The organism is Veillonella sp. oral taxon 780 str. F0422, from assembly GCF_000221605.1.
Classification (GTDB): Bacteria; Bacillota; Negativicutes; order Veillonellales; family Veillonellaceae; genus F0422.
The window spans coordinates 1-57,671 of record NZ_AFUJ01000016.1 but is presented as its reverse complement, the minus strand read 5'-3'; the positions used below and the strand labels follow the sequence as shown (position 1 = coordinate 57,671).

The window sequence follows — 57,671 nt, the reverse complement described above, 5'->3', positions numbered from 1 at the left end:
TCTGGGAATGCTAATCCCGCATCTAACACGACAATATCATCGCCATATTGGAAAATGGTCATGTTTTTACCGATCTCACCTAGGCCACCTAATGGAATGATTTGCAATTTATCTTTTCGCGCATGGGAACGATTTATTTGTTCATGTTTTTCCACAGTTGTATTGGCACGTTGTGGTTTACGCGGACCACGATTAGATTGACGGCGCTCGCCATTATCGCCTTGTGGACGCGGACGACTGGTACGTTCCCCATCCGCTTTCACAGTAGCACGACGATTTTGACCCGTTGTGCGACGTGTACGTGTTGTCGGACGTGGTCGTTGTTGCGTAGCTTCACCTGTTGGTGCAGCTACCGTTGTTCTTTCTTCTTGTGTATTCAAAATTTCCTCCTACGGGACTATAGTCGTACTGTCTATACATACTACCATAGTCCAAGACTATCTAATTCCATCCGCTGATGGTTGAGCATGTATCGGCATGTAAGCACAAATAAGTATCTATTTCTGTTCGTATTCATACAGTAAAACACTGTGAGAAACCTTTCTCACTATCTATGTCACATTCTTCTACACAGCAAAGCATATACCCTCTATACATACTTCTACTGTGAAACATTTGGGAACCCATAAGGTTCATAAGCCGATCAAAATAATTATCTTTATTATACTATAGAAAATCCAACCTAAGCAACTGAGGTCCCTCGTGATGTGTCACAAAAATTTGCAATTGAATATTGCACTAACTGCAATTGCGCTTTATAATGTAAACGAAGTAAGGTTTTTGAAAGTTTACAATAGGAGGTCACAAAATGAAAAATGTAAGTATTCACACAATTGCAGAGATCGGTATCTTAACGGCGATGATGACAATTTTGGGAGGTATCAAGATTCCCAACTTAATTCCCGGTGTAGAGTTCCAATTATCTGCTCCCTTGGCAGTAGCCATTTGCGCTGCCTTTGGGTTCCGCAAATACATCATCTGCGGTTGTCTTTCTAGCTTGATTGGTCTTGTATTGGGCACGCAAAACTTATTAAACGTTGCCATTGCCATGCAATTCCGCCTCATCGTAGGGCTCATCTTATGGATTGGTAAAAACCGCATGTGGTCCATTCTTATCTCTGGTCCTATTGCGTCTGCTATCGCCCGTATCACCATTGGTTTGTCCTTTGGCAAAATGGTCATTCCTATGCTTGTCATGGCAGTCCCTGGCATGATTTTCACAGTCATCGTGAGCCCAATCTTCTACAGCATCTTACACCGACTACCTCGTTTGGCTACGACTTTGAAAGTAAAACAAGGTTAGTCTCTTATGGTCTACAGCATTCGCATGCGCGCTGCTAAGGGTGGCCCTCATGAACAAGGCGGTTCTCATATTTCTGGAGCTGAACGTCTCGTTTCTCTAGAGTCCTTATCACGCATTTCAGAAGAATTTTTACAACGAGCTTTGCAGCACAGCAAAGGTCGTCCAGATTTTATCAATTTACAAATTGATGAGATTCCTGACGAATCCATCATGAAAGTCCCTGCTCTCACGGTGGCTACTACAGAATCAGAAACAATCGAGGAATCTCATCAGGTAGCTACCCAACTATTGCAACAAGCGCAGATTCACGAACAGGCGATTCTAACTGCTTTTTCAACACTCAGAGAAAATACAGAAACTGTAAGCGGAGCTTGGCTCGTCAATGCTACTACTGGTGAGGTATACCCCCAAACAGTACGCGTGTCCCGTATGGATGCCGAATCAGATACAGACATACACCACCATTTGCAATATTATGGTTGTTCTTCCATCCATTCTAGGGAGGCTCTCATCCTAGCAAGCAAGGTCCTCGCATCCCCTTACGTACTAGGTGAACTGTGTTGGTCCGATGATCCAGAGTATACGACAGGCTATGTGTCCTATGGCACTACCTACCATCGGTTAAGCCCTATGAAAGTCTATGGTAGTCCTATCGGTGGTCGTGCCTTCTTTATCACTGACGATGCACCGATAGAAGAAGTAATACAGTATTTTACATCCACTCCTACGTGGGTCACAACGAAAGGGATTCACCATGTTTAATCGATACTCCGAAGCCTTAGTCAAGCGCCAAGAGGAATCACAATTTCGTTCTCCTCGCACCTATACTCCTATCGATGCTACTCATGTTATGTATGAAGGTTCCACCTATCTAATGATGGCATCAAATAATTACCTAGGCTTAACCCATCATCCCCACGTGAAAGATCGAGCCTTACAGGCCATCCAACAATATGGTACTGGCTCTGGTGGCGCTCGTCTTACCTCTGGCTCTTTTCCTTTATTTCAAGAACTAGAAACCCGTCTTGCACAGTGGAAAGACTGTGAAAAGGCACTCACTTTCACAGCTGGGTTTATGGCAAATCTAGGAACAATCTCTGCCCTAGTTCATAAAGGAGATATTATTTTTAGTGATGAATTGAATCACGCTAGCCTCATCGACGGATGTCGTCTCAGTGGCGCTAAAGTACAAGTCTACCCTCACAAGGATCTGGCAGGTCTAGAATCCTCATTAAGCCAATCTAAGCACTATGGTATGCGTTTTATCATCACTGATGGAGTGTTCAGCATGGATGGGGATATAGCTCCCTTACCTGAACTATTGGAACTTGCAGAACGGTACGATGCCCTACTTATAGTAGACGATGCTCATGCTACTGGCGTCATTGGTGAAGGCCGTGGCACAGCGCATCACTTTCATTGTGAAAACCCACGTATCATCATCACTGGCACTATGAGTAAAGCCTTAGGGTCCATCGGAGGATACGTCTGCGGTAGCCAAACCATCATCGACTATATCATTAACCACAGTCGTCCCTTCATCTTTGCCACCGCTTTGTCCCCTGCTGACATTGGGGCTAGCATTGGCGCCCTAGAAGTATTAGCAGAGAACCCTAGTGTATATCAAAAACTGCGAAGCAATACAGAATATATGCACAACGCCTTGCAATCACTAGGAATCCCTAGCAGCGATGATACACCGATATTTCCTATCATCATCGGCTCTAACGAAGATACAGTAGAAGCCAGTCGCCTATGTGAACGAGAAGGCATTATCCTCAGTGGCATTCGCCCTCCCACAGTCCCTGTCAACACTGGACGATTGCGCTTAACCGTCACCGCTGCACACACAGAAGAAGAATTACAAAGAGTTATCCAAGTATTGCACACACTGCCAATACAAAAGAACCTATAACTAAGCTTCCCCTAAATTTCCATAAAGGGAGCTACAACAAAATAAGCTCCAAATAAAATAGAGGAAAGTTGAGCCATATCAACCTTCCTCTATTTTTTAATCCACCGCAAGAAAAGCCGTAGTGCTTACTGAAAACTTTCGCGTAGGGCAGTTTTCAGAAGCGCTGCGGCTTTTCACTTTTTTGCATTACCTATTAAGCTTTCAGCTTTTCCTCAAGAAATTCCCTAAACTGTTCTTTATACAACCCCGCTCCTCCATTGGCCGGATGGCGCAAGGTTGCTTGTACATCTATACCATAGTCACTGAGTGTAAGACTCGCTTTTTGACCCACTCCAAGGATCTGTGCCCTAGGGAACAAATCTAAGAGCTGTTCCGTATAGGTCCACCCTAAGTCTAATTCTTGCTTTGTAGGAGTCCGGTTCGTCAAGCCATCTATTCCTTTAAAGGGATGAAATGGAAAAATGTTCCACAACACCACTTCATAAGGATCTATATTAGCTTCTAACATAGCATTCCACACCACAGAATCAGTAGGCTCATTAAAGCCCTTTTCTTTTTGTGTCGGTTTTATAATATACTCGCTCTTTGGATTACTAGTTCGTTTCGGCTCCAATTCAGTAAACACCATAGATGGGGTTACTGTAGGGTGATGCCCTAAGAGCATTCTTTCACAGGTCATGGCAATCCCTGTAAATCGTCCTCCTTGATAGCCCACCGCTTCTGCAATGATAAGAATTTTGGCGCGATCTAATCGCTGCTCCAAATAGGCTTGTAACTGTTTTCTCCGAATGGAGCTCGCTCTCTGATTAGTATCATAGCGTTCATCAAAATCATTCCAAGGATTATACACATAGGGACTGGAAAATCCTTTTAATTGTCGCATCAATCGTTCTACTGACATAGATACCTCACTATTTGGAATGCAATAGTACTACCTTAGAACTACTTTCATCACGTTCTAAATATTGACCTACTGAAGATTCCTCTAATTCTTTACCATAATTTTTATTGGTAATTATGAGCATCCGTTCCCCAGATTGCAAGCGTTTAAATAACTCTTGTTCCTCAATTTGAGGCATCACATTCTTACCGTTCCACTTCGCACTGCGCTGTACATTATACTTCGCCAATCGTTCTGGACTAGGCTCTACTCGCACGGGTGTCACATCTAAATAATACGGCACTGACGCCGCATATTCCCCATAATAATACACAGGTCCATGAAAGCTGCGTATCTGTTCATGATAGGTCACAGAAGAACGCAAGCCCAAGAATGGTACCACCCCTTCCATAAGCACAATACCTAGTACTACCAAGGTACCCATCCCCACTGTGAAAGGCATCATCAATCGTTTCCGATACCAATAACATCCACCTAGAAATAAGGTAAGACCTACTACAACAGCTCGAAGAATCCACCAAAAGCCCCAAGGTGCAAAGAATGTTCCAATCCCAAGAGCCCACCATAACATTAAAGTTGGTCCTAATACCCACCACCAAGCACGGTGACTGGCATCTTTCAAAGAAATAATCCCAAAAGCTCCTAACAAGCTGAAAGGAATCACCGAAATAAAGGCATAAGTCGGATATTTTGTCGCCATAGCTGTATAAAATACAATCGTTCCCCATCCCATAATCATGGTAAATAGATAGGCATCAGTTCTTGTTTTCCAACCCCGATACATACCATATAGAATAGCCCCCGTCCAAGGGAGAGAGCCCCCTAGGAAAATAGGTAGATAATACCACCAATGGTTTACCTCAGGATGTTCAGATTGGGTTGCTCTCGTTACATTATGAAGTCCTAAAAACCCATTGATAAATTCCATACCATGAGTATGGTACATATATCCATACCAAGGCAAGACTATAGCTAAGAATACGAGGAGACCTTGCCATGGAAATAAAGCTTTCACCATAGACCAAGATCGTTTAACCCCTGCATAAATCAGAAACAATAATCCCGGTAATACCAGCCCTACGGGGCCTTTCGTCAATACTGCAATACCCGCAAAGCCATAGGCTACTGCCATATACCATGGATTCTTAACTAGTAGCCCACGATAGGCGTAATAAAAAGTACCTACCGTAGCAAATAACAACACCATATCTGTGATGATACCATGGGCAATGGTCCACACAATGAGAGATGTGCCTAATATGAATGCTGATAACAAAGCGCTTAATCGTTGCCCTGTTAGGGTGCGCACTCCTTGGTAAACCAAGGCTACTGATAAAGCCCCAAAAAGACCTGATGGAAAACGAGCTGCAAAATCTGTCATGCCGAATACAGAATAGGACAAACTCAATAACCAATAAATCATAATTGGTTTATCAAACCAATAGTGCCCATAAATTTGTGGGGACAACCAATCTCCGGAAAGGACCATCTCTTTTGCGGTTAAAGCGTAATTCGACTCTACTGGATCCGACACTGGTAATAGATGGTTCCCTAGTACATAAACTCCTAAGAAAAAGAGAAATACTACATAGGTTACACGATGTAATTTCATAAGCATCTCCCTATTGTTTACGACGTTTCCAATATTTCAAACCATATACTACAGCTACTATTACAAAGACTACAATCATAGCAATTAATAGTTCATGATTATACTCAATTAAGTCTTTCCAATGTTCTCCTAATTTCATACCTAGCCAAACTAGCAAGATAGTCCAAGGGATTGTGCCCAAAGTAGTCCAAATCACAAAGGGGGTCATCGGATATTTAGCCACTCCTGCAGGGAAGGAAATAAATGTACGCACCCCTGGTAATAAACGGCCAATAAACACAGCGGCACCACCATAGCGATTGAACAATTTTTCTGCAGAACTAAATTTATCTTCACTAAATAAGATATATTTCCCATATTTCATCAATACAGGTCTGCCACCATATTCCCCCAGCCAATAGGATAATACAGAACCCACAATACCCGCTACAACACCTACAATAATAGCCGTATTCAAATCAAATACGCCTTGAAATACTAAATACCCTGCGAACCCTAAAATAATTTCACTAGGAATCGGAATGTTCGCATTTTCTAGCACCATGCAAATAAACATGGCTACATACCCATAGGTCTCCATGATGGTCAATACATAATCCACTGTTGTCTCCTCATCGGAAGATAATTATTAATCTTCATCTTCTTCATCTAATAAATAATCTTTTGCCATCCACTTTTTCGTAGCTGTAAATGTGATCGTCACCCATTTCTCTGCAGGGTCACCACCAATGGCAAGGTCAATTTCATTGCGAATTTCATCTAATTCCACAATGGTTTGTTTTGGGAAATTCTTAGGAATTAAAATATCGATTTCAATCATTTTTACATTCCCATAGGCTTGTACACTAGTGACATAATCTTTAAATTTATACTTTTCCATGAAAGAATCCATAATAAATTGGATTCGATTATGCAGTTTCAAAGGTGCCACACCCATAATTTGTTTTACCGATGGAATGATAATTTTTAAAGCAGACGGCATCATTTGTAACGATAAAATAATAAGCACAATAGGATCCACGTAGACCGCCCATTCTGCATAGCCAAAATGTTCTAACCCAAAAGCCACTAAAAAGCTAACTAAAATCCCAGCTTCTAACATAGCATCGATGGACCAGCTAATATTATCGAATTTTACCAAATTAGATTGCAATTTTTTATTGATTTGGTGCACATAGAAATAATAGCACGTATCAGCAATGGTAAAAATCGTAGCATAGATGATAGCAGGTCCCACATGAACAGCACGACCGCCACCCAATAAATCCGTCAGTCCCGATAAAAAGGCATAACTGACGATCAGCAAGGTAAAACTACCTTCTGCAATCAACACTAAGGGTTCAAACTGCCAATAGCCAAACTGAAAGCGTTTGCTTGTTTCATTTGATACTAATCTGGATGTAATGATCATCATCACCTTAATAATCACGGCAATAAAAGACACTACTCCATCTAATAAGATGGCACTGGATCCGCTAAAGACCCCCATCATAGTGCCACCAATGGCCACAAATGACATGAGTATAGCCGATTGAATTAACAACCGTTGCTCTACTGCATGTTTATCTTGTATTAACATATACACTCCTATTTAATCTAGTGAGCTTTTCGCTCAAGTTTCCTATACCTATGTAAGAATATTTGTATCTGTAACTACTTTATAGCCTATAGGCATTCTGTACGGTCTACACGCTATGAAATAGTTTTATGCATTCATATACAAGTATATATAAAAACGGTGTATCATACAAGTACGATACACCATTTCTATGCATTGTGAGTACAAATTTATATATAAAATCCTCTATGCTATCGCGATTCATAGGACTCTTGTAACACATAGGCAAAGGCTTTTTTAGTGCCATCCTCTTGCTCTTGCAAGTACACCCCTTGAATCTCAGGCGCAAAGCCAGGCAATCGATTAATCCCTTCTTCTAAGGCTAAGAAATAGTCTCGTGCTGTCTCTGACCAGCGCTCACCTGGCTGTACACAGAGCACTCCTGGTGGATATGGCAAGGCTCCTTCTAACGCCATACGCCCCACTGCCTCAGACACAGGCAATAACTCGCCATGACCTCGAACGAAATCAAAGTTCGCTTCTTGCGGTGATTTTACATAGTCAGGGAAATAGTCTTGTAAAAATAATTTCCGTTGCAAATCACTCACATTGCGATCTTTATAGAAATCATGCATTTCTTGGCAAAGTTGACGAATTGTATATCCGTCATAGGCCTCCCCATATCGATGACTCACATAGGGCAATACTTCTTCCAACGCAGCATCTCTATCGATAAGCCTTTCAAACTCCACTAAATGAGATACCAATTGATCCATCTTTTCCTTCGTTTCCGCTGGTGTCATCAAGAATAATATGGTATTTAAATCGCATTTCTCTGGGATGATATGGCGATCTCGCAAGTAATGCGCCAAAATCGTAGCCGGTATACCAAAAGATTCATAGTCTCCTGTTTCTACATCAACACCAGGTGTAATCAGTTGAAACTTACAAGGGTCAATGAAGTATTGGTTCTCTCCATAGCCTTGGAAGGAGTGCCATTTTCCATTCGGTTCAAAACGGAAGTAGGATAGGTCCTCTGCCATGCGTTCCGTATTACCGTCTTCCCAACGTTGACCATGCACCATAGGTGGCACTAGTGGTCGTATATACTGACATCGTGTTAGCACTGATTTACGAGCTTCGATAGCCACTTTTACACACTCTTTCCACAAATATTGACCACCTAATCCTTCATGCATTTTCGCATTCACATCTAAGGATGCAAACAAGGGATAAAAGGGAGATGTAGAGGCATGCATCATAAAGGCATTGTTCATCCGTTTATGGTTTACATACCGCGCTTGTCCTTTGATGTGTCTGTCTTTTTTATGCACCTGAGAGGCTTGAGAAAAGCCCGCTTGTTGCTTATGTACTGATTGCGTCACGAGAATACCCGGATCATTTGGTCCTAATTCTAATAATAAAGGACTGCAATCTTTCATCATAGGAATAAACTGTTCGTATCCTACCCAAGCAGAATCAAACAAAATATAATCACAAAGATGTCCAATCCGATCTACCACTTGTCGTGCATTATACATAGTACCATCATAGGTACCTAGCTGAATCACTGCCAACCGAATAGGCCGTTCTTCCTTTGCTTTCTCTGGATCTCTTTGCGCCACTAACTGACGGATATAGCTTTCTTCAAAGCAATGATCTAGAATCCCGCCGATGGACCCAAATGGATTTCGTGCGGTTTCCAAGTACACTGGTGTCGCCCCCGCTTGCACTAAAGCACCATGAGAAATAGACTTATGGTTATTTCTATCATAGAGCACCACATCTCCTGGTGCTAACAAGGCATTGAGAACCATTTTATTGGCGGAAGAGGTGCCATTCAATACAAAATAGGTTTTATCCGCATTGAATACATCCGCTGCATGCTGTTGTGCATCACAAGCAGGTCCTTCATGAATGAGTAAGTCTCCTAATTTCACATCTGCATTGCATAAATCACTGGTAAATATATTAGGGCCATAGAAATCATAAAAAGCATGCCCTGCGGGATGTCTTTTAAAGAAGTCACCCCCTTGATGTCCGGGACAATCAAATTGAAGATTACCATTCGTAGAATACATAAGCAAAGCCCTAAAAAACGGTGGCAACACAGCACATTCATAGCGTATGGCCGCAGTCTCAACATCCTCTGCTAGTATGGATTCATCGAGTCTATGCGCTGTATATATTTTCATGTTCGGCAAATCATCACTAGCTTTAATGAGGCGATCTCCATCTTTTGTAATCACAAAAAGCGGAATGGAAAAGGCTTGTACCTGTGGATGGTGAACCATATCTTTCACATGAGCATCACTGACCACGATGGCAGACACCTCCGTAAAGTCTGCCGTCTCCACATCCACCATAGGATATGTTATGTATTCTTTCAACAGTTCTGTCACATCCTGAGAGAGTGCTACGGACAATCGTTTCATAGTGCGATCTCCTTACTTTCAAATACACATCAATCTGCCATAAATAAAATAGAGACCCAAAACGGGTCTCTACATGGTTCATTGCGATTACGCAAATACATTCACTAAGTCAATGGTTTGATCACGACCAGGACCTACAGAAACGATACCTACTTGTACGCCAGTTACTTCTGCAATGCGTTCGACATAACGACGTGCTGCTTCTGGTAATTCTTCATACTTGCGGATACCGGAAATATCTGTTTTCCAACCTGGGAATGTTTCGTATACTGGTTCACATTCTGCTAATACATCTAAGCTAGCAGGGAATCCTTGTACAGGCTCACCATTGCGAGTATAACCTACGCAGATTTTAACTTCATCTAAACCATCTAGGATATCTAAACGAGTAATCGCCAAGTAATCTAAGCTGTTCAATGCTGCGCCATAGGATACTACGGACAAGTCCAACCAACCACAACGACGGGAACGACCTGTAACAGTACCGAACTCATGGCCTGTTTTACGAAGGTATTCACCAGTTTCATCTAATAGTTCAGATGGGAATGGCCCTTCACCAACACGAGTAGAGTATGCTTTTACTACACCAAAGATATTTTTTAAGTAGTTAGGGCCTACACCAGCGCCCACAGACGCACCGCCTGCTACTGGATGAGAGCTAGTTACGAATGGATATGTACCATGATCAAGGTCAAGCATCGTTGCTTGGGCCCCTTCAAACAATACTTTTTTACCAGATTTGATAGCATCAATCACGGCAAAGTTTGTATCTTTTACAAATGGACGTAATTGTTCTGCATAGCCTAAGTAATCTTTTAAAATTTCTTCAAAGTTAACTGGCTCAAAACCATATACGGCTGTTAACATTTTATTTTTCAATTCTACGTTGAATTTAAGTTTCTTCTCAAATACAACTGGATCCATTAAATCGCAAATGCGAATGCCAATACGATTTACTTTATCTGCATAGCATGGACCGATACCATTTTTTGTAGTACCGATTTTAGCATCGCCTTTCACAGATTCTTCCGCTTCATCTAAACGATTATGATACGGTAAAATCACGTGAGCACGGTCAGAAATATATAAGGATTTTGCACTTTTACCTTCTTTTTCAAGGTTTGCAATTTCTTCCAACAATACCTTAGGGTCCACAACGACACCAGTACCAATGATATTCATTTTATCATCGTAAAGAATACCGCTAGGCAATAAACGCAATGCGAAAGATTTACCATCTACGACTACTGTATGACCTGCATTATTACCACCTTGGCTACGTACTACCACATCAGCGCGTTCAGATAAATAATCAACGATTTTACCTTTACCTTCATCGCCCCATTGTGTGCCAATTACCATACTTGTTGCTACATTGGTTCCCATATGAATTGCCTCCATTACATCATAGAACTTTCTATCGTAATGACTACATTAAGTCATCGCTCTGAAAGTTCTTCCATTATTAGTATTACCTTCGTAAATAGGCGCCTAACGTACACTATTTACACTTTATTATAGCATAGATTGAAAACATTGGGGTAGTTATTCCCTACAAATTCCCATATCTTTATGATGAGCCCAACCGCTTTATAAATTCTTCTGGAATGGACGATAAGAATCGACTTGGTTGTTGCCAATACCCATTTGCATTAACCTTTGCATAGGTAATGGTCAAGTGTTTCTTAGCACGGGTTAACGCCACATAGAAAATACGTTTTTCTTCTTCTAATTTACCATCTTTAACGGCAAAGTAGAACGGAAGTCCCCCATCATGTGCACTAGCAATAAAGACATTCTCAAATTCACTGCCTTTGGCTTGATGGACCGTAATGATGGGGATACGACTGTCTCCTTTTCGTCGGAACATGCCCTCTCCCGAGTGAAGAGCAGACATTTCTAATATCTCTTTCACACCATCACGGCCTACATAGTGTGGATGTTCCGCTTCTAACTCTTTCATGATGCGGTATAGTTCGCGAATACTAGTTAATCTACGTTCCCCAGTGGGATCTTCTTTTACTTTCTTCTGATAGTGTTCCACTAGGCCCATATCATTCATAATATAGGCAAGAATTTCTGTAGGTTTACTCGTAGTCCACTTACTTCGTAAAGTATCCATAGAGGCAGCAATATTGGCAAATGTATCTCTATATTTATTTATAAATGCCATACGCTGTGCTTTCGTAGGAAGGATATTTTCTTTCATTGCATACACCAATAATTTACCCGTCGCTATAATATCGTCCATGGCATTATGAGTAGACTGATGATCAATGGGAAAGTATCCACTTAAAAATTCTAGTTTATGGTTCGGCAAATTTGGATAGAACCGACGGTATATATCTAAGGTATCATAGATGGCTTGTACCCTTGGCATAGCTACACCATGTCGGCTACACTCTTGCTCTAATATGCTCATATCGTACTGCACATTATGACCGACAATCATGGACCCATCAGCAAACTGTCTGAATGCTTCCAGTACAGTTCGTGCATCACCACCAACCTTTTGTAAGTGCGCATCACTAAAGCCATGGACTAATTCTGAATCCCCTACAGGCACGCCGGGATTGATAAATCGTTCGAAGGTATCAATGGTATTGCCTTCTTCATCGATGCGGATAGCTGCCATCTGCACAATGCGATCTTCCAGTATATTTACACCTGTCGTTTCCACATCAAATACAATGATATCTTTAGTCACTAGCCCTTTTTCTAATTGCTCATAAGGCTCTCGTGTAAAGATATTTGTGCTCATAAAATCGGTGATCCGCAACCCAGTTTTTCTCACTGCTGTGCTTTCTAATTCCTCTATGCGCTTATCACCAACTCCTTTGACAAAAGTTCGAATGATCCGTTTTGTACTCATCAAATCCCAAGGGTTCACTAAGCATTTAAAAAATGCCAATACATCCTTAATTTCTAACCGTCGGAAAAATTTTAATTCATCTGCCAAAATAAATTTTAGTTGCATCTTTTCTGGCAATTGTCGATTACATCGTTTAAATTGTTCACTTAATCGTACGGCTTGTTTATTGGTGCGCACCAAAATTCCTACAGGGGGCATCTCTTCGCCAGTTCTCAGCTGTTGAATAGATTGAAATATATACCTAGCCTCATCCTGAGCATCTGCAGCAGCATATATCGAAATAGGCTCACCTTGCTGTGTGGCTATCGCTTTCGGTTCTTTTTGATACAACTCTCGCACCCGCTGAGGGAACATATCTTTCAACATGGAAAAAGCTCCCTTAAACAGCATCTGATTAGACCGATAGTTTGTATCAAACACTAATTCTATGGGGTTATACTCTCTGCGATACCGATCGATTAATGTAATCGGATTAGAACCACGCCATTCATAAATAGTTTGAAAGTAATCCCCACAGAGCAAGATATGGTTACCCTTCCACATGGTGTTCATCACTTCATATTCTAACTCGCTAGTGTCTTGCATTTCATCTACTGCAATATAGGAATAGCGCTGACGCCAACGATTAGCTACCTCAGGGCGCTGAAAGATTTGGTGTACCCTCGTAATTAAATCTGCAAAATCTAGCCCATTCAACGAACGTAATCGCCATTCGTATTCCATCAATACTTGTAGCCCTTTTTCTTCTAAAAATTCGGCAGTATCTTCTGACATGATGCTATACCAAACGGACTGTTCCCGTTGCATACGCTTGATTGTCCGTGCGTAATCCTCTTGTATATTAGCAGAATAATATTGATACTTCGATCGATGCTCTTTCACTTCGCTGATAACCTCACGAATCGTTTTGGCATGTATTTTAAGTGCCATAAAACCATGCTCTTCACTATAGGCTTTCACAATATTTGGCAAACATTCACTCAATAATTCCTCTACATCTTCTTCGTCAAAGATGAGAAATTCTTTAAACAAATCTTCTTGTAATTTTGCTTCTTCTTGCAAAATGGTATAACAAAAGCTGTGAAACGTAGATACTTTCACAGCTTGTGCCTCTTGTCCTACAATCGCAATCATGCGTTCTTTCATTTCACGACACGCTTTATTCGTAAATGTTAAACACAAAATTTGATCCCCAGTGGCACGTCCCGTTTCCAAGATATGTGCCACCCGATAGGACAATGTATTTGTTTTTCCCGTTCCTGCAGAAGCTAGCAATACAATATTTCTATCTAATTCCTGTACAACTTGTTGTTGAATGTCATTAAGTACCACAGTATTTGATTGCATAGTTGCTCCTTATTTTACCAATGAAAGTACGCTAATCCTAGCACTGGTATAGGCCCTAACACGGCTGTTAGTGCCCACAACATAATATTCATATCCAAGGGAATATGGAATACTTCTGTAATCACTGCATAGGTAATCATACCTAAAAAGACATTGGTTGCTACCCGTTTGATGGTAAACCATGCTACCTTAATAATCATCCAAGCTACAACAATAGCTACTACAGCTTGTAATACGTAATCCATCATTACCTCATTTCCTGACGATGTAATACAGCACCGCTCAAGGTCACCTCATCAGCGTATTCAATATCCCCGCCTACGGGAATACCACGGGCAATACGAGTGACCTTAATTCCCGTAGGTTGCAATAATCGAGCAATATATAGCGCCGTTGCTTCCCCTTCTACATCAGGATCTGTGGCGATGATAACCTCTTGCACTGTATTATCTTGAAGGCGCAACATAAGCTCTTTCAAGCGGATATCTTCTACGCCTACCCCATCAATAGGGGACAAAGCCCCTTCCAACACATGGTATAGTCCTTTATAGTCACCACTGCGTTCGATGGCGATGACATCACGGGATGTTTCCACCACACAAATCATCGATCTGTCCCGTTTAGAGCTTGCACAAAACTCACAAGGATCTTGAGCAGACAAATTAAAGCATTGGGAACATCTATGTGTGGCTTCTTTCGCTGCAAGGATGGTTTCTACCAAGCGTTGTACATCTTCTGCATCTGCCTCAATGAGATGGTATGCTAATCGTCTAGCCGATTTAGCCCCCACCCCTGGTAGGCGACGCAACTCTTCTACTAATCGTTCTAAAGGATTTGTCATATTAGAACATACCTGGCATTCCAGGAAGTTTCAAGTTTCCTGTGACAGCCCCTAATTTTTTCTCTGCCACTTCTTTTGCTTTACGGTTCGCTTCATTCACAGCTGCTAAGATTAAATCTTCTAATGCTTCCACATCTTCTGGATCTACTGCAGCAGGAGCAATTTTAATGGACAATACTTCTTGTTCTCCATTCATTGTTACAGATACGGCACCACCACCGATAGATGCTTCTACCACGGTGTTTTTAATTTCTTCTTGTGCTTTTTCCATATCCTTTTGCATTTTTTGAACTTTTTTCAACATACCTTGCATATTACCGCCACCAAACATAGTGAACCTCCTTCATTACTTAGACAAATCGTCTACTTCTTTCACATAAATATCATACCCATTAGCCTCCATGTGTTGTAAAGCATCATAGAGTAGAGTTTCTTGTTTTTCTTCATCACTGGCCTCGGCTGAAGACCATTTCGGCAATGTCCGTATCTCGTCTATTCTTTCTTCTGAAAGCATACCTTTCCCTATTTCCTGATAGTAGGGATTTAATACTTCCTCTGGATTCTCATAGACTGTGAGAAAGTCATCAATAATACCCTCTACATTGGTCGGATCACTACCAGCACCTACCTTTGAAGTGGTGTTTGTCCCTACATAAGTGGGTTTTCCACTATCAGGCCTCGACGTTTCTACAGATACAGTTGGCATCTCCTCATCAGCTGTCACCGGGGTCGTTTCTTGTGCCACAACAATTGGTTGTCCTATCCCTTCAGCTTCTTTATTACCTTTCACCACAGGAGTCGTTACCATTGGTTGTACCTGCCACTGTCCGCTTTGTTGTGAAGCCCCTCCAAAGGATTTTGCTGCCTCTAAGTATACCTGCAATTTAGGGTCCTTCTTATCGATAGCTTTCACCACAATCGGCCGTCCTATCACTTGTTGAAACGCTTTCTTCCCACATTCTACATGTTGCGGTTGCACCAGAATAGGCCCTGCAATTGGTGTAGGAAACACCAAGATAGCTTGCTCTTGATCTAAGTACACCAAGTTTCCTTGCTGATAGATCGTATTGAGCAATCCATAGTTCTTGCCTCTCAACCATTTTATCACGTTTGCTAAAATCGTGCTATATTCATGAGGACTGACCATCCCCTGTCCTACAGTTAGCTCTTGCGCCGTGTCAAATATCGCCGTTTTAGGCTTTACCGATGGAGATGCTTTCTTCGGTAATGGTGGTGGCAAGGAGCTTTTACCAACAGAATCGGCCACTTTAGCTACACGAGGCGGTGGTAACGGGGATGTTGCTTTTACAGTTCTAGCTCTCACTGGTGAGACAGGTGGCAACAACACCTCATCCTCTACTGGATGAGGAATATCCTCCAAGACACCATCATATACATCCGTATCCGCCACAGGTGGTGCAGGTTCTACTACAGAGCTGGCAACTACAGGTCGTTGTTCCGCCCACTCATTCAACTTTTGGAGCAATGTATCTTCTTGACGATTCACAAACTGTTCCATCGTCGTCATGCGACCTTCCAAGGTTTGGTAAGTGCCTCCTCCCAATTGTAATAGTGAAAGCAATCCCATTTCTACAATGACCCTAGGGTTATCCACTTGCTTTGCATTATTTTGCACCGTTTGTAATACATTGATATAGCGTCCTATCTCCTCCATAGATAACGCATTGGCCTGCGCCAATAATCGCTCTTTATGCGTATCATAAGCCAATAACTCTTCTGCCTCAGGTAATACTTTCGCCACAATCATAGCTCGCAGATGTTCTACTAAGGCCGTTACAATTTGGCGAGCATCACGACCCATTTGTAGCGCTTCATCTACAGCTTGCAGTAAAGCCGCTCCGTTACCAGCTTTCAATATATCTACCATATCGAGGACCCAAGATTTGCTCACTAAGCCAATCATAGTCTCTACTAGAGGAGCTGTAATCATTTCCGAGGTCATACCAGAACATTGATCCAAAATACTCAAGGCATCACGTAAACCACCATCTGCATGGACTGCAATCACTTGTGCTGCCGCAGGATCAAGAGAGATATTACTTTCCTTCGCCACATGCAATAAATGGGCTGTAATATCTTTTGCTGTGATACGGCGGAATGTATAACGCTGACAACGAGATAAAATAGTAACCGGTAATTTCTCCGATTCTGTTGTGGCAAAAATGAACATCACATGACTTGGCGGTTCCTCGATAGTTTTCAACAAGGCATTCCATGCTTCATTGGTGAGCATGTGTGCTTCATCAATGATAAATACTTTTTTATGACCTACTACAGGCAAAAAGTTCACCTGTTCCCGCAAGGCACGCACTTCATCAATACCTCGATTGGAAGCCGCATCAATTTCGATCACATCCAAGGCTTGTCCTTGTAACATTTGCTGGCACGATTCACACTGACCACAAGGTGTATCTGTAGGTCCCTGTTCACAGTTAATAGCGCGCGCAAATATTTTTGCCATACTCGTTTTGCCCGTACCTCTAGGACCAGCAAATAAATAGGCATGGGCCACTTTATCTTCACGAATAGCTCGTTGTAATGTATCCGACACATGATGTTGACCCACAACATCTGTAAACTGTTTCGGTCTCCATCGTCTATATAACGCTAAATAACTCATAGCCCCTCCTTTCCCTTAAGATATGAAAAAAAGCAGCTAAGCTAGCTGCTTTACCATAGCACTCGAATCTGACAGCCCTATAGGTTTCCTCGTGGCACAAGAGAGTGACCGCTTAATGCTGCTCCAATCAAGGCCTGACATGGTTCACAGGCTCTCCTTGCACAAGCCCCATAGAACTGTCATATTCCAATGCTATTACCCTATCATTATACATGTTTTTCTATCCCTATTCAAGGGTATATACCTAATCCATCATAAATTGTGCTACACATTAGATGCTATTATTATAACAGAGTTAATTTGATAATTATCTCTTAAGTATCCCTTTATATGTACTAGTTTTCTTGTCCCTATTCTACAAGGATTGATTGTTATTTTTTGACATATGCAATTCTGAAGTATTACAAGAGTAGAAAATAGAAAGAAAAAAGGACGGCTGCCACCGTCCTTTTTTGAGTTTATGAAAGAATGCTCTAACTTCTTATATCTTTCTGCTCCAAGTATACACCCTTCTATTCTAACATACAATGGGACTATACTCGATGCCCTTCATAGGGGTGCAGGATTAAATCTCCTTTGGAGTATTCTCCTACATAGATATCCCTAATGGAATATCCTTGATCTCGCACTTCTTCTTCCAACCAAGCCATGTCTTTATCGGCTAGGTCTAGAATATCTGGATCTACTACGCCATCTACAATAACAGGGTAGCGAATGATATCATCACCATTCATGACCAGCGTTAATTGACCATTTTGTTCTAGCACAGCACGGCGTACATCACTCACAAGGGTAACCCCTGCGCTCCGAAGTTTCAACTGCAAATCACTACCACGAAGGCCTCGTTTCAAACACTCTCCAACGCGAATCTTACCGCGATCAATGACAATGCTAGGACGTCCATCGATCAGCGTTTTAATCCATCGCACATGAGCGCTAAGAAAACGCAAGCCCATGACCACGATGGTCCAAGCAATCAACACTAGGAAGAATTGCAAGATACCAATACTTTCACTGTAGATAACAGCACCAATAATACCACCTAGTACATAGTTTTGTACCTGATCTAAGGCCGAGTTCGGCGCTAAATTTCCCTTACCCATCAAGTTCATTTGCAAAATGAGAGCTAAAATACCAAGGGCTAGCTTAATAAATACTAATGTATATCCTGTTAACATATTATCGCCCATCCTTCTTCACATCTACCACCTTAGGATTGCTATTAATCATCTCCACAGGTCGCAAAGAATAACCATCCTTATTCATAGTGAAAGTCACCTCAAAATAGGCTTCCTCAATATTGACGATCATACGATCTTGCACGCGCAATGTATTAACGCGAATCTTATCCTTAGGTACATCTGCACGTTCACTTAAATTATTTAAGAATTGCACCATATAGCTCGATTCTTCTGCACTATTAATATCACGAGTGTAATCATTAACTTGCAATCCTAATAAAAATACAAGCCCCAATACAATGATAATGCCCAAGTCACGGAACTTAGTATCAAAACGATTATACATAACTTTTACACCTACTACTAGCAATGCTACTAATAAAATAGATGTCATAATGTATTGCAACAGAGATGTAAACTCTCCTCGTTGCACCACATAAGCATAGGTATAAAATTCCATAATTACCTCACAGTTCTTACTTTAACGCTTCATTATACTGCGCTCGATCTCCCCCTACAAATTTAGGACGTACACGAGCTGCTGTTACATGAGCTGCTCCAATTTCTTTTATACTTAGTCGCACAGGCACTGCCACATATTTTAGATGCATACCAATAAAAGTATCTCCAATGTCGATGCCTGCATCAGCCTTTACATGCTCCACTAACACAGGATCCGACCAAGTTGCATAGGCTGTAGTTGCCATGGAGCCGCCTGCATGTTGTACAGGCACTACATTCACTTCTTCATAGCCTCTAACCTTTGCGGCATGGCGTTCCATTACCAAGGCCCGATTGAGATGTTCGCAACATTGTATAGCCACATCGAAGCCAAACTCTTTTTGCACCTTAGAGAGCGCTCGAAATAGTTCTTCTGCTACATCTAAGGAGGAATCTTTTCCAATGTATCCGCCTCGCACTTCGCTAGTGGAACATCCTACTACCAGTAGTTTACCTTCTTGCAGTTTTGCTGTCGTAGCCAATTCTGTTACAGCAGCTTTCATAGACTCATATATATTTTCATTCATAGGATTGCCTCCTCTTCATTGAGTACGAATCGACGTAAACAAGTATGCCATCGTCTTAGTGTATTATTTACCATATGCACTATACATGATAGGCATGGAATAGCATTGCCCTTGGATATTCCGTACCCACCTATATCTTGCGGGTACGGAATAGGATTCTCTTAGGCTATTAGTTAGCCATATGTACCACACGTTGAGGATAGGGAATATCGATGCCTTCTGCATCAAAACGATCTTTCACATCGGACATAACACCATAATAGACTTCTCTAAAATCACTGGCGTTAATTAAAGGATAGGCCACAATGTTCACAGAACTATCGCCAAATTCTTTGATACCGATTTCTAAGGTATCCATATTATGAACCTTGCCTGTGCTCGCAAGAATTTCTTTGATAATCTCAATGGCCCGATGATGATCCGCATTATAGTTAATACCAAAGACAAACGTAATATAGCGTGTTGGTTCATAGTTGCTGTTCATCAAGTTATTGGATGTAATAGCCGAGTTCGGGATGAAGACAATTCGATTTTCTTTCGTCGCAATGGCGGTGTTAATTAAATGGATAGATTTCACAGAGCCTTCCACACCATTCACAGAAATCCAATCCCCTGCTTTAAAGGGTTTGAACGCCAAAATAATTAATCCCGAAGCTAAGTTGGACATGTTATTTTGCAACGCTAAACCAATGGCGATACCGAAGGCACCAAAAGCTGCCAAGAAGTTATTCGTCGGAAATCCCACTAAGGACAAAGCTGACAGCACGACTACGGACAAAATAGTGTAGTAAATAATTTGAGACGCAAAGCTGCGCACCGTTTGATCATAACCAGTGCGACTCATCAATTGTACTGACAACCGTCTTACAAATAAAGCTAAATAGCGGCCTATAATCAACACGATGATGGCTAAAATAATACTAGGTAAATATTCCAGTAATAAGGATTGCACATGATTAACAAAGGAAATACTTTCCTCTACATGCTCTGCTACCTTTTCAGTGCCTACCGCTGTGGCTGTGGCAACTTTTTCTTCTGCTAATAACATACATTATTCCTTTCCTATAACTATGTTGCAATAACTAACGCACAGTATATAATAGATAACCCACATACAATTACATTCTATGATAGCTATAAAACTAAACTTGTAAATATATTATCTTTAAGTATACGAAAAAAAGGTCTTTTGTCAAATATGATATCTGTTATGACACGGATAACTCCATATTTAGTATAGAAACACTTGCTGTCACCAACAGGTAACAAAAAACCTCTCGAACCCAAAAATATAGGGTAGTTGATATACCTATCAACTACCCTATATCCTAATTGTTTATGAACTATATCTCTTATTTAACTAAGATGAAAGTTACATTAATCGGACCATGTACACCAACGACACGAACTAACTCGATATCTGCAGTATTGGATGGACCAGAAATATGAACCACATTTGTAGGGAACTTAGCTGGATCATTACGATAGATTTTCGCTAATTCTGCCATCGTTTGTGTCATACGTGGATGAATTGTATCTTCACGCAATACAGAAATATGCGTTAAAGGCAATAAGCCCAAGGAACGACCAGATTCTTCTGTACTTGGTTGGATTACTGTTGCTGTTTCTGCAATCCCCAAGATTGGGAATGTAATACCAATATTAGAATCCTTCGCCACATTGATGTTCGCTTCACGACCTTTCGTAGCATCCCATTGATAGAATGTAGCTTGGTCTTCCCCTAATTGTTGGAATGCAGCTTCTAAACCATATGTTTCTACTTCTGCAGATTTAGGGTACACAACACTACCGCCACCACGAGCCACAATTTCGTCCACTAATGCCTGACCTACTTGAGAAGCATCCACTTCGATAAGTTTAGTACCTAAGCGTTCTGCTTCTGTTTTAAACATCTGTACTACTTGCTCATGGCTAAGGTCAGAATACATTGTCTCTTGAGGTCCTTTTGAAAAATCAAAAGGAGTTACAGATGTAGGAATTGAGTCACGGCCTAACGCACGAGATAGGCGACCTAAAAAGGCTTGTTTTTTTGCTTGATCCATTTTATTTCTCCTTTCCCTTTTGTGCTACGTGTTTTGCATATTCATCACGGAATTTACTCATTTTGAGCAAGCCCATATCTTTTGCTTTCACCCAGCCACCAACTACTGGTAATACTTTTGTCCAATCTGCCATATGACCATTGTTACTCATTAATTTCATGCCGATAGCACCCATTTTGGTACCCATATCGAACAGGAAGGAGTTCGCAAATACACCTGCCACTGTGTGGAAGATACTGCGTTCGATAGCTGGACGCATTTGTAATTTATCAGCAATCACTTGACGATGTTTCAATAACAATTCATGCAATGGAATCTTAACTGGGCAATGCTCCCAACATTCGCCGCACAATGTGGACGCGTAAGGAAGATCGCCAGCTTCTTCATAACCAACCAATAGTGGAGTTAATACAGCACCCATTGGACCTGGATAGATAGAGCCATAACCATGACCTGTAATATGACGATATACAGGGCAAATGTTCATACATGCACCACAACGGATACAACGTAACATTTCTTCAAAATCGCCGCCTAAAATACCAGAACGACGGTTATCAATGATGATGATGTGTAATTCTTCTGGACCGTCTGCTTCCCCTTCACGAGCAGGACCTGTGATCATGGAGAAGTAGTTGGAAATTTTAGCGCCTACAGAGGAACGAATCAACATTTCCATCATCACATCCAAAGATGCGAAGTCAGGCACCAAACGTTCCATACCCATCAATGCAATTTGCGTTTTAGGCATGGAGCTTGCCATACGACCATTACCTTCGTTAGATACGATAGTAATAGTACCAGTTTCAGCTACACCGAAGTTACAACCAGTGAAACCTACGTCAGCACGCAAGAAACGATCGCGAATATAGCGACGTACGAAACGAGTCATTTCTTCTGGATTTTCAGTACCTTCATAACCTAATTTTTTCGCAAATGTATCACGAATACGGTTACGTTCAAAATGCAATGCAGGTACTACGATATGAGATGGAGGATCGAAATCTGCTGTTTGCAAAATAAATTCTGCCAAGTCAGTTTCGTTTACTTCGATGCCTGCTTCAATTAATTCATGGTTTAATCCGATTTCTTCAGATACCATGGTTTTGGATTTAACAACCATTTTTGCTTCTTTGGCACGAAGTACTTCCATGCAAATTGCTGTTGCTTCTTTATCATCAGCTGCAAAGTGCACATGAGCACCAGCTTTTTCAGCATTTTCCGCAAATTGGTTTAAATAGTAATCCAAATTAGCCAATACATGGTCACGCAAATCAGCAGATTCATTACGGAAGTCTTCCCATTCTGCTACTTGATCTACTACAGCTTTACGTTTTTCATAGAATACATCCTGTGCTGTTTGAATGGCTTTTACTTTGAAGTCATTAGCAAGCACATCATTAACGCGTGTCTTAAACGGACGTGTATCGTATAAAATATTACTCATGGTGACTCCTCCTATCGACTATTCAATAATTCCGCAATATGCATTACGCGGATATGGCGATCAATTTCGCCTTCTTTGTAAAGTCGATCTAACATACCTTCAATATTCATCAAGCAAGCCATGTCGGAACCTGCTACAATGTTAGCACCAGAATCAGCAATATTTAATGCTTTTTCTCGTGTCATAACAGCGGAAATTTCAGGATTTTTTACTGTGAAAGTACCACCAAATCCACAGCAACGTTCTGCACGATGCAATGGTAAGTATTCTAAACCTTGAATACCTGCTAACAGTTTCATAGGTTGTTCTTTGATTCCCATCAAACGTGTTACGTGACAAGATTTATGGTATGTCACTTTATCATTAAAGCGAGCACCCACATCAGTTACTCCCAACACGTCAACGATGAATTGTGTGAACTCATAAATTTTTGAGCTCAATCTTTCAGCTCGTGCTAACCATTCTGGTTCATCTTTTAAAATATGATGATATTCGTCGCGAATCGCGAACGCACAAGAGCCAGACATGCTCACTACATAGTCAGCATTCTCAAATTGTTCAATTGTATTTTTGATAGCTCCTTTAGCAGCTTCGTTGTAACCAGAGTTAACAAACATCTGACCACAGCACACTTGCTTTTTAGGAACTGTTAATTCGCAGCCAAGGTTTTCAAGAACCTTTACACCTGCCATGCCTACATGAGGGTAGAACATATCAATCAAACATTGTTGAAATAAATGAATTTTCATTTTTTCACATCCTCAACTTTAAAGTAAACTACTATCACTTGATTGGCGAAATGCAACAATCGTTTTCCATCTATGTACTATTAGAACAGTAGGTTCTAAATAGTTTTCCGATAATTTTATTATATAGTAATTTTTCTGTAATTACAAAAGACTTGCAATATTAGCAAGAAGCCATTTTTATACCATTTTGTTAGTCATTATCAACCAACTCATTTGTAGCAAAAATCACACGTTTTCCCTAGTCTCATCAATCCTTATAACATCAAGGATTATATAATTTTTATGTATTTTAATACATATCAAATCTTCTATTAAAACACACATGTCTTTTCAGTCTCTAATTCCTACTTAAAATTAGTGCTATAACCAAAACTCATGAAAGAGATAATCATCGCTCTATAATTCAATTTTTTCTATAGTAAATTCATTGATAAATATCACTCTTTTCGCATGGAGTGAATCTTTCAAATATGGTATGATACATATAGTAAAACATTTTTAGTTTCCTAATTCGGAGGCACACCATGAAACGCATTTATTCTGCACTATTGCTAACTGCATTGCCTGTAGTATTATTACAAGCACAAACTAGCAACTCACTATCTACAAGCACTATGGTAACCACACCTAACACATTTACATATTCTCAACCAAATACGATTTCTACCTTTGATCGAGTACAAAAATATCGATTTACTGATGTACCTAGTAACTTTTGGGCTTATGAATCAATTACTAAAATGACAAAAGAAGGTTTAATGAGTGGATATCGTAATGGCACATTCAAACCCAATGACCCACTATCTCGCGAGGAAGCTGCCTCTTTATTTAGCAATATGATTGGAGATACTCCATCTATTATGTTAGCTAGTTCATTTTCAGACATCACTTCCGACCGTTGGTCTTCTCTAGCTATTGAAAGTGTAGCAAGAGCTAATATTATCAGCGGTTATGGTGACAATACGTATCGTCCAGAACAATATATGTCTCGCCAAGAGTTTGCCGTGGTTGCTGATAAATTTTTACACTACCAAGGATATCGTACTGAAGACCCAACAGCTCTCGATACCATACACTTTAGTGATCAGAAATTTATCGCACCTTGGGCTCAATCATCAGTACGTGAACTAGCTTTATGGGGATTCATCAATTACAGTACAAAAGGCTTATTCAATCCAGAAAAATATATCACTCGTGGTGAAGCTGCAGAAATTACATATCGTTTACTTTTCTCTAAAGAAGCTACTGCCATTCAGCACACAATTCAGCAACAACAAATGGAAGAAACGGCACGCGCTCTGGTCAAGAAAACATTTGGCGAGAATTACGATTTCCACCATCGTGGCGCTATGTTCTGGCGTGATGGTAAATTAGTCATTTCCTTTACATCTTCTAGCGATGTGAAAGCTATCACTGCAGAAACCGCCTATATTAAAGACAAACACTTCTTAGATAATCACATCATTACTACTGGTACTTATAGCTTAGGTGACTTTGACAATTTACAAACCGATGCCGCTTACTTATATCGTCAATTGGAGCCCCATGGCACTATCCTAGCTGTAACACCAACACCGAATGTAGACGGCTTAATTCTAACCGTAGACAAATTAGATGCTACGACACAGACAGCATTTATGAAAAAGTTTGGAAAGAAAGTTCAGCTAAAAACTAATTCATAATAACTCATACAAAAAGAGGAAAGTTGACTCCACTTGATCAACTTTCCTCTTTTGTGTTAGAAGCGCATTGTATTGCTAGTCCCCATCTAGCAAGTGACATCCTCCAACTCCAAGCTAAACACTTCTGTAGCAGGTCCTGTCATATATACTGTGCCATCTTCGTCATAATCTACATGTAAAACACCTAGGTATAACTCCACATCTACAGATCGACTAGTTAACCCTTTTTCATGAGCCATAACAGCGCTAGAGCAAGAACCTGTACCACAAGCCAATGTAGCCCCTGCACCGCGCTCCCAAGTACGGACTTTCACAGTTTTCTCGTCCACCACTTGTACAAAGTTCACATTTGTTCCTTTTGGAAAAAGTGGATGCTTTTCAATCTTTGGCCCTAATACTGTCAATGGAACTGCTGTTACATCCTCTACAAATACTTCTGTATGTGGCACCCCTAACAGTACAGAACTCACCACATAGGATGTGCCGTCTACATCAATAGTATAGTCTATGACTTTGTCTGATTCTATGTCCATAGGAATGTCCTTCGCAGAAAATGTAGGTTTACCCATGTTGACTTTCACCAATTTAGCCACACCATTTTCAGCAATAATCGTTGGCGTCATAATACCAGCCAACGTTTCTACCGTAAACACTTCTGTATCAATGATCTTGCGGTCGTAGGCATACTTCGCAAAACAGCGAATGCCATTGCCACACATTTCAGCTTCACTGCCATCAGAATTGATAATGCGCATACGCACATCTGCCACCTTAGAAGGCATAACAATGACCAGACCATCTGCTCCGATACCCGTATGACGATCACATAGACGTTGTGCCATGTCCGTCACATCAAATTGTACTGTACCATCATCAAAAAAACGATAAAATCATTTCCTAAACCGTGCATTTTTGTTATTTTCATATATATCTCCTCATCTGTATTATACAATTCCTGTCCGCACAGAGCGGATTATTAATTTATCGCAAAATATAGCCTTTGCTTTTATACATTTTGATGAAATCCATCATTGGCTACTATAATTTATTTGCCATTTATATTACCATGAATATAGGAAAAATAATAGGTACGTTTTCCTAAGCAGTATTAGGTTAATCATAAATTGGAGGTGATTTTACTATGCTTCCTGAAGAACGTTATTCTGCGATTCTACGACGCTTGAAACAAAACCGGGTGGTCACTGTACACGAATTGGTGACAGCCTTATCTTCTTCAGCGCCTACAATACGCAGAGATTTAGCCTATCTCCACAGTAAAGGTTTATTGCAAAAGGTCCACGGTGGCGCTGCCAGCCTCACCATTGACCATACCACAACGGATATAGATATAATCCCGAAATCCGTTATGTATCGCGATGCAAAAGAATCTATTGCCTTAGCTGCCTCTGAATTAATCAGTTCCTCTGGTTTTATCTTCATTGATGCTGGTAGTACCACTGAAATGGTGTTACATTATGTACCGCACACCAATGCTACCTTTGTGACTAATGGCATTCATCATGCTACCCATTTAGCATCGCGGCATATGAAAGTCATCTTATTAGGTGGCACTGTAAATCCTATTTCATCATCTATTGTCGGTAGTGTAGCTCTTAATCAATTAGATTCCTATAACTTTACACAAGGCTTCTTTGGTGCTCATGGTATAAGTTATAAATCTGGCTTTACCACAGAAGATCCTCTCGATGCTGCTGTGAAAGAAAAAGCATTACATAAATGTCACAATGCCTTTGTCTTAGCAGATCCATCTAAATTTGATCGCATTTCATCTGTTACTTTTGCCACCATTGATAAGGCGTCTATTATTACTACTAAATTACCCAATGAATTATATCGGAACTATGCAAACATTCAAGAAGTTGATCATCATCGTTAATACAAAAGCTGCCATCCCTAGACCTAAACGTCTAACGGTATGACAGCTTTTTTACAATCTATACAAGGTCGTGTATCCAACTATTTCATGCACATGATTACATCTAGCTTTTTCGATATATTTCTATTATAATGTATGGTATACTTTTTATTGTATGAATTTTGAAATGGAGATTAGTATGAGCTTTTTGAAAGATTTTAAAGACTTTGCCATGCGCGGCAATGTAGTAGACTTAGCAGTCGGCGTTATCATTGGCGCCGCTTTCGGTAAAATTGTTACTTCTTTAGTAAACGATGTGGTTATGCCTCCTATCGGATTATTATTAGGCGGAGTGGACTTTTCTAATCTATTCATCCCTTTAACTACTGGTACTGCTCCAGCGACTTTAGCAGAAGCTAAAGCGGCTGGTATCCCTGTCTTGGCTTATGGTATGTTCTTAAATACAGTCTTTGAATTCCTTATCATTGCTTTTTGTATTTTCGCTATCATCAGCCAAATTAAACGATTTACACCTGCAGAAGCACCGGTGGAAATCCGTAAATGTGACTATTGCCGTGAAGCTATTGCTGACGATGCAACACGCTGTCCACATTGTACAGCTGAATTAACTATCAAAGAATGTTAAATTCAATACATACTAGCTTTTAGATTTTTGAATTTTAGAGTTACATAATGCTAATAGGAAAGGACTGACACAAGTGTCAGTCCTTTACCTATAATTAGTATTATGTGAAATGCATAATGCATGATCACAACAAACCTAGCATATACTTTTATTATGTATATTGCTTTTCAAATATAGCATAACTAGATATTTAAAATCAAGTTTTAAAATATTCATTTCGCAAAGGCACGAAAGCCTTGAATATAGGGTTTTCTATGATTCATCAGAAAACAAAATACAACATTAATTTTCACAAAAAAGAAAGTCGATAAATTTATATCAACTTTCTTTTTTACTATTTAAATGTATTTAATTATTTTGCAGCCATAGCATTCATAAGCATAGCAATTTTTTGATCTTGAGCTTCTAATTGAGCTTTTAATGTATCAATTTCTTTTGCCATTGCCACTTTAGTCATAGGGATATGTCCACGTTGACCAACTTTTAAGCTTACCCCTACATTAAATAATTTTTCACCATTTCCTACAGTACCACCAAGGCTAACCATAGTATCTTCATTTGGACGATAGAATGCACCTAAAGCTAATGCATTACTGCTATGGTAGTTACCATAACCAGCTGCAATACTCCATGTATCATTACCATCAAACTCTAATGGATGTAATGCCGCTAACGCTGCAGAACCAGCTACTGCTTTATCCATACGAGAATTCAAACGATTTTCCATGGAACCCATGTTTTGGTTAATGTTATCTACTTTGTTATTGACATTTGTAATGCTAGTATTGATATCTTCTAAATTTTTATTAATAGTAGATTCAATGTTTCCTACCTCTGTTTTCACAGCTTTTAAAGCATCATTAATATTTGTTTTACCTGTACCACCAAGATCTTTTACAGTAACAGAGCCATTTTCACCAACAACAACAGCATCTTTACCTAATACTGCTTTTAAAGAGTCTGCTGTATTTTTTACAGAATCAGCTACATTTGCCACTGTAGTTGCTACAGAATGCAATTGGCTACCATTGATAGCATCTTTAGAATTTGCAGATACGTCTCCATTAGCTACATTAGTAACCTTTGTATTATTTGCATTGATTCCATCTTTTGTGACAAATTGCTTACCGTCAACAGCGATTCCACTTCCATCTACTTTGGTAGTACCTATTGTTACACTATTTAATGTAAGATCATCTTTTACTGCTACTGTGTATACAGGTTGACCATTAGCACCTTTTGATTCTGCAACAGTCACATTGGTACCTGCTTTTACTTCTGTTTTTACAGCTTTTAAGGCATCATTAACATTTGTTTTACCTGTACCACCAAGATCTTTAACAGTAACAGCTCCATCTTTATCTACTTCAGTTTCGCCACCTAATACTGTTTTCAAGGAATCGGCTGTATTTTTTACAGATTCAATAGCTTCATGAAGAGTAGCTTTTCCTGTTCCACCAATATCAGTAGCAGTAATTTTACCAGTTTCATCTACTGTTGCATCACCACCAATGATGTCTTTTACAGAACCAGCCACATTTGCCACTGCTGCTGCTACAGAATGTAATTGGCTACCATTAACAGCATCTGTAGATGTAGCTGTCACTTGACCTGCTGCTACGTTTTGAATTTGACGTTCTTTACCTTCATCACCAACAGAAACTACATAACTTACTTTATTGCCAGCATCATTAGTAACAGTACCTGCAAAATCAGTTAATTTTAATGTTGTTCCATTGGATTCAACAGAAGCTTCCGTTGTGTTAACACCTTCTTTTGTTTTAGCAAAAGTACCTAAAGCTACAGAGTTTTTCAAACTTGCTTCTGCGTGAGAACCATTGCTACCACCGCCGATAGCTACGCTATTCGCCGCAGCTACAGAGCGAGAACCTAATGCTGTACCATACCAGTCTGCAGAAGAGCTATCACCAATAGCTACGCCTCGGTTTTTTAACGCTTTTGCTTCACGACCAATAGCGATGGCAGATTGACCAGAACCATCTCCCTCTTTGTCCCCTGCATAGGCATTTTCACCGATAGCAATTGTATTATTAGTTGTACTTTGGGCATTTACACCAAGAGCAATTGCCTGAATTCCTTTTGCATTGGCACCAACACCATACGCAATGCCTTTATCATCACCTGTACCTGGCGTATTCACTGCAGCATCAGCTACATTCATGCCAATAGCACTCATAACCATAACAGCGCTCAACACTGCCGCTTTTAATGTTTGTTGTTTTCCTGTTGCTTTTAACATGTTCTTTTCCTCTTCCTTTACCTTTTCACAATAAAATAATCTATAAAATTGTTTATAATTCCTAAATTAAAAATTACAGTATTAAATGTTTTAGATTTAATACTGTAACAATTAATCACATGTGCAATTGTAAATAATCTTCATGAAGAAAAAATGAAGAAAATCAAAATTCATGAAATCTTCATTTTTAAACTATGTATGTTGCTATTAATAAGCAGAGCTTTTACCAATAGCTTTCACTAGACGAGGCCGCCAATGGAATGCCGCCTGGTATGCTACATAGCCAAATAAAATGACGGAAGCCCCACCTTGTACAGGAATTGCTCCACATGCATAAATGGCATAACTATCATAGGCAATAGCTACGGCGCTCATCACATAGATTAGACGACGTAATCCGACGCTAGCCCCTTCAACAGATAGCATCTTGTTCACCGCCACGCAACAAAGAATATATGGAAATACATTTGTCACAACTGCTAGGTTAACAAGTTGTGCAAATTGTTCATTTAAACTTTCATCAGTGGTCATCAAAGCCAAAATAGCTTGTAATGCCAACAAAATAAAAATACCCCGTACAGGAGAATCTACGCGATTAACCCGGGCAAACACTTTAGGAAAGAAACCTGCTTCTGCACAGCTTTTAAACACACGGCTCAAAGTAAATTGCCACCCCATAATGGCCCCAAAGCAGGATACTGCCATAAGCGCCATCACGATTTTACCTGCTGTACCATCAAACATATAGGCAAAAACAAGGCCAAATGGAGCAGTGGAGTTCACTAACTCAATATTAGGAATGATCCCTGCCATAATATTTGTCGATACAATATACACCACAGCTACGGCTAAAGTGCCAAAAAATGTCGCAATCGGTACATTTTTCTTAGGATTTTCCACAGCATCTGCGTTTGCTGCTGCCGATTCAAAGCCTAAAAACCCCCACAATGTAAGGGAAATGGACTGACTGACCGCATCAAATACGGGTAGTTCTTGCGGATTCCAAACAGACACAAACATCTCTGGATCGAACCAAAACCAACCAAACACGCCAATAAATAAGACCGGCAACATGGTGCCCCAAATCGTAATATTGCTAATCCGTCCTGTGCTCTTGTTACCACGCACATTGACTAGAGCTGCCACCATGAGCAATCCTATTGTTGCTAAACTTACTTCTAATGGTGAAAGCGGCACATCAAACAATACAGCTCCATACCCTACGATAGATATAGCTATGGCTACATTGGCAATCACCAGAGATACTGCATAAGAATAATTGGCCATAAAATGTCCTGTCCTACCAAAGGCATATTCTACATAGCCTCCTAGACCACCAGACTTTTTCGTAAATAAGCCACATTGGGCAAAAATATAGGCTAAGGTTAAGGAGCCTAGTACAGTGATTATCCAAGATAGGATAGAAATGGTGCCTACCTGTGCTAATTGAGACGGTAGCATAATAATTCCAGCACCCAACATATTGGCTGCCACAATGGATGTCAGTTGGAATACAGACATTTTTTTAGCGGTGGTTTTCATGTATCAATCCCCTTTCCAAACATCACTTGAGTTCATTTCAAGTATCCGTGTCATCAAAACCGCTAGCCTAACTAGTCCGTACGGAATGGGTTCGGATGTAGTTAAGCGACTTCATTCTTTTATCGATTCATTGTAACACCTTTTCCTCCGTATGAATAGATATTTTTTTACAATTTTTCTCCTATTCCTATAACTTTCTATCATTTCCCTATCTTCCTATGATATACTATAGAAAATATGCTATGTCCATATAAAAGAAAGGATGTCCTTATGCAAGAACAAATCATTCAACTCTTGGGCGATGTAAACGGATTCCTCTGGAATAACATCATCATCGCTCTCCTCATCATTGCCGGTGTTTGGTTTACAGCAACCACACGATTCGTGCAATTACGACAACTACCAGAAATGTTCCGTATTTTAAAATCTGGTGCAGGAGAAAAAAGTAAAGGTGACCATCACATTTCTCCATTCCAAGCATTCTGTATTAGCGTGGCCTCTCACGTGGGTGTTGGTAACATCGCTGGTATCGCTATCGCTATTGCCTTAGGTGGTCCAGGGGCTGTATTCTGGATGTGGTTTATCGCGCTACTTGGCGCAGCTACTAGTTTCATCGAAAACACATTAGGTCAAATCTATAAAGAGCGCTTACCTGATGGCTCCTTCCGTGGCGGTCCATCCTATTACATTCGTCATGGTTTGAACAGTCCGTTCTTATCTATTTTATTTGCCATCTTAATCAGCGTTACATACGGCTTAATCTACAACTCTGTACAAGCAAATACCATTGCTATCGCTGTGCAACCATGGAATATCGACGCCTCTACAACAGGTCTTATCGTAGCAGCTTTATCTGCTCTTGTTATTTTCGGTGGTGCAAAACGTATCGCTCAAACAGCTGAATTTTTAGTGCCTTTTATGGCTGGTTTATATTTCTTAATCGCTTTATACATCGTCATCTCTAATATTTCTGTATTACCAACTGTGATTTCCGCTATCTTTACACAGGCTTTTACTATTGATTCTGCGACAGGCGGCTTCATCGGTGCTGCTGTAATGCAAGGTATCAAACGCGGCTTGTTCTCCAACGAGGCCGGCGAAGGTTCTGTACCAAATGCATCTGCTTCTGCTGATGTAAACCACCCTGTAAAACAAGGTTTAATTATGTCCCTTGGGGTATTCGTTGATACCATGTTTGTATGTACTGCCTCTGCATTCATCGTTCTTGTATCTGGCGAATATGTGCACACAGATCTAACAGGTATTGCCCTTGTTCAACACAGTATTGGACACCAATTAGGCTCTTGGGCTCCTGCAGTCATCGCATTATTTGTATTCATGTTTGCCTACAGTTCCATTATCGGCAACTATTTCTACGGCGAAGTGAATATTGCGCACATGACAAAAAATAACAAATTCGCTATTAACCTATTCCGTGCTCTTGTTATCATCATGGTCTATGTTGGTTGTATTGCTGAATTAAATCTTGTTTGGAACTTAGCTGACTTGTTTATGGCATTCTTAGTGCTTTGCAATATTACCTCTATCTTGCGTTTAGGCAAATTAGTAACCATTGCACTCAAAGATTACATGAATCAAAAATCTAAAGGTATTGAAGATCCAATCTTCGACCGCGCTATTTTACCAACTCAAAAAGGTATTACTTGGTGGCACAAAGGTCATGAAAACGAATAATACTATACTGAAAGGGTCCCCCTCGGGACCCTTTTTCGTACCCTAGTATATAGGTGCTGTGACCCCATACATTACATAATCCGCATTATTTAGAATAAGAAGAGGAACGTTGGCACAGAGTGCACAACGTTCCTCTTTTTTGTTCTGTTTTGTATTTTGATTGTATTAGTTTACATGCCTGTATTCAATCACATTTGTTAGTAGCATTACAACATATGTAGAATATATTTCTAAACTATCAATTGGATTACTGCCATTGCTATGCTAGAAATATTATACCGGTATAGCCCGCTCCAATCGGAAGGAATAGATGTATACCTCTTTTACAGGGTATGGGGTCAATCGTTCCAAGGCTTCTTTATAGAGCATGAGCTGAATGCGATAGCGCTCTACTAGAGCCTCTTCATCAAGACGGTCTGTTTTATAGTCAACTAGCACCCAAGATCCCTCTTCTAAGAATGCTGTATCGATGATACCTTGTAGGAACAGATCTTCCCCGTCTAGCATCTCTGGGTATACACGGTTCGCAGGAAATAGCATACTAAATGGCAACTCTCGTTCCACTCGCTGTGCTGTTAGCAATCGTTGTCCTAGATCAGACTGAAAGAAATCATAAATCCGTTTTTCACTAATCGCCTTCCGTTCCTCATCAGTCAGGTATCCTTGTAATGCTAGCAAATCCAAGGCTTGTCGCAAAGATGGTCGTGTATACTGTTGCAACGGCAACCACTGCATCACTTCATGCATGAGGGTTCCCCAACGAGCACCACTGCAAATCGGTGTGGACTCTCTTATAGAGGCTAAAGTTACATCAAAAGGACCTAGAGCTACTGAGGTATCCTCTACCTGAAGATTCTCCCCACCCACAGCTGATGTACCTAGTAAGGAATCTTCTGTATCATTAGTACTTCCAGTTGTTCTATGTTCCATCGCATTAGGCATGATAGATTCTGTCGTTTCCTCATCATCATGACTACTTGTATCACGCTTATAGTCCGGCTCAATCATCTGTTTTGCCAATTCTTCCAGCTCCACAAAGCGCCGTTTAATTTCAGATACAGAAATTTTCCCCGCCCGTTCCGTAGAACTTTCATAAGCATACACAGAGGTCAACCGATCTATCACGACAGGGTCCAATGGTGGCGCTTCCACTGGTAATTGAGCTCGCACTTGTTCCAGAATATCTACTTCTACAGACGGTGTTTCCTGTGAAACACTGTAATCATTTCCATCATGAACGTGGAAGGACACTGGACAATCTTTGTACGGTATATCTGGGAGTTGCGGGCTTTCCACCTCCGCAAATTGGCGCAACTGCGTACCCCCTGCTACGTGGCGAGCTAAACTTCGCAAGATCCAATCTAAATAGGAATTACACCCTAGAATCTGCTCTTTCGTAAAAGCACTTTCACCCCACTGTAAGACAGGCGCTACCCATTCACCCATTTTCTTCGTCGCAGGTCGATCCGTAGAGCCATTGATAGACCCCTTCATATAACCTGTAATATACAGTTTATCTTTAGGCCGAGTTAATGCTACATAAAGGATACGCTCCTCTTCAGCTTTCAAATTTTCTTCCAAAGCTTGGTGCACGAAAATCCAAGGTAAGGAATTATACATCACACGCAAGTCTGGGAAATACCCTTTCAAACCCACTCCATATTCCTTGTGCAATAGCAAGGACCGGTTCAAATCCATTTTGTTAAAGCCCTTTTGAGTGCCCATGAGAAACACCACGGGGAACTCTAAGCCCTTACTTTTGTGGATGGTCATAATACGCACCACATTGTCCGCTTCACTCACCGTTTTGGCAACGCTTAAATCTTCTCCGGATGCCTGCAAGCTTTCAATAAAGCGCAAGAACCGGAATAAGCCACGGTAATTGCCACTTTCATATTGTTTCGCTCGCTCATACAAGGCCAGCACATTGCCACGACGCACCAAGCCATTTGGCATGGCGCTCACGTATTCTACCACATGCAAGGTGTCGTAGATGTGCCAAATTAAGTCCGTAATGCCTTGACGGCGAGACATGGTCCGCCAGGTGTCCATGGAGTCCACAAAGCGAATCCATCCTGCATTCTGGGAAGCTTCTACAAATGGGCGCAACCCGCTCCACAAGCTGTTCTCCCCTACAGACAGACGAAGACGTCCTAAATCGTTGGCATCCATCCCAATAAGAGGCGATTGCAAAACGATGGCCATAGGCAAGTCCTGCTCTGGATTATCGATGATTTGCAACAAGGACAGCACAAACTGCACTTCCATGGCACTGAAATAGCCGGATTTCTCCTCTGCATAGGCAGGGATGCCCTCTCGCCGTAGTAGGTCGATCATTCGGCTCGCTGACCCAGAGATAGATCGCTTCAAGAGTACAATGTCTCGCCATTCCATGAGCCGGAAGGTGCCGTCTTTATCTTGTACCATGGCGCCATTGTTCTTTAACTCTTGGATTTTACGGATCACAAAGAGCATTTCTTTTTCATCGTTCTCTAGGTCTTCTCCATCTTCAGGGTCTGTCTGTGCCTTGTCTTCATCACAGCAAAGAACGTGCACTTCTACATCACCACCTACCCATTCTGGTGGCGCCTCTTCTACGATGCGACCTGTGTGGAGAGCTTCTGCCTCACCATAGGTAAGCCCTGCCCCTTCATCGGTCATAATTTGCGAAAATATAAAGTTCGTTACATTTAGAATCGCTTCATGGGAACGGAAATTTTGGGACAAATCGATACGCCGTTCCACACTGTTCACATCGTGATCAAACCGATGGTACTTTTCCATAAATAGCTGCGGATCTGCCATACGGAATCCATAAATCGACTGTTTCACATCGCCCACATAAAAACGATTGTCCCCACGAGATACTAAATTCACGATAGCCTCTTGGACGCCATTCGTATCTTGGTATTCATCGACCATCACTTCTTTGAATGTATCCTGTAACTCCAGTGCCACCTCAGATGGCTTGAGTTCTTCTGTAAATTCTGGGTCTACTAATAAGGCTAAGCATAGATGTTCCAAGTCGGAGAAATCGATCATACCCGCTTCTTGCTTTGCCTGCTGAAAATCCTCATGGAATCGTTTCACCAGCTGGATGATACCTCGTACCAACGGCACTAAGTACTCCATTTGCTCTCGCCAATCTGCTTCCGTAATAGCAAAGACACCTTTCGGCATGGCTTGCAATATATCTTTCCCTTCTGCCAAGATGGCTTTAATTTCACTCAAGATAGCTGGATCGCTTTCATTCATGGCCTTCGTGGCACGAAGTACGGGGAAGCTAAATCCCCCAATGCCCACTACACCGACATGCATAGCATCCCAAGTGTCTGCCTTTTGCATGGCTTGTAACAGTGTTTGCAGTTCACTGACCTTATCCATCCATTTGTCGAACCCATTGCCTAGGGTAGCCAAGCGCTGTGCCTCTTCATAGCGCTCTAATAGATACTCAATTTGCCGTTGTTGTTCTTCCCAAAATAGGGTGCCCCATGTAGTTTCTCGCAATGTCTGGTGCAAGGCACTTTCATACGTTTCACATACGGCATCTAACCAACGCATAGGCTGACTTTGAGCCAAGGCAAAGTTGTAAATTTGAAACACGGTCTCCCGCAAGACCTGATCAGACCGTTCGGTGCTGAACATGTCACTCACATCGTAAATGTTATACAGCCCCTGTTCATAGGCCTGCAGCAAAATCGCATCTAGCACCTCGTAGCGCATGAGCGCCAATTCCCCTTCATTGCCGATGGTGAAAGACGGATCTATATCTAGTTTATAGAAGTAACTGCGGATCACCCATTGACAAAAGGAGTGCAACGTAGAGATATGGGCGGACGGCAACATATTCAATTGTTCTTCTAAATACTCGTCTCCGGTAGCTTGAAACTCTTCCGCTAGTTTCACCCCGATACGGGCTTTCATCTCTGCGGCTGCCGCTTTTGTGAAAGTCACCACCATCAGTTCTTGAATACTTAGCTCCCGCCGTTTTAGACGTTGTATCATGCGCTCTACGAGGACTGCCGTTTTCCCGGACCCCGCCGCCGCAGACACCAAGATCGTTTGGGACGGTAACTGCCCCGGTCTAGGCGCATCAATGGCGCTCTGTTGCGCATCAGTCCATTTCATAGGTAGCCCCTCCTGTTTGTAATGCTTCCATCTTCTCCAATGCTTCCTCTTCCGTCATGGTCTTAATATAGCGATATCTGTTGCGAGTTCCATCAAAGCGACATAAGGCTTGGAACTCACAAAATTCACATGGTCGCCGTTTATCCTTTTGGTAGGGACTGATAGGAAATTCTCCATCCATCATCTGTGTACCACTGTTGGAAATTATTTGCTTTGTATATTCCTTCATAAGTCCAAATTGTTCCATCGTCTTCAAACTCTTGGATGTGCGACTATCCGGAGTGCCATCCTTTTTCAGAACAATCGGTACATAAGGGGAATTACTTTGGTAAGCTCTCGTCACATCTAAGGATTGTAACACTTCACCGTCTACAAAGTATCCACTGTTTTTCAACTGTTGTCCTTCCGATTTTTCTTCCTCTGCCCGTCGGTGATTCACTACTTCAGACAATTTCACTTGCGGATTCCGTACATAGGTATAGAGGGCAGCCGCCGTGCCAATTCTATCTTGTGTATTCTTTTCCAATGCCAATAGATAGGTCATTAATTGCAATTTCAAGCCGTAGTAAATTTCATCAGCTCGCACCGTAGTGCCCCCTGATTTATAGTCAATCACTGCCGCATAATGACCAAGAGGTCCTCGATATTCATCGACACGGTCTATTTGACCGCGCAGTACGATACTTTCGCCATAGTTTTTACCCAATGGGATGCGCACTGGACGCCAGTTAGATGTGCCCATGCCAAAACTTTGCTCTATTTCTGTAGTGGAAAACTCGCTTTTCTTAGACCAATCTACGAGACGTGCTACCGTAGCAGATAAGGTAGATGTTAATCGAGTATACAGTTGCGCTTCGTACGCATCTCGCTCTTCTGTGCCCATCACCGCATCTGCTGCTTCATGGCATAAGGATTCTTGTTCTTCCTCTGTTACATCACGCCATTGTCGGCCCTGTTGTAATAGATACTCCCCTAAATAGCGCAACGTATCGTGAAGGAAGGTTCCGATTTCAGGAGCTCCAAAGGATTTTACCTTCCGTGGGGCTAAGCGTAAGGCATATTGAGCATAGAAACTGTATGGGCAACGATGATATCGTTCCAATCGTGTGACGGACCCCGTTAAGGCATCACTGCGTAGCAACAACCCTCGTACAATGGACTGCTCAATGCGTGGCACCGTATTGGAATCAAACATACCTCGTGTGGCGAAGAACACCTCACCTCTGTAGCCCATTTCTATGCCCCAGTTATAAAGACTCCACCAAGTAGAGGAGATAGGATCTCCTTTCATAAGGGCACTCATGCGACTAGAAAAGAGGCCTAAACTCTGGGATGGTCGCCACAGATAGTCCTGTTCTCGTCCCTCTGGCATAGATAGTGGTGCTTCTTCGATAGTTTTCACATACCCATATTGCTGTAAACGGCGCACTACCAAAGATGGTTCCATTTTAGACCCTTCTTCATCGGATGTGACATAGGACAGATGCAGTCCTTGGCTAGCACGAGTGCAGGCTAAATAGAATAAGAAATTTTCATTGAACATTTGCCCTAAGGCACCCGCCGCTAGTTGCACACCTACCTTAGCCAACGCCGTCCGCTCTTGGTCACGCAGAATGCCTTCGTCCCCCATTTTACGAGGAAATACGCCCTCATTGAGGCCTAGCACATAGACTTCCTTCGCATCTGTCATATAACTGCGGTCGATGGTGGTAATCGTCACATGGTCCAACGATGGCGGCACCAAAGAGTAGGTCACTTCACTGAGTCCTTCTTCGATGATAAGACCCATCTCCTCTGCGTTCAACTCCTCTGTGCCCGTCACAGATGCACATTCCTCTAGCAATTGAATAGCATGTTTATAAAGCTGTACATGGCTAGCACTTTCTTGTACATTCCCACGGTCCTCTGCTTCGTCATACCAATGTTTCAATTGCTCTGGAATGTGCCAATCTTGCATAGTTTGGAATAGGAACTCACTCCATTCCTGTCCCGTATGTGACAGTTTACAGAAATCATAGATTGGACGCAAATATTCCAGGACGCGCATATGTAAAGCCTGCATCACAGCTCGTCGCTCTTCATCGTCCTCGCCACCATAGGTCCACACATCTCGTAACCACGCCGCCCCTTGAATGCCATATTCTAAACAATAGTTTTCTAATCGGTCTACTTCTTCCCGTGTGAAAGGCGCAAAATCCGTTTTCAGTAAGCGGAATACCGCATCATGATCAAAAAAGGTGCGATGTACATGGAAGATACCTTGCAAAAACTCCGCCAAAGGATGGCTAGTCATCATCTTCCGTTGATCCGAGAAGAAAGGAATGCCATAATTCATGCAAGCTTTTTCCAGTACATCACCGTAGGACTCCATGTCCCGTAATATAATGGTACAGTCTTTCCAGCGATGTTCCCCTTCTTGACGATATGCTAAAATCTTACGACATATCGCATCAGCTTCCCGTTCTCGATTGTAGGCACTTACCATGGTCAACGAATCTTCGGTGGTATTCGGTTTCATAGGTGTTTTAAAAAATTGTGTGTTCAATTGTTGCAGCACAGGTGTCCCTCGATAGACGGTGTTCATATCATGCACTACTGCCTCTGGATACCAAGTCATCATATCTCGGTAGGTCTCCCAAACACGGAAATACATAGATCCCTTGCGACTGTGCACCTCTTCCTCCAAGGATGGCAAACTGATTGTCATATGACAGGATTCACTAAGGGAAAACAACCGTTGAATCAAGCGATACTGCAAGGGCGTAAACCAATGGAATCCGTCCACAAAGACATGGCACTGTTTCATCAATGGCGACTGTGGCAATAGGTCGATCAATGTTTCCATAGAATCTTGGACGCCTAACTCTTCCATCGCTGTATCATAGCGTTCTAACAACAAGGATAATTCTTGTAATTTACGGCCCAACACCATGGAGTCCACTTGTTTCACAGCACCTGACAAATCCTCCGGCGTTACACCAAAAGCTTTACACTCCGTCAATAGCCCTTGTATAACATCTCCAAAATGAGGTTGCTTCGCCGCTTGTTTAAATAAGTCTAATTCTCCCGATGATCGCTTTAACAAGACCCGAAGGACTAGTTTTTTGCCAATTTCCGACAGGCCTTCTTCTTTCACTTTCCCTAAGGATTGATACACTTGATAGGCTAGCCGTGTCATGCCCACCACACGCACCGTGGTGAACCCTTTTTCCTGACGAAACTCTGCTAGTTTGCGTTCCATCATATACGTCGCAGGATCTGGCACAAGGACGATAATCTGGTGGTCTGGATGGTCTTGTAAAATTCGTTCTATCTCTGCGAAACAAGCCGTGGTCTTTCCCGTACCCGCTCCGCCAATATATAACTGTGGTTGCATGTCCAACTCCTTTTCCTCTCAACACGTTGTATCTATCTCTATCCTATCATGTCTAGGGCCGTTAGTAAAATTGCCAGGTCCCTCAACCGATTGACCTGGCAATAGTATGTATGTAATTAACGATACGCTACCCGTTTCGGTTGCATATCGTGAAAGTGCAAGCGCTCCTTCGCCGTGGCTTCCCAATCGGTGCCCGGTTTGCCATAGTTGGCATACGGGTCAATAGACAAGCCCCCACGAGGTGTAAATTCGCCCCACACTTCAATGTATTTAGGCTCCATCAATGCCACTAAATCTTTCATGATAATATTGATACAATCTTCGTGAAAGTCTCCATGGTTGCGGAAACTAAATAAATATAATTTTAAGGATTTACTTTCCACCAGTTTTTCATCTGGCACATAGGAAATGTAAATCGTTGCAAAGTCCGGTTGCCCCGTCATTGGACAAAGACTGGTAAACTCTGGACAATTGAATTTCACAAAATAGTCATTCCCTGGATGTTTATTAGGAAATGCTTCTAGCACCTGCGGTGCATAATCTGTAGGATAGTCCGTATGGCTACCTAAAGCATGAACACCTTGTAATTCTGCTGCATTACGACCACTACTCACGAACTAAAGCCTCCTTATTTTTATAGACTACTTTCTCCAATGCATTGATCAGGAAGTAGCTCACCACACCACACACGAACTGACCTACTACGAGGGAGCTCACTAATACCCAGTACGGAACTGGCAAGAAATAAGTCAACCAAATTGGTACAATCAATCCTGGTACAAAGGTAATGATAGGAATCAATACCCAGTTGCCTAAGCCTTGGCGCTTCGCAAGAACGATTAGACCTGTTGTCAATAAGCCTACGATAGCTCCACCGATAGCATCCACCATACCAAAACCGCCCATCACTGTATTACTTACAAAGTTTGCAATACCAAAAGCTGGAATGGTGAATGGGAAGATCGCTGACAATCCATAAAGCGCTGTAGCAATACGCACTTGATACTGACCAAAGGCAAAGCCTTGTGTACCGATCATAAGCGCCAAATACATGGCGATGGAAATGGCAGAAATCGTCAATCGTTGTGTGTTGTTAAATTGTTTCATTATAACTCCTTAGTTTTGTTTACAGACAGGAGGATCTCGAACTGTCTATCTAATACCTACTACGATATAACTCGTAGTCACCTAGAACATTTCTAGGGTTTTAAAAAGTTCCGGGTATTCCAATGTACCATTGAGAGGCTCCGCATTAGGATCTAATCGAATCCCCATCATATGCTCCCGGTCCAATCCTTCTGGTGGTTCTACACCAAAGTTATGTGCAAAATCATAGCCCAACCGTGGGTAGTACACATTACTACCGTACACGAACAAGTAGGAATATCCCATCTTACGAGCCAATCGTTGACCCTCTAAGACAAGAGCTCCCCCTACGCCGTGTCCACGCATAGACTGCGCCACAGCTAGTAAGCCCAAAATAAGCACATCTTGATCACCAACTTTGCCGCGCAGGAACATACCATACCCTGCAATGGCATTGTCGATGACCGACACCAAAGATAACTTAGGAATATACGCATCAGACTCACGCAATGCTTCCACTAGTTTATATTCTCGTCCTGTACTGCGATCTGCATTAATATAAGCTTCACGCACGAGAGCTGTGACCGTATAAAATTCGCGTTTCTTCTCTTCTCGTATAATCATAGTTCCTCCGCTTCATGATGAAAGTACACCAAATGGATTGCTAACCTTTAGTATACCGAATTTTTTCGATAATAGCAAATATCTTTCCCTTATTTCTTAGCTTTCTTCGCTAGTCTCTCTCGTTCTTTTTGCTCTTGTTTTGCCAATCTTTCTTGCTCCTTAGCTTGCTGTTTTGCTAGCTGAGCTTCCTTGTTAGCCTCTTGCTTTGCTAATCGAGCTTGTTCTTTTGCCTGCTGTTTCGCCAATTTTTGTTCTGCTTGTAACTTAGCTCGTTCCGCCCTTGCCAAATGTTGCTGCTCTTTCTTTGCCAATGCCTCTTGTTTTCGTTGAGCTTTCGCTAACTGGCGTTGGGCTTGTGTGTCTAACCGTTCCTGTTTGCGTTCTGCTTTTTGCAATAAAGCCCACTCTTGTTTTGCCACTTTCATAAGTGGTCGTTGTTCCTTTTTAGACGCATCCCATTGACCCCCAGCCATAGCCTCTTGCACTTCTCCATCAATAGGCTGTAAGGCTACGTTTCCTTCTGCCTTCACCGAAGGCACTACTAATTCTAAATGGCTTCGCTGAGATGTTCCTTGTTGAAAAGTGCGCACTTGTACTAACCCATGATTTGGCAAAGCAGATGCATCAATTTGGAAGGATTCCATTTTCTTTTGGATTTCTTCTTTCGTCAAAGCTGGTTCCACTGCTATTGGTGTTCCCTCATCAGCACTATCTATTTGAGCTTTACCTGATTTTGCTTCTTCTTGTTCAATTTCATAATTCATAATAGAACGACGGTTTTCATTGTACAATCGCAATGCCAACATGCGATCACTTTCATTCATAGTTTCACGGCGTGCCACCACATCTGCCATCATAGGGATCAATTCTTTTCTAGTGAATGCTCGTGATCCTAAATCTACCCCCTTAGTATCCGTAATCGCTCCATGTTTCACCAATGTCATAAGCGCTTGATATTCCCAATCAGGAGGACTCACTACACCATATGGGTTTGCCTCTGCTTGAGCCACTGTCAATCCACCGGCTACCAATGCCAATGCTATATAATATCGTAATTGTTTCATATCTATATCCTTTCTATTACCTATGCCGCCCTACATACTGCGCCTTAGGGAACTCTCCTAACCATGCTGTTTCACCACTGGCACGAACAGATACAACCACTGCCGTAGCTGGTCCACCACTATGATCTAACTCATCATCAGTCAGTTCTATGGACTCCATAGATGCCCCTTCTAAATAACTTAACACTGTCAACTCTTGGCGGATGCCTCTGGAGCCAATAGGCACCACACGGGATGTACTAGGATGTGCCAAAGCTCGTCGGACCTCATCATAGGTAACAATCCATTCTGGCTGTTCTAGCACTTCATTACCTACTAAGGGTTTTCCTAGTACGTACACAGCATAAGGTTCCCCTGTACCAAGCATTTCTGGCTCCCCGATTCCTAAGGCAGTAATCCCTACAGAGGTAGTGCTTACTTTCATATTGCTTTCATGGCTGCCATTAATTGGTACATCGATACCTAATGTATCCAATTCCGCTTGAATTCCCCTTATAACAGGTATCACTACCGTATCATAGTCACCACCAATGAGATATTGAATTCCTTTTACTATACCTTTCGCACATACAATTTCTAGCATCGCTACACGAGTCGCAAACGCACCTACCATAGAGTAGGGCGCTTCTAATACATCATGTTCTTGCAAACCGATACCACTACTAATATCACTAGCAACAATCCAATCTACACCATTTTGCAAAGAAATTCTTGTTATATCTCGCATATTATCTACCACCAAAAACTTTAGTCAGCTGACTGACCACCAGTGCTGCTCCCACATAATTTACTAGATAGGCTAAAGACAAAGGCACAAATAAAATTGCCACAACTTCTACACTGTGCATCATCCATGATGTCACAACTAGACCTAAACCTACATTGATGATATACCCTACTATACCACTTACTACATAAGAGAAAGATGAAGTCCTCTTACGCATACAATATCCTATACTAGCCCCAGTACAAGCCATGATCAAAGCTACCACCACATGCATAGGTACACTAAGAGGAAATCCGGTGAATACAGCCGTTGCTAAATGCCCTAAGGCCCCAAGCACAGCACCTGCTACAGGTCCTAGCAGTAAGGCTCCTACAAAAGCTGGCGACGAATCAAATCCAATGGAATACACACCAAAATGAATCTGTCCGCCTATAGCACAAAGAGCAATCAATAAGGCATAGACCGTAATCGTTCTAATATTCATAATACCCCCTCCTAGGGAAGAATAACTCATACTATTTCTATGTTTATTATAGGTGACCCCACCGTATAAAGCAATCATTCATGGTCTTTTCATGTACAACATCTATACTTTTTATATACATCTCTTTAATCTATTTTGAAAATACGTTACAATACAAATATACACCTTAACATGAAAGGAGCACCTATGAAAGTCTTAATTGTTGAAGATGAACAAATGCTGAATAATATTATTGCCAAACGTTTAAAACTAGAATCTATGATTGTAGATCAATGCTTTAACGGAGAAGATGGATTAGATTATATTTCCACATCTAGTTATGATGTGATCATTATGGACATTATGATGCCAAAAATGGACGGTCATGCCGTAGTACAACAAATGCGTGAAGAAGGTAACAAAACCCCGGTTCTTTTCTTAACTGCTAAAGATACATTAGAGGATAAGGTATCTGGTTTAAATTTAGGCGCTGACGACTATTTAGTAAAACCATTTGAATTTGACGAACTCATTGCTCGCATCTATGCGTTAGCTCGCCGTGGTCGCAATCAAGCTACAGAAGATATTATTGCAGGGCCAATACGCATCAATCAAAAGAGCCGTTCCGTTCTTCGTAATGGAGAGCCTATAGCATTAACTGCCAAAGAGTTCGACCTACTCTTCTATTTAGCAAGCAACCAAAATATCGTTTTATCTCGTCAACAAATTCTTGACCATGTGTGGGAATACGACTATGAAAGTTACTCCAACCTAATCGACGTATATATTAAAGACCTGCGCAAAAAAGTGGACATCGACGAAACTAAAAAATTAATTCAAACTGTTCGTGGCGTAGGCTATGTGTTCCGCACCGAGGAATAATCCATGCACGATGTAATCAAACGCTGTTGGAACTCCATAGAGACTCTTCTCTTGCGAGTTCCTTTGGTATATAAAATTACTAGTTGGTACTCTATTTTTCTACTGCTAATGATATGGCTATTAGCTACCTTTGTAATCCAATTCACCCATATTTTGGACCAAAATGAAATCCGTACAGACTTACAAGAGGCTGTCATTGAATCCGCTAGTGCCCCTAAAAAGTTTAAGCCTTTTGATGACGGTATCTTTCTCTTAGTCTATACCCATGATGGAGTCGTCTTACGAGGTAATGTACCTGATTTATTTCCAAAAGAGGCTCCTCCTTCCTTTGATGCTATCACTGAAGTGAGTCATCAGAACCGATCTTTTCTATACTACGATGCTCCCATTCAGCATCACCATGGTATGCAAGGCTATATTCGTGGCGTCGTACCTATGGCATTCCTTGATAGAAAGTCAAATAGCATGTTCTTCGCTTTATTATTCGGTGGTATTCTCTTCGTTACGGTTGCTGCTATTGGGGGCTATTGGATTATTCAACGAGGTTTAAAACCAGTACGTACCGTTACCAATTTAGCTGCACAAATTTCATTAAAGCGAGATTTATCAGAACGTATTGAAAATATCCCTGAATCTGGAGATACTATCTATCAATTAGCTTCTACTTTCAACCATATGCTCAGCAGTTTAGAAGAATCTTCTAATCGTGAAAAGCGCTTTAATTCCGACATTTCTCATGAATTACGTACGCCTATTGCTGTCATCCAAGCTGAAAGTGATTACGCTCGCCAATATGTAGCCTCCTTAGAAGAAGCAAAAGAAAGCTTTCAAAATATTTTTGTTCAAAGTAAGGGAATGGCAGACATGGTCTCACAATTGTTAGAAATTGCTCGCCTTGATAGTCTAACCAATATAGATAAAGAACCTGTCCCTCTATCCAAAGTGGCTGAACAATTAGCGCATACCTATACTCGATTAAGTAAAGAGAAACATCTTACTTTTACCAGCCATATTAATGAGTCTATCATTGTTTATGGCAACCAAATCCTATTGCAACAGGCAATGGCCAATCTTTTGGACAATGCTTTCAAATTTGCCCATACGAGAGTACACTTGGAAGTCTCCTCAGGATCTACCATTCACATCTCTGTTCAAGATGATGGTATTGGTATCCCTCCAGAAAGCATCCCTTTAATTTGGGATCGATTATACCAAGTAGACCCTTCACGTACCTCGAAAGAAAATAAAGGTCTTGGTTTAGGTCTGTATTTCGTACAAAATGTAATACAATTACATGAAGGCACACTGCAAGTAGAAAGCACACCGGATGTAAAAACAACATTTGGCTTTGAATTACCAATTCATAATAATTCTGAAATATAACAAAAGAGGATATCTGACAAAATTGTCGGATATCCTCTTTCTTACTTCACTCACTATATATAGTCTATCAAATGTATTGAATATTTGGTCGATTTCCATGGATTTTCAACACTAAATAGCCAATGATCATCATTCCTATACCTGCCACCAAGAATACATAGGATGTACCCCAATAGGTGGCTACTATGCTAGCAAACAGCGGTCCTATCATATTTCCTAATTGTTGGGATGTCGTGGCAAGTCCGAATACTCGGCCACGCACTGATGGATCTGTATTCACGGTCATAGCTGATCCAAGGGATGGGAATATACCTACAATAAATACGCCAATAAGTAATTGCAAGGCCCCAAACCACCATAATCCAAACGGTAAACTTTGCAATAATAATACAGTTCCAGTACCCATTAGCCCATAAGATATAACTCTAAAGTATCCTCGCCGCTGTCCATAAGCAGCCCACACATTAGTCATAATCATGCCCATCACACCACCACCGCTGAGAATGGACCCTGCTAACATGGCAGCCCCTTCCATGGACCCTTTTAATTCTCCCACATAAATGGCCACAATAGGTTGTAGCATAAGCATAACAGCTTGCACTAAAAAATATAATCCTAAAATATGGAGTAGTACCTTATTTTGTTTTGCTGCTTGTAAATCTTCTGAAAAAGAAGTTGTTTTTACAGAAGCTTCACTTTCCACTTGTGGTTCTTTTACAAAGATAGCTATTGCTGCAGTGACGATAAATAAAGTAATCCCTGCCACCATAAATACAGGCCGCATCCCTACTGCTAGTTCTGTCAACCCTCCTGTTAAGGGACCCACAGTATTCCCTAGGACTAAACCCATCTGAAAGATACCCATCGCCGTACCTACACGTTCTTTTGGCACAGACAATGATACCATAGTCATAGCAGCTGGCATAAACCCATTGGCAAAACCTTGAAATGCACGAACTAATAAAAATTGATATTCATCTTGTACAAAAGCGCCCCATAAATACGATAGGCCAATCAAAATCCCTGCTCGGATTGCCATTAATTTCTTTCCATGCTGATCCGCTAATCGCCCCCACACAGGAGCCATAATGGCAGCAATAAAAAATGAAATAGAAAATGACAAGCCCGACCAAAGAGCTAACTGTTCCTGTTCCACACCGAGCTCTAAAAGATACACGGGAAGGAAAGGAATGATCATTGTATAACAAATGGCAAGCAGTGACATCCCTATAGTAAGAATCCACACTGCCACCATTCCTGTTTGTTGTAATCCTTTCATACTTTACTCCCTCTAGATATACACAAATTGTAACCTTATTGTAACACATCTACTGTAAGGCCCCAACAAATCCCCTCCATAGACAGGGAAATAAAAATAGAGGATAGTTGATATACTATCCTCTACTCATTGTAACTATAAGTAGATTGTCACTATCTAGCCTTTGACATTGTGTAAGACTTTACACAACAAATTCTGTAACAATTGAAGCTCATCTTGAGATAATCCCAATTTCGTTTCAATTAATTTTGGAATATGTCGAACTTTTTTCTCCAAAGACTTTCCTTTTGTTGTTAACGTAATCATCATAGAACGCTCATCTTGTTTAAATCGTTCACGTATAATTAAGCCTTTTTTCTCTAGCTTCCGTAACAGTGGAGTTAATGTTCCCGAGTCTAAATAGATTCTCTCTCCAATCATTTTTAGATTCGCTTCTTTATATTCCCAAATAACAGACATTGCAAGATATTGTGTATATGTGATCCCCAACTCAGAGAGTTCTGGTTGACATGCTCGCAAAGCTTCTTTTGCTGCTGCATATAAAGGGAAGCCAATTTCTTGCTCTACCTTTAATTTCTCTTTTTTCATCCTAAAATTCCCTTACCTCTTTCTTACAACTTACACTGAAAAATGTCGGTCAATAACATCTTGAAGCGTTAAACTTTGCATATATTCACGCAAATGATTTTGTAGATGTTCCCATAATGGCAATGTACGGCATCCTTCGCTCATCGGACATGTGTTCACATCTTCCTCTAAGCAAGCTACAACTGCAATAGAATCTTCTGTAGCAGCAAGAATATCATAGACCGTATAGTCTTTTGGCTCTTTTGTCAGTTGGTAACCACCATACTTACCACGAACACTTTTTACATATCCTGCTGCACTCAATCGTGCTACAATTCCTTCTAAATATTTATCAGAAATATTTTGGCGCTCCGCCATTTCACGAATAGATACATTGCGATCTACACTGTGCTCTGCCAAATCAACTAGCACGCGTAATGCATATCGACCTTTAGTAGAAATTTTCATAAATAATACCTCTTCAAAAGTAGGATTTATACCTAATCTATATTATATATAGAACAACGAATTTTGTCTATATAGATTGTGTACATATTTAGTACCTATATTGCATAAGTAGCACTCACAATATGCATATGAGCAATATATTTTGTATATTTACACATACTGAAAACCACTGTCGCCTACTAATGTACTCCATTATAAACTTATTAGTATAATTTATATAATTTTATAAGTTTTATAATTTTTTTAAATAAATTGACTCAAAAAACCTATCCTAACCTTCTAGTCTATGCTACAATAAGGATGTAATTTTATTTATTACTAGGAGGTTCACCATGTTAGAACGCGTATTCGCCTTAAAGGAGCGAAATACTACAGTCCGTACAGAAATACTAGCAGGACTGACGACTTTTATTACGATGGCATATATTTTGCTATTAGCTCCCAACTTACTAAGCCTAGCTGGTATGGATAAAGATGCTGTATTAATTGCTACAGCCTTGGGTGGTGGTTTAGTCACCATTGCCATGGGAGTATTTGTTAATTATCCTATTGCTTTAGCACCAGGAGTTGGCCTATTAGCTTTTTATTCCTTCACCGTGGTTCTAGGTATGGGATTAACATGGCAAACAGCATTAGGTGCTGTATTTATTTCTGGTCTTGTATTCCTTGTACTGACTCTGACGAAAATCCGTCAACTTATTATTGAAGCAATTCCTTCTTCTTTAAAGATTGCTATCACCGTAGGTATTGGCTTGTTCATTTGTATCATTGGTTTGAAACTATCTGGACTTATGACTATCGCCTTATCCTTACAACCTGGTACATTGAACGACATTGTAACTGCCAAAGGTCATGGAGCACCAGCTGCATCAGAAACCTTATTAACATTAGGAAACTTAAGCAATCCTGAAGTGCTTTTATCTCTTTTCTCTTTGTTCTTCTCTGCCGCTCTCATGGCTCGTCGTGTCCCTGGATCTCTATTAATTGGTGTTATCATCACATCTATCATTGCTTATGCAACTGGTATCGCTACTTTACCAGAATCTTTAAGCATTATAGCAGTCCCTGATTTCAGTAAAATTGCCTTTATGGAATTGGATATTTCATCAGCATTCCATGTTGGACTTATTACTATTATCTTTTCATTTACTTTCGTTGAGCTTTTTGACTCCATGGGCACACTGATTGCTACTGCCTCTAAAGCAGGCATTGCAGACCCTAAAAAGGGTGAATTCCCAGGTCTTGGTAAAGCTATGATTGTAGACTCCCTTGGCGTTAGCTTCGGTGCTATGCTTGGTTCTAGCACAATTACTGCATTCGTTGAAAGTGCTGCTGGCGTAGGTGCTGGCGGTCGTACAGGATTGACTGCTGTTACTTGTGGCATCATGTTTATTCTTTGTCTATTCTTTGCTCCATTAATCGCATTAGTTCCGAATGCAGCTACAGCTCCTGTACTTATTTTAGTAGGAGCACTAATGATGGAAGCTATCCGTGAAATCGACTTCTCCGATTGGACAGAAGGTTTCCCTGCCTACTTAGTTATTGTATTAATGCCATTTACATACAGTATTGCTAATGGTGTTGCCGCTGGTCTTATTGTATATCCTTTGATGAAGTTTATCACTGGCCGTCATAAAGATGTACACTGGTTTATGTATGTACTAGGTGCGATTGTATTGGCAAAATACATTTGGTTTGAATAACATACTGAATAACATATAAAATAACTCCAAATACAATAGAGGAAAGTTGATTCCATCATCAACTTTCCTCTATTTTTTAGATTCTATAATACATGCTAACACTACTCATATAAGAGTACTCGCCAACTTGTTTTACATGACAATAGGCCATATCTCTCTATACATCAATGAAAGGGTCCCACAGGACCTTTTCATTGTATTTCGTATGTATTTCATATGGCTCTAATCAACAGGAATCGGACCTAACCCTTATACTACAGCAAGTCGTCTTCGTATACTGCTTCTTCAAAGAACAATGGCAACAAATCTTCGCTATATTCGTTCATATCGCGGCCTGTTTTAGAGAATACCACAGACGCTGCAAAACGCATTAACTCCGCTTCATTCTCTGGATTGTTCACAAATTCTTCAATAATTTTGTCCATATCTAAATGGCGCTTCATAATGAATCGAGCTAATTTACGACGATTCACCGGATCATTCACCAATTCATCTACATCAATAATATACTCTGGCATTTTGATCGCAATATGCGTGTGGATTCCGTCTTCTTTCATGATAACCTCCTACATTGTACGCCCTATCCTAGGGCTACACTTATATATTAACAAATGTGATGTTTCACAACAATTTCATGGCAATTTCAGCAATTTCATAGCAATTACATAACTACTTGTACCCATTCTTCAACTTTCATAGTAACCTACCAAAATCGGTCATAAACCTAAGTACATCTAGTCATTTCCTGTACTCCTTATACATATCTGCATATCTGCCTATAGGTTCGCTATGCTCCGTACCCGCTCTTGTAAGCTAGCCTCATCAGTAAACACCGTATCTAAACACAGTCCATGGGCAGGCGCTGTTTTCCCGATTAATTGTCTATTCTCACTAGCTATGATACATAGCACATCCTCTGGTTGAAAGCGGCCTAAGCCTACATCCACCAAGAATCCTGCTATATTCCGCACCATGTGATACACGAATCCATCTCCTAATACATGGATTCTGACGGTTGATCCCTGTTGGCTGACTTTTACAGCATACATAGTTTTCACTGGATCTTGTATCGTCGTATTATGGCCTTTGAAAGTACTGAAATTATGTGTTCCTTCTAATGCCTTTGCGGCTTGCTTCATGGACGATATATCCAATGGTTTGCGCACATGGTAAGCATAACGCAGTTGTAGTGGGTCCACCACGGCATCATTATGAATGGTGTAAATGTATTCCTTCCCTTTCACATAATTCCGTGGATTCCAATCCGATGGCAACTCCTGTGCCTCACGGACCACGATATAGGGTGGCATATGGGCAATGAGGGCTCTCATTAGATTATCTACGGGAATCTTACCCGTAGTAGTGAATGCCACTACTTGTCCTCTAGCATGGACACCTGCATCCGTCCGAGAAGACCCGTAAATCGTGATAGACTCATTACAAACCTTAGATAAAGCTTCCTCTAAATAGCCTTGCACCGTAGGGCCATTCTGTTGTCGTTGGTATCCACAAAGCTCTGTGCCATCATAGGCGACGATGAGTTGTATGGTTCTTGTCATATACCAAATCCCCACCGCAATACAGCTAATAGAAGGCTCACGAACACCACTGCGCCAATACCATAGAAATCTAATGGGCTATAGCGTAATTCTTTCATTCGTGTACGACCTTCTCCACCTCGGTAACAACGAGATTCCATAGCTACTGCCAATTCATCGGCACGGCGGAAAGCACTAATAAATAATGGCACAAGTAAAGGTACCATATTTTTAGCCCGTTTCAGTAAGGATCCTGTAGTAAAATCAGCACCACGGGATTCTTGTGCTTTCATAATGCGGTCTGTTTCCTCTAATAGTGTCGGAATGAATCGCAAGGCAATGGTCATCATCATAGCCAATTCATGGGCTGGCACACCAAAACGTTTCCATGGATTTAGGAGTCTTTCAATACCATCCGTCAACCGTATAGGCGATGTTGTATAGGTCAACAAGGAGGAGAATACAATTAAGAAAATCAATCGTCCTGCCATAAGGCCACCCAAATTAAGACCTTCTCGACTGATATGAAGCCAACCATAGGTAAATAGATATTCTCCCGGCGTGGTGAATACGTGAATAGCCAAGGTGAATACAATGATAATCCACAAGGGTTTAATAGACAGCCACACCAGCCGCACTGGTAAATGAGATAACCCCAAACATCCGAAGGTAAAGGCTGCTACAATGCTATAGGTCACCAAACTGTCCGCAAAGAAAATAGCAATGATGAAAATCATAGTGGCTATAATCTTAGCCCGTGGGTCCATGCGATGTAACAAGGAATCTCCTGGAAAGTACTGGCCAATAGTAATATTACTTAGCATGGTGCACCTCCTTGAGATACTCGTAAATATCTGCTACTGCCTCATGGACATGGACACGGTCAATATTGACAGGAATATTTCGCTCTGCTAGGGATTGTAATGTTTGCGACAATGGTGGTACATCCACGCCAGCAGACTGTAATTTCTCACGGTCATTATGGAAAATCTCAATAGGATTGCCATCTAATAAGACTTGCCCTTGGTGCATAACAATCAATCGATTCGCCATGCGAGAAATATCTTCCATATTATGGGATACAAGGATAACGGTAATCCCTTTTTCCTTATGTAGTTTCAGGATTTCTCCAAAGATTTCTTCTCGCCCAAATGGATCAAGTCCAGCAGATGGTTCATCGAGAATTAAATAGTCTGGATCTAAGGCAATGACACCTGCAATGGCCACACGGCGCATTTGTCCACCCGACAAATGGAAGGGAGACCGCTCTGCATAGGTATCGTAGTCTAAGCCTACAAATTGCATCGCTTCTCGCACACGGCGGTCTACCTCTACCTCATCAAAGCCTAAATTTTTAGGTCCAAAAGCAATGTCTTTAGCAATGCTTTCCTCAAAGAGTTGATGCTCTGGATATTGGAATACCATACCCACTTTATGACGTGTATGTTTTACTGTTTCTGTTTTACCTACTAGGTCCACACCATTCACTTTCACAGTGCCTGTAGTAGGATGCAATAAGCCATTTAAATGTTGAACTAAGGTGGATTTACCAGACCCGGTATGGCCGATGATGCCTACAAACTCACCTTCGTGAATGGTCAAGCTCACATCGTGAAGAGCCGTTTTTTCAAAAGGTGTCCCCTGTCCATAGGTGTAGGTGACATGTTCTAATTGAATTGACATATGGCCTCCCCTAGTTCTTCATTAGTAGTAATGCCCTTTGGCATAGTTACCCCTTTTTCTTGTAAGCGCACCGCAATCTCTGACGGCACCGGTACATCTAGACCAAGACCTTTTAACGTATCTACATTCATAAATACATCTTTTGGAGCTCCTTCATCGATGACCTTACCTTGTTTCATCACAATGATACGATCTGCTAAAGCTGCTTCTTCCATAAAGTGCGTAATATATACGATAGTGATACCTTCTTCTTTATTGAGACGGTACACCGTATCCATGACTTCTTTGCGTCCTTTGGGATCCAGCATAGCCGTTGGCTCATCTAATATGATACATTTCGGCTTCATCGCTAAAACACCAGCAATGGCGATACGTTGCTTTTGCCCTCCTGATAATAAGTGCGGACCATGTAAAGCATAGTCCGACATATTCACAGCTGCTAATGCAGCATCCACACGTTCTCGAATTTCTGGAGCTGGTACCCCTAAGTTTTCTGGACCAAAAGCCACATCTTCTTCTACAATGGCTGCCACGATTTGATTATCTGGATTTTGGAATACCATACCCACATTTTGGCGAATATTCCAAATTAATTGTTCTTCTTTTGTATCCATTCCTAACACGGTAACGGTACCAGATGTAGGTTGCAATAGGACATTAAAATGTTTGGCTAGAGTACTTTTACCACTCCCATTGGTCCCTATAATACTGACAAACTCACCTTCATGAATGTGAACACTCACATCCTGTAAGGCGTGCACCTCACGGCCCATTTCGTCTTGGTACACATGACTCATATGGTCCGTAGCGATCATAACTTGTTTCATTTTTTATCTAATTTCCTCTCTACGTAAGTACAATTGTTACTTCGTATTACAATCTACTTCATTATACCTTGTAGAGAGGTTTAGGACAATAGGCAACCTTGGGGAATATTGTTGGGTTTACAAATGGTCTCTTAATTCTATATTTTTCTTTTCATCTATGGTTATATGAAGTCAAGAAAGTGGAAAAATAATCTAAATTATGATATTCTGTAAGCATATTTATATATTATAAATTATATAGGGGGTATATTTTATGAAACGTAAGTATTATATGATTGCTTTATTAGTAAGTGCATTAACAGCTAGCCTATCACCATCTACAGTAGATGCAAAGCAGGGACACGATATTAATGTAGCTATTAAAACTACAATAAATCCTGCATTAGAAAAGCAGCCTCAAGAAAATCCAAATAGTATTTCTAACAGAATAAAAGATATCGTATCCCCAAAGTCTATGACAATAGGAACCATCCCTAAGGGAAACCTTTATATTCCCAAAGATACACCTATTACACTAGAATTAACACAACCTATTAGCTCTAAAAAAAGTAAGAAAAATACTAGCTTTGTTCTAAGGACTGTTGATAATTTAATTCTTAATGGAACAATCATTATTCCAAAAGGTGAAGAAGTTAGAGGTAAAGTGATTGATTCTCATGGGAATGGTATGTTTGGTCGAGGAGGCCGTTTAATTATAGATATCCCAAGTATTAAAACTCTTAATAATGTAACTATTCCACTTAACGGGTATGTAAATGGATATGGTTCTGATGATACTGGTGCTGTTGCTGTAACGGCAGTAGTTTCATTAGTAGGGGGATTCTTTATGCGTGGAGAAAATATTTACTATGAACCTGGTCAACTATTTACAGTAACAGTTCAAAAAGATACAGATTTAGAAGTAACCCCTGAGACATTGGTGCAAGCAATGGATCAAAATAAAGTTCGTGGTCAATCTTTAGAAGTAAAGGTTGCGAATTAAATATTGATATGTAAAAAGACCATAATGAACTGATATAGTTCATTATGGTCTTTTATATTGCCCTAAATTATTATTGTTTGAAGAAAATGGCTCTCTTTGTACTTTGTCAGTTGCAACTTCCTATTTATTCCTAGCTGTGGATTTTATGCGCCCTTCGGGCTTTAAAACCTTACGACACTGCTTTTATCCGTTATCCTTTTGTTCCTGACTGTGGATTTTATACGCCCTTTTAGGGCTTTAAAATCTTACGTCAGGAACTAAGCGATGCTCTATGATTTATGCGTCGCTTCTTCTTTTTTTACCTTTTTACATTTTCCTTTTCCTACTTTGTTCCTGGCTGTGGGTTTTATTCGTCCTTCGGGCTTTAAAACCTTACGCCAGGAACTAAGCGATGCTCTATAATTTATGCGTCGCTTTGCTCCTTTAAATCATGAGCCCTGCTTATCCCAGGCCTTATCATATATAACTTAGTTGCTACTTGATCAATCTGGCTGGAAACGGCCAGACCAAAATAATATATTAAACGAGAAAATAAAAAAGACGCCTTTCGGCGTCTTCTTTATTTTCTTAATCAGCAACTTCCTATCCTCCCAGGCCGTTTCCAGCCAAGTACTTTCGGCGTTTACGAGCTTAACTACTGTGTTCGGGATGGGAACAGGTGGTTCCTCGTAGCCATCGTCACTGAATTTGTCAGGGTGTTCCCTGAAAACTACATAGAAGAATAATATAGTAACTTACAAGTTTTTGTTTAAGTAAAGCCCTCGATCTATTAGTACCAGTCAGCTCCATGCCTTGCAGCACTTCCACACCTGGCCTATCAACCATGTCGTCTACATGGGATCTTACTAGCTTATGCTATGAGAAACCTCATCTCAAGGCTGGTTTCACGCTTAGATGCTTTCAGCGTTTATCCGTCCCGAACGTAGCTACCCAACTGTACCCTTGGCAGGATAATTGGTACACCAGCGGTTCGTCCACTCCGGTCCTCTCGTACTAGGAGCAGCCCCCTTCAAGTTTCTTTCGCCCGCGATGGATAGGGACCGAACTGTCTCACGACGTTCTGAACCCAGCTCACGTACCACTTTAATCGGCGAACAGCCGAACCCTTGGGACCTACTTCAGCCCCAGGATGTGATGAGCCGACATCGAGGTGCCAAACCTCCCCGTCGATATGGACTCTTGGGAGAGATTAGCCTGTTATCCCCAGGGTAGCTTTTATCCGTTGAGCGATGGCCCTTCCACTCGGCACCACCGGATCACTAAGCCCGACTTTCGTCCCTGCTCGACTTGTTGGTCT

48 protein-coding genes, 2 rRNA genes, 1 other RNA gene and 1 pseudogene (1 of these 52 running past the window's edge) are annotated in these 57,671 nt (G+C 41.1%); 11 read left to right on the top strand and 41 right to left on the bottom strand.

Features of this window, described 5'->3' with window-relative positions; all coding sequences use genetic code 11:
• On the bottom strand, positions 1–380 hold the 5' end (the start) of the coding sequence (locus HMPREF9200_RS02295; RefSeq protein ID WP_009353164.1) for a ribonuclease J. Its footprint begins 1,540 nt before the window's first position; 380 of the gene's 1,920 nt are visible here — the first part of the coding sequence; it begins with the start codon at positions 378–380; its stop codon lies beyond the left edge, outside the window.
• A gap of 428 nt (positions 381–808) precedes the next feature.
• On the opposite strand from HMPREF9200_RS02295, the gene HMPREF9200_RS02290 reads away from it, so the two are divergent.
• The 3 genes from HMPREF9200_RS02290 to bioF are packed head-to-tail and all read left to right on the top strand — an operon-like array spanning position 809 to position 3,218.
• The gene (locus HMPREF9200_RS02290; protein WP_009353210.1) at positions 809–1,303 is read left to right on the top strand and encodes a hypothetical protein; all 495 of its coding nucleotides are present in this window, start codon (positions 809–811) and stop codon (positions 1,301–1,303) included.
• Positions 1,304–1,309: 6 nt separating this feature from the next.
• Positions 1,310–2,065 carry a 6-carboxyhexanoate--CoA ligase gene (locus tag HMPREF9200_RS02285; protein WP_009353159.1) on the top strand — a complete coding sequence of 252 codons (756 nt, stop codon included), beginning with the start codon at positions 1,310–1,312 and terminating at the stop codon, positions 2,063–2,065.
• A complete protein-coding gene (gene bioF, locus HMPREF9200_RS02280) occupies positions 2,058–3,218 on the top strand; it encodes an 8-amino-7-oxononanoate synthase (RefSeq protein WP_009353150.1) in 1,161 nt (386 codons plus the stop codon). The genes HMPREF9200_RS02285 and bioF overlap by 8 nt, the downstream gene beginning before the upstream one ends.
• Before the next feature lie 193 nt (positions 3,219–3,411).
• On the opposite strand, the gene HMPREF9200_RS02275 is transcribed toward bioF, so the two are convergent.
• The 19 genes from HMPREF9200_RS02275 to HMPREF9200_RS02190 all read right to left on the bottom strand — a co-directional run bounded on the left by HMPREF9200_RS02275 (position 3,412) and on the right by HMPREF9200_RS02190 (position 23,893).
• Positions 3,412–4,119 (bottom strand): uracil-DNA glycosylase, encoded by a 708-nt coding sequence (locus HMPREF9200_RS02275; protein WP_009353160.1) that lies wholly within the window; start codon positions 4,117–4,119, stop codon positions 3,412–3,414.
• 10 nt (positions 4,120–4,129) lie between these two features.
• Positions 4,130–5,731, bottom strand: coding sequence for a glycosyltransferase family 39 protein (locus tag HMPREF9200_RS02270; RefSeq protein ID WP_009353149.1), 1,602 nt, complete (start codon positions 5,729–5,731; stop codon positions 4,130–4,132).
• 10 nt (positions 5,732–5,741) lie between these two features.
• Complete coding sequence (locus HMPREF9200_RS02265; RefSeq protein ID WP_009353189.1) at positions 5,742–6,332, bottom strand: DedA family protein; 591 nt, start codon at positions 6,330–6,332, stop codon at positions 5,742–5,744.
• Positions 6,333–6,359: 27 nt separating this feature from the next.
• On the bottom strand, positions 6,360–7,310 hold the full coding sequence (locus tag HMPREF9200_RS02260; protein ID WP_009353188.1) for a cation diffusion facilitator family transporter: 951 nt from the start codon (positions 7,308–7,310) through the stop codon (positions 6,360–6,362).
• A gap of 230 nt (positions 7,311–7,540) precedes the next feature.
• Positions 7,541–9,724, bottom strand: coding sequence for an ornithine decarboxylase (gene speC / locus HMPREF9200_RS02255; RefSeq protein ID WP_009353237.1), 2,184 nt, complete (start codon positions 9,722–9,724; stop codon positions 7,541–7,543).
• 87 nt (positions 9,725–9,811) lie between these two features.
• Complete coding sequence (locus HMPREF9200_RS02250; RefSeq protein ID WP_009353241.1) at positions 9,812–11,110, bottom strand: adenylosuccinate synthase; 1,299 nt, start codon at positions 11,108–11,110, stop codon at positions 9,812–9,814.
• A gap of 184 nt (positions 11,111–11,294) precedes the next feature.
• A complete protein-coding gene (locus tag HMPREF9200_RS02245) occupies positions 11,295–13,943 on the bottom strand; it encodes a 3'-5' exonuclease (protein ID WP_009353200.1) in 2,649 nt (882 codons plus the stop codon).
• 14 nt (positions 13,944–13,957) lie between these two features.
• The gene (locus HMPREF9200_RS02240) at positions 13,958–14,188 is read right to left on the bottom strand and encodes a hypothetical protein (RefSeq protein WP_009353191.1); all 231 of its coding nucleotides are present in this window, start codon (positions 14,186–14,188) and stop codon (positions 13,958–13,960) included.
• Positions 14,189–14,190: 2 nt separating this feature from the next.
• Positions 14,191–14,784, bottom strand: a complete 594-nt coding sequence (gene recR, locus HMPREF9200_RS02235; protein WP_009353178.1) for a recombination mediator RecR — start codon at positions 14,782–14,784, stop codon at positions 14,191–14,193.
• Position 14,785: 1 nt separating this feature from the next.
• A complete protein-coding gene (locus tag HMPREF9200_RS02230) occupies positions 14,786–15,115 on the bottom strand; it encodes a YbaB/EbfC family nucleoid-associated protein (RefSeq protein ID WP_009353175.1) in 330 nt (109 codons plus the stop codon).
• Between the two features lie 15 nt (positions 15,116–15,130).
• Positions 15,131–17,425: a DNA polymerase III subunit gamma/tau gene (dnaX, locus tag HMPREF9200_RS02225; RefSeq protein ID WP_009353192.1), complete on the bottom strand. Its 2,295-nt coding sequence runs from the start codon at positions 17,423–17,425 to the stop codon at positions 15,131–15,133.
• 55 nt (positions 17,426–17,480) lie between these two features.
• Positions 17,481–17,621: signal recognition particle sRNA large type (gene ffs / locus HMPREF9200_RS08260), an RNA gene on the bottom strand.
• 337 nt (positions 17,622–17,958) lie between these two features.
• Positions 17,959–18,603, bottom strand: a complete 645-nt coding sequence (locus tag HMPREF9200_RS02220) for a DUF421 domain-containing protein (protein WP_009353216.1) — start codon at positions 18,601–18,603, stop codon at positions 17,959–17,961.
• Position 18,604: 1 nt separating this feature from the next.
• A complete protein-coding gene (locus HMPREF9200_RS02215; RefSeq protein ID WP_009353185.1) occupies positions 18,605–19,066 on the bottom strand; it encodes a DUF3290 family protein in 462 nt (153 codons plus the stop codon).
• Positions 19,067–19,082: 16 nt separating this feature from the next.
• A complete protein-coding gene (locus tag HMPREF9200_RS02210; protein ID WP_009353179.1) occupies positions 19,083–19,634 on the bottom strand; it encodes a TIGR01440 family protein in 552 nt (183 codons plus the stop codon).
• A 169-nt stretch (positions 19,635–19,803) separates the two neighbouring features.
• A complete protein-coding gene (locus HMPREF9200_RS02205; RefSeq protein ID WP_009353199.1) occupies positions 19,804–20,682 on the bottom strand; it encodes a mechanosensitive ion channel family protein in 879 nt (292 codons plus the stop codon).
• Between the two features lie 304 nt (positions 20,683–20,986).
• Positions 20,987–21,697, bottom strand: a complete 711-nt coding sequence (locus tag HMPREF9200_RS02200; protein ID WP_009353186.1) for a lactate utilization protein C — start codon at positions 21,695–21,697, stop codon at positions 20,987–20,989.
• Position 21,698: 1 nt separating this feature from the next.
• Positions 21,699–23,144: a LutB/LldF family L-lactate oxidation iron-sulfur protein gene (locus HMPREF9200_RS02195; protein WP_009353208.1), complete on the bottom strand. Its 1,446-nt coding sequence runs from the start codon at positions 23,142–23,144 to the stop codon at positions 21,699–21,701.
• Between the two features lie 11 nt (positions 23,145–23,155).
• Positions 23,156–23,893 (bottom strand): (Fe-S)-binding protein, encoded by a 738-nt coding sequence (locus tag HMPREF9200_RS02190; protein ID WP_009353202.1) that lies wholly within the window; start codon positions 23,891–23,893, stop codon positions 23,156–23,158.
• Between the two features lie 524 nt (positions 23,894–24,417).
• Here HMPREF9200_RS02190 and HMPREF9200_RS02185 point away from each other — a divergent pair.
• Positions 24,418–25,575 carry an S-layer homology domain-containing protein gene (locus HMPREF9200_RS02185; protein WP_009353219.1) on the top strand — a complete coding sequence of 386 codons (1,158 nt, stop codon included), beginning with the start codon at positions 24,418–24,420 and terminating at the stop codon, positions 25,573–25,575.
• A gap of 86 nt (positions 25,576–25,661) precedes the next feature.
• Here the strand turns inward: HMPREF9200_RS02185 and dapF are convergent.
• Positions 25,662–26,500, bottom strand: a pseudogene (gene dapF, locus HMPREF9200_RS02180) (diaminopimelate epimerase).
• 216 nt (positions 26,501–26,716) lie between these two features.
• Between dapF and HMPREF9200_RS02175 the strand changes: the two are divergent.
• A complete protein-coding gene (locus HMPREF9200_RS02175; RefSeq protein ID WP_009353154.1) occupies positions 26,717–27,472 on the top strand; it encodes a DeoR/GlpR family DNA-binding transcription regulator in 756 nt (251 codons plus the stop codon).
• Between the two features lie 178 nt (positions 27,473–27,650).
• Positions 27,651–28,097 (top strand): large-conductance mechanosensitive channel protein MscL, encoded by a 447-nt coding sequence (gene mscL, locus HMPREF9200_RS02170; RefSeq protein ID WP_009353215.1) that lies wholly within the window; start codon positions 27,651–27,653, stop codon positions 28,095–28,097.
• A 352-nt stretch (positions 28,098–28,449) separates the two neighbouring features.
• Here the strand turns inward: mscL and HMPREF9200_RS02165 are convergent, their stop codons facing one another.
• The gene (locus HMPREF9200_RS02165; RefSeq protein WP_009353233.1) at positions 28,450–30,357 is read right to left on the bottom strand and encodes a YadA-like family protein; all 1,908 of its coding nucleotides are present in this window, start codon (positions 30,355–30,357) and stop codon (positions 28,450–28,452) included.
• Positions 30,358–30,564: 207 nt separating this feature from the next.
• Positions 30,565–31,899 carry a putrescine-ornithine antiporter gene (gene potE, locus HMPREF9200_RS02160; RefSeq protein WP_009353207.1) on the bottom strand — a complete coding sequence of 445 codons (1,335 nt, stop codon included), beginning with the start codon at positions 31,897–31,899 and terminating at the stop codon, positions 30,565–30,567.
• A 270-nt stretch (positions 31,900–32,169) separates the two neighbouring features.
• Between potE and HMPREF9200_RS02155 the strand changes: the two genes are divergently transcribed.
• Entirely contained in the window at positions 32,170–33,594 is a 1,425-nt protein-coding gene (locus tag HMPREF9200_RS02155; RefSeq protein WP_009353165.1) for a sodium:alanine symporter family protein, read from the top strand.
• A 273-nt stretch (positions 33,595–33,867) separates the two neighbouring features.
• Here the strand turns inward: HMPREF9200_RS02155 and addA are convergent, their stop codons facing one another.
• The 8 genes from addA to HMPREF9200_RS02115 form a co-directional block, all read right to left on the bottom strand.
• Positions 33,868–37,722 carry a helicase-exonuclease AddAB subunit AddA gene (addA, locus tag HMPREF9200_RS02150; protein WP_009353222.1) on the bottom strand — a complete coding sequence of 1,285 codons (3,855 nt, stop codon included), beginning with the start codon at positions 37,720–37,722 and terminating at the stop codon, positions 33,868–33,870.
• The gene (locus HMPREF9200_RS02145; protein WP_009353148.1) at positions 37,709–41,098 is read right to left on the bottom strand and encodes a PD-(D/E)XK nuclease family protein; all 3,390 of its coding nucleotides are present in this window, start codon (positions 41,096–41,098) and stop codon (positions 37,709–37,711) included. Before HMPREF9200_RS02145 ends, addA begins: the two co-directional genes overlap by 14 nt.
• Before the next feature lie 116 nt (positions 41,099–41,214).
• Positions 41,215–41,712: a preQ(1) synthase gene (gene queF, locus HMPREF9200_RS02140; protein WP_009353151.1), complete on the bottom strand. Its 498-nt coding sequence runs from the start codon at positions 41,710–41,712 to the stop codon at positions 41,215–41,217.
• A complete protein-coding gene (locus tag HMPREF9200_RS02135; RefSeq protein ID WP_009353238.1) occupies positions 41,705–42,205 on the bottom strand; it encodes a QueT transporter family protein in 501 nt (166 codons plus the stop codon). Before HMPREF9200_RS02135 ends, queF begins: the two co-directional genes overlap by 8 nt.
• 81 nt (positions 42,206–42,286) lie before the next feature.
• Positions 42,287–42,808 carry a GNAT family N-acetyltransferase gene (locus HMPREF9200_RS02130; protein WP_009353157.1) on the bottom strand — a complete coding sequence of 174 codons (522 nt, stop codon included), beginning with the start codon at positions 42,806–42,808 and terminating at the stop codon, positions 42,287–42,289.
• Between the two features lie 89 nt (positions 42,809–42,897).
• The gene (locus tag HMPREF9200_RS07995) at positions 42,898–43,872 is read right to left on the bottom strand and encodes a hypothetical protein (protein WP_009353223.1); all 975 of its coding nucleotides are present in this window, start codon (positions 43,870–43,872) and stop codon (positions 42,898–42,900) included.
• Positions 43,873–43,888: 16 nt separating this feature from the next.
• On the bottom strand, positions 43,889–44,599 hold the full coding sequence (locus tag HMPREF9200_RS02120; protein ID WP_009353235.1) for a hypothetical protein: 711 nt from the start codon (positions 44,597–44,599) through the stop codon (positions 43,889–43,891).
• A 1-nt stretch (position 44,600) separates the two neighbouring features.
• Positions 44,601–45,083, bottom strand: coding sequence for an ECF transporter S component (locus HMPREF9200_RS02115; protein WP_009353211.1), 483 nt, complete (start codon positions 45,081–45,083; stop codon positions 44,601–44,603).
• 186 nt (positions 45,084–45,269) lie between these two features.
• Here HMPREF9200_RS02115 and HMPREF9200_RS02110 point away from each other — a divergent pair, with 186 nt between their 5' ends.
• Together HMPREF9200_RS02110 and HMPREF9200_RS02105 are read left to right on the top strand one after the other, a co-directional pair.
• Entirely contained in the window at positions 45,270–45,944 is a 675-nt protein-coding gene (locus HMPREF9200_RS02110) for a response regulator transcription factor (RefSeq protein ID WP_009353177.1), read from the top strand.
• Positions 45,945–46,052: 108 nt separating this feature from the next.
• On the top strand, positions 46,053–47,327 hold the full coding sequence (locus HMPREF9200_RS02105) for a cell wall metabolism sensor histidine kinase WalK (RefSeq protein WP_009353180.1): 1,275 nt from the start codon (positions 46,053–46,055) through the stop codon (positions 47,325–47,327).
• Between the two features lie 67 nt (positions 47,328–47,394).
• Here the strand turns inward: HMPREF9200_RS02105 and HMPREF9200_RS02100 are convergent, their stop codons facing one another.
• From HMPREF9200_RS02100 to HMPREF9200_RS02090, 3 genes are all read right to left on the bottom strand, one after another.
• Complete coding sequence (locus HMPREF9200_RS02100; protein ID WP_009353183.1) at positions 47,395–48,606, bottom strand: MFS transporter; 1,212 nt, start codon at positions 48,604–48,606, stop codon at positions 47,395–47,397.
• A 156-nt stretch (positions 48,607–48,762) separates the two neighbouring features.
• Complete coding sequence (locus HMPREF9200_RS02095) at positions 48,763–49,194, bottom strand: MarR family winged helix-turn-helix transcriptional regulator (RefSeq protein WP_009353190.1); 432 nt, start codon at positions 49,192–49,194, stop codon at positions 48,763–48,765.
• A gap of 30 nt (positions 49,195–49,224) precedes the next feature.
• Entirely contained in the window at positions 49,225–49,641 is a 417-nt protein-coding gene (locus tag HMPREF9200_RS02090) for an Rrf2 family transcriptional regulator (RefSeq protein WP_009353240.1), read from the bottom strand.
• A gap of 332 nt (positions 49,642–49,973) precedes the next feature.
• Between HMPREF9200_RS02090 and HMPREF9200_RS02085 the strand changes: the two genes are divergently transcribed.
• A complete protein-coding gene (locus HMPREF9200_RS02085) occupies positions 49,974–51,344 on the top strand; it encodes an NCS2 family permease (protein WP_009353152.1) in 1,371 nt (456 codons plus the stop codon).
• A gap of 254 nt (positions 51,345–51,598) precedes the next feature.
• Here HMPREF9200_RS02085 and HMPREF9200_RS02080 read toward each other — a convergent pair whose 3' ends face one another.
• The 5 genes from HMPREF9200_RS02080 to HMPREF9200_RS02060 all read right to left on the bottom strand — a co-directional run bounded on the left by HMPREF9200_RS02080 (position 51,599) and on the right by HMPREF9200_RS02060 (position 55,392).
• The gene (locus HMPREF9200_RS02080; RefSeq protein ID WP_009353198.1) at positions 51,599–51,901 is read right to left on the bottom strand and encodes a hypothetical protein; all 303 of its coding nucleotides are present in this window, start codon (positions 51,899–51,901) and stop codon (positions 51,599–51,601) included.
• Between the two features lie 219 nt (positions 51,902–52,120).
• Positions 52,121–52,903 (bottom strand): tRNA pseudouridine(38-40) synthase TruA, encoded by a 783-nt coding sequence (truA, locus tag HMPREF9200_RS02075; RefSeq protein WP_009353224.1) that lies wholly within the window; start codon positions 52,901–52,903, stop codon positions 52,121–52,123.
• Positions 52,900–53,706 carry an energy-coupling factor transporter transmembrane protein EcfT gene (locus HMPREF9200_RS02070; protein ID WP_009353163.1) on the bottom strand — a complete coding sequence of 269 codons (807 nt, stop codon included), beginning with the start codon at positions 53,704–53,706 and terminating at the stop codon, positions 52,900–52,902. The genes truA and HMPREF9200_RS02070 overlap by 4 nt, the downstream gene beginning before the upstream one ends.
• Complete coding sequence (locus HMPREF9200_RS02065; protein WP_009353242.1) at positions 53,696–54,565, bottom strand: energy-coupling factor transporter ATPase; 870 nt, start codon at positions 54,563–54,565, stop codon at positions 53,696–53,698. The genes HMPREF9200_RS02070 and HMPREF9200_RS02065 overlap by 11 nt, the downstream gene beginning before the upstream one ends.
• The gene (locus HMPREF9200_RS02060; protein WP_009353204.1) at positions 54,550–55,392 is read right to left on the bottom strand and encodes an energy-coupling factor transporter ATPase; all 843 of its coding nucleotides are present in this window, start codon (positions 55,390–55,392) and stop codon (positions 54,550–54,552) included. The genes HMPREF9200_RS02065 and HMPREF9200_RS02060 overlap by 16 nt, the downstream gene beginning before the upstream one ends.
• Positions 55,393–55,645: 253 nt before the next feature.
• On the opposite strand from HMPREF9200_RS02060, the gene HMPREF9200_RS02055 reads away from it, so the two are divergent.
• Entirely contained in the window at positions 55,646–56,374 is a 729-nt protein-coding gene (locus tag HMPREF9200_RS02055) for a hypothetical protein (protein WP_009353214.1), read from the top strand.
• Positions 56,375–56,943: 569 nt separating this feature from the next.
• On the opposite strand, the gene rrf is transcribed toward HMPREF9200_RS02055, so the two are convergent.
• Positions 56,944–57,060 (bottom strand): 5S ribosomal RNA (rrf, locus tag HMPREF9200_RS02050).
• Between the two features lie 63 nt (positions 57,061–57,123).
• Positions 57,124–57,671, bottom strand: a 23S ribosomal RNA gene (locus tag HMPREF9200_RS02045); the annotation flags it as partial.

Bases quoted from the DNA above. Each gene is read 5' to 3' on its own strand.
- HMPREF9200_RS02290 (WP_009353210.1), top strand. From the start codon at position 809: ATGAAAAATGTAAGTATTCACACAATTGCAGAGATCGGTATCTTAACG.
- HMPREF9200_RS02285 (WP_009353159.1), top strand. From the start codon at position 1,310: ATGGTCTACAGCATTCGCATGCGCGCTGCTAAGGGTGGCCCTCATGAA.
- bioF (WP_009353150.1), top strand. From the start codon at position 2,058: ATGTTTAATCGATACTCCGAAGCCTTAGTCAAGCGCCAAGAGGAATCA.
- HMPREF9200_RS02275 (WP_009353160.1), bottom strand. From the start codon at position 4,119: ATGTCAGTAGAACGATTGATGCGACAATTAAAAGGATTTTCCAGTCCC.
- HMPREF9200_RS02270 (WP_009353149.1), bottom strand. From the start codon at position 5,731: ATGAAATTACATCGTGTAACCTATGTAGTATTTCTCTTTTTCTTAGGA.
- HMPREF9200_RS02260 (WP_009353188.1), bottom strand. From the start codon at position 7,310: ATGTTAATACAAGATAAACATGCAGTAGAGCAACGGTTGTTAATTCAA.
- speC (WP_009353237.1), bottom strand. From the start codon at position 9,724: ATGAAACGATTGTCCGTAGCACTCTCTCAGGATGTGACAGAACTGTTG.
- HMPREF9200_RS02250 (WP_009353241.1), bottom strand. From the start codon at position 11,110: ATGGGAACCAATGTAGCAACAAGTATGGTAATTGGCACACAATGGGGC.
- HMPREF9200_RS02245 (WP_009353200.1), bottom strand. From the start codon at position 13,943: ATGCAATCAAATACTGTGGTACTTAATGACATTCAACAACAAGTTGTA.
- HMPREF9200_RS02240 (WP_009353191.1), bottom strand. From the start codon at position 14,188: ATGGATTACGTATTACAAGCTGTAGTAGCTATTGTTGTAGCTTGGATG.
- recR (WP_009353178.1), bottom strand. From the start codon at position 14,784: ATGACAAATCCTTTAGAACGATTAGTAGAAGAGTTGCGTCGCCTACCA.
- HMPREF9200_RS02230 (WP_009353175.1), bottom strand. From the start codon at position 15,115: ATGTTTGGTGGCGGTAATATGCAAGGTATGTTGAAAAAAGTTCAAAAA.
- dnaX (WP_009353192.1), bottom strand. From the start codon at position 17,425: ATGAGTTATTTAGCGTTATATAGACGATGGAGACCGAAACAGTTTACA.
- HMPREF9200_RS02220 (WP_009353216.1), bottom strand. From the start codon at position 18,603: ATGTTAACAGGATATACATTAGTATTTATTAAGCTAGCCCTTGGTATT.
- HMPREF9200_RS02215 (WP_009353185.1), bottom strand. From the start codon at position 19,066: ATGGAATTTTATACCTATGCTTATGTGGTGCAACGAGGAGAGTTTACA.
- HMPREF9200_RS02210 (WP_009353179.1), bottom strand. From the start codon at position 19,634: ATGAATGAAAATATATATGAGTCTATGAAAGCTGCTGTAACAGAATTG.
- HMPREF9200_RS02205 (WP_009353199.1), bottom strand. From the start codon at position 20,682: ATGTTATTAGCAGAAGAAAAAGTTGCCACAGCCACAGCGGTAGGCACT.
- HMPREF9200_RS02200 (WP_009353186.1), bottom strand. From the start codon at position 21,697: ATGGATCAAGCAAAAAAACAAGCCTTTTTAGGTCGCCTATCTCGTGCG.
- HMPREF9200_RS02195 (WP_009353208.1), bottom strand. From the start codon at position 23,144: ATGAGTAATATTTTATACGATACACGTCCGTTTAAGACACGCGTTAAT.
- HMPREF9200_RS02190 (WP_009353202.1), bottom strand. From the start codon at position 23,893: ATGAAAATTCATTTATTTCAACAATGTTTGATTGATATGTTCTACCCT.
- HMPREF9200_RS02185 (WP_009353219.1), top strand. From the start codon at position 24,418: ATGAAACGCATTTATTCTGCACTATTGCTAACTGCATTGCCTGTAGTA.
- HMPREF9200_RS02175 (WP_009353154.1), top strand. From the start codon at position 26,717: ATGCTTCCTGAAGAACGTTATTCTGCGATTCTACGACGCTTGAAACAA.
- mscL (WP_009353215.1), top strand. From the start codon at position 27,651: ATGAGCTTTTTGAAAGATTTTAAAGACTTTGCCATGCGCGGCAATGTA.
- HMPREF9200_RS02165 (WP_009353233.1), bottom strand. From the start codon at position 30,357: ATGTTAAAAGCAACAGGAAAACAACAAACATTAAAAGCGGCAGTGTTG.
- potE (WP_009353207.1), bottom strand. From the start codon at position 31,899: ATGAAAACCACCGCTAAAAAAATGTCTGTATTCCAACTGACATCCATT.
- HMPREF9200_RS02155 (WP_009353165.1), top strand. From the start codon at position 32,170: ATGCAAGAACAAATCATTCAACTCTTGGGCGATGTAAACGGATTCCTC.
- addA (WP_009353222.1), bottom strand. From the start codon at position 37,722: ATGAAATGGACTGATGCGCAACAGAGCGCCATTGATGCGCCTAGACCG.
- HMPREF9200_RS02145 (WP_009353148.1), bottom strand. From the start codon at position 41,098: ATGCAACCACAGTTATATATTGGCGGAGCGGGTACGGGAAAGACCACG.
- HMPREF9200_RS02135 (WP_009353238.1), bottom strand. From the start codon at position 42,205: ATGAAACAATTTAACAACACACAACGATTGACGATTTCTGCCATTTCC.
- HMPREF9200_RS02130 (WP_009353157.1), bottom strand. From the start codon at position 42,808: ATGATTATACGAGAAGAGAAGAAACGCGAATTTTATACGGTCACAGCT.
- HMPREF9200_RS07995 (WP_009353223.1), bottom strand. From the start codon at position 43,872: ATGAAACAATTACGATATTATATAGCATTGGCATTGGTAGCCGGTGGA.
- HMPREF9200_RS02120 (WP_009353235.1), bottom strand. From the start codon at position 44,599: ATGCGAGATATAACAAGAATTTCTTTGCAAAATGGTGTAGATTGGATT.
- HMPREF9200_RS02115 (WP_009353211.1), bottom strand. From the start codon at position 45,083: ATGAATATTAGAACGATTACGGTCTATGCCTTATTGATTGCTCTTTGT.
- HMPREF9200_RS02110 (WP_009353177.1), top strand. From the start codon at position 45,270: ATGAAAGTCTTAATTGTTGAAGATGAACAAATGCTGAATAATATTATT.
- HMPREF9200_RS02105 (WP_009353180.1), top strand. From the start codon at position 46,053: ATGATATGGCTATTAGCTACCTTTGTAATCCAATTCACCCATATTTTG.
- HMPREF9200_RS02100 (WP_009353183.1), bottom strand. From the start codon at position 48,606: ATGAAAGGATTACAACAAACAGGAATGGTGGCAGTGTGGATTCTTACT.
- HMPREF9200_RS02095 (WP_009353190.1), bottom strand. From the start codon at position 49,194: ATGAAAAAAGAGAAATTAAAGGTAGAGCAAGAAATTGGCTTCCCTTTA.
- HMPREF9200_RS02090 (WP_009353240.1), bottom strand. From the start codon at position 49,641: ATGAAAATTTCTACTAAAGGTCGATATGCATTACGCGTGCTAGTTGAT.
- HMPREF9200_RS02085 (WP_009353152.1), top strand. From the start codon at position 49,974: ATGTTAGAACGCGTATTCGCCTTAAAGGAGCGAAATACTACAGTCCGT.
- HMPREF9200_RS02080 (WP_009353198.1), bottom strand. From the start codon at position 51,901: ATGAAAGAAGACGGAATCCACACGCATATTGCGATCAAAATGCCAGAG.
- truA (WP_009353224.1), bottom strand. From the start codon at position 52,903: ATGACAAGAACCATACAACTCATCGTCGCCTATGATGGCACAGAGCTT.
- HMPREF9200_RS02070 (WP_009353163.1), bottom strand. From the start codon at position 53,706: ATGCTAAGTAATATTACTATTGGCCAGTACTTTCCAGGAGATTCCTTG.
- HMPREF9200_RS02065 (WP_009353242.1), bottom strand. From the start codon at position 54,565: ATGTCAATTCAATTAGAACATGTCACCTACACCTATGGACAGGGGACA.
- HMPREF9200_RS02060 (WP_009353204.1), bottom strand. From the start codon at position 55,392: ATGAAACAAGTTATGATCGCTACGGACCATATGAGTCATGTGTACCAA.
- HMPREF9200_RS02055 (WP_009353214.1), top strand. From the start codon at position 55,646: ATGAAACGTAAGTATTATATGATTGCTTTATTAGTAAGTGCATTAACA.